Origin of the sequence: Micromonospora sp. BL1 (genome assembly GCF_003667485.1) — a bacterium.
GTDB lineage: Bacteria > Actinomycetota > Actinomycetes > Mycobacteriales > Micromonosporaceae > Micromonospora > Micromonospora tulbaghiae.
Genome location: NZ_RCVK01000259.1, coordinates 1 through 53456 on the forward strand (window position 1 = coordinate 1; position 53456 = coordinate 53456).

The window sequence follows — 53456 nt, forward strand, 5'->3', positions numbered from 1 at the left end:
GCGTGAGGATGCTGGCCTCGGGTGGGCAGGCGAAGCGGATCGGGGCGGTGGGGTGGGTGCCGAGGCCGGCGGAGACGTGCAGCCAGGAGTCGGAGCCGGGCCAGCGGTGCAGCCCGCGCGCCATCGAGCGGGGCAGCCCGCAGTTGGTCACCAGCGCGCCGTACCCGGGCACGCAGACCTGGCCGCCGTGGGTGTGCCCGGCCAGCAGCAGGCCGAAGCCGTCGGCCGCCATCCGGTCCAGCAGGACCGGCTCCGGGGAGTGCGACAGCGCGATGGACAGCGCCGCGTCGCGGCTGACCGGGCCGGCCACGGCGTCGTAGTCGTCCCGTTCGATGTGGGGGTCGTCGACGCCTGCCAGCTCGATCTCCCGCCCGCCGGCCTTGAGCGTGGTGCGGGCGTTGTTCAGGTCGGCCCAGCCGGCGCCGGTGAGGATGTCGCGCAGTTCCTCGTACGGCAGCGGCACACCCTCGGTGTACTCCCGGTCGGGCAGGAAGTAGGTGAAGGGGTTCTTCAGGACCGGCCCGGTGTAGTCGTTGGAGCCGAAGACGAACGCGCCGGGCAGGTCGAGCAGCGGTTGCAGGGCGCGCAGCACGCCCGGCACCGACTCGGGGTGCGCCATGTTGTCGCCGGTGACCACGACCAGGTCCGGGTCGAGTGCGGCCAGGGAGGCCACCCAGTCCTGCTTGCGTCGCTGGCCGGGCATCATGTGCAGGTCGGAGAGGTGCAGCACCCGCAGCGGTTCGGCGTCGGTCGGGAGCACCGGCACGTCGTACCGGCGGAGGGTGAACATGTTGCGCTCGACGAGCGACGCGTACGCCAGGGTGGCCGCGCCGGCGGCGACGGTTCCGGCCGCGAGCCGGAATAGTGTGCGCTTTCGCATGGCATTCAGGGTAGTTTCACCGTCCATGAGCACGCTGAAGGACCGTCTCACCGCCGACATGCGCGCCGCTCTCAAGGCGCGCGACGAGCTGACCACCTCCACGCTGCGGATGGCCCTGGCCGCCGTGGGCAACGCCGAGGTCGCCGGCCGGGAAAAGCGCGAGCTCAGCGACGACGAGGTGCTCGCCGTGCTGACCAAGGAGGCGAAGAAGCGCCGCGAGGCGGCGGTGGCGTTCGCCGACGCGGGGCGCGCCGAGCAGGCCGGCAAGGAGACCGCCGAGGGCGAGGTGCTGGAGCGCTACCTGCCCAAGCAGCTCTCCGACGAGGAGCTGTCCGAGCTGGTCTCGGGGGCGCTCGCCGCGGGCGGCTTCACCGGTAAGGCGCAGATGGGCCCGGCCATGAAGGCGGCCCAGGCCGCGGTGGCCGGCCGGGCCGAGGGTGGTCGGGTGGCCGCCGAGGTACGCCGCCAGCTCGGTCTCTGACCCGGCGCTTCCGTAGCGCGGAAACGACGACGGCCACCTCCCGGAGGAGGTGGCCGTCGCTGTCTGCTGTCCGGGATCAGTTCCCGGGTCGTCCCGGTCTGCCGTTACCCGGTCCGCCGGGGCCACCCGGCCGGTCCGGTGTCGCGGTGCCGCCCTGCTCCGGGGTGCCGCCCTGGCCGGAGCTGACCTCGATCATCACCACGCCGCCCTTGATGGTGCGCCCGTCGGGGCTGGTGCCGGCCGCGGTGCCGGCCGGGCACTCCGACGGCACCTTGTTGCTGGAGACCACCGGCTCGAAGCCGGCACCCTTCAGCCGGGACTTCGCGGTCTCGATCGACTCGCACTTCACGCCCGGGATGGAGCGCTGGTCGCCCAGGACGATCTTGCCGCTGGGCGGGGTGAAGTTCTTCCGCTCCTTGCCCTTCATGGCGTCACGCAGCGTCTGGTAGACCGCCGGGTTGATGCCCTGTGGCGTCTCGTCGTGGCCCATCTTCTGGTTGGTCTGCGGCCAGTCCGGGTCGGCCATGATGCCGGCCACCGCGTACTGCTTGGTCATCGCGACCAGGGCCGAGGTGCGGTCGGAGTCGGTGGTGCCGGACTTGCCGGCCACCGGCGCGTTGACGATGTTGCGGACGTTGCCGGCGGTGGCGGGGCCGCACTTGGTGGTGGAGGAGCGGTCACCGACCGGGCAGCGCGCGGCGTCGACGGCGGCGCGGGCCACCTCGGTGCTGACCCGCTGCTCGCAGCGGGGGTTGGCGACGTCCAGCTTCTCGCCGTCCGGACCGCGGATCTCCTGCACCGGGATCGGCTCGCAGTACTTGCCGTCGGCGGCGAGCGTGGCGTACGCGTTCGCCAGCTCCAGCGGCGTGGTCTGGGAGACGCCGAGGCTGAACGCGCCCCACTGGTGCGGGTTGGCGGCGAGCTGCGCGTCGCTCGACGAGCGGAACGTGATGCCGAGCTTCTGCGCGGCCTTCACCACGTTCTCCGCGCCGACCCGCTGCTGCAGGTCGATGAAGAACGTGTTCACCGAGAAGCCGAAGCCGCTCCACATGTTGTGCATGCCGGCCATCGCGGGGTTGGCGTTCTTCGGGCAGTACTTGCTGGTGCCCGGGCAGGCGGCGGGGGAGTTGAACTCGACCGGGTAGTCCGACTTGAACACCGGCTGCGCGTTGATGGGGTAGCTGAGCGGGTAGCCCTTCTCCAGCGCGGCCACCAGCGTGAAGATCTTGAAGGTCGAGCCGGCCTGGTAGCCGGCGATGCCGGGACCACCGGTGACCAGCGGGTTCACCGTGTTGGGGTAGTTGCCCCGGATCTTCTTCTTGGCCTTCTTCGGGTCGCTGGAAATCTTGTTCTGCGGGTCGGCCGGGTCGTCGAGCTTGAAGTTCCGGTTCACCGCCACGGCACGGACCCGGCCGGTGCCCGGTTCGACGGCGGCCACCATCCGGGCCGCCTTGCTGCTCTCGCCGAGCTTGTTGCGGACGGCCTTGTCGGCGCCCTTCTGCGCCTGGACGTCCAGCGTGGAGATGATCGTGTAGCCGCCGCTCTTGAGCCGCCGCTCCCGGTCGTACGAGGTGGCGCCGAACGTCTCCTGCTGGAGCCACCAGCGGTAGAGGTAGTCGCAGAAGAAGCCCCAGGAGCGGGTGGTGGTCTGGGTGCAGCCGTTCGGGGTGCGCTTGCCCCTGACCTCGAGCTTGATCTTCTTGGCGGCGTCCGCCTCCTGCTGGTTGATCGCGCCGATCTGCACCATGTTCTGGATGACGTAGTCGCGCCGGCCGACCGCCTCGGGGTAGCCCGACTTGGTGGTCGGGTCGAACGAGGTGGGGGCCTTCACCATGCCGGCGAGCATCGCCGACTCCTGGATGTCGAGCTTGCTCGGCGGCTTGTTGAAGTAGACCTGGCTGGCCGCCCAGATGCCGTACGCGCCGTTGCCGAACGCGGCGATGTTCAGGTAGCGCCGGAGGATCTCGTCCTTGGAGAGTTCCTTGTCGACCTGGAGCGCCAGGCTCATCTCGCGCAGCTTGCGACCGCTGGTGTCCTCGGTCGCGGCGACGACGTCGGCCGGGTGGGTGGCCGAGTAGGAGATGGCCAGCCGGACGTACTGCATGGTGAGCGTCGACGCGCCCTGCCGGGAGGAGCCGGCGGCCTGGTTGTTGACGAAGGCCCGCGCCACACCGTTGATGTCCACGCCGTTGTGCTTGTAGAAGTCGTGGTCCTCGGCCGCGATGATGGCCTTCTGCATGTACGGCGAGATGTCCTTGAGCTGGACGTCCTTGCGGTTCTCGTCGTACATCGTGGCCAGCACGGTCTTGCCGTCGGCCGCGAGCAGCTTGGTGATCTGGGGTGCCCGGGCGACTGTCAGCTCCTTGGGCAGCGCCTCGAACGTCTCCGCTCCGGCCTTGGCGGCCAGTCCGGACATCGCTGCCACGGGGAAGGCCGCCGCGGCGACCACCACTCCGGCCAAGAGGCCGCAGATCAGCAGCGATGCGGCGTTGGTCAGCACGTTGTGGTCACGTTTCCGCATCCAGGTCACCTCGACAGGGTACGCGAGTAGGAATCGGCGGGCGCGTGGGGAAGTTTCCCCATTTCCTGCATGCGCCGGCCTCGTTGTGCTAAACGCACGAGCCCTGGTCCGGGGTTGCGTGAGATCCGGCGGAAGTCTCTGCCGAAGTCCGGCAGTGGCGCAGCGTTTTCACGTACTCGGGCGGGGTAGTCGCGGGGCGAAAGCCCGGGAAGCCGGGAGTGTCCGGAATGATGGATTTCGCCGACAACGTTGCGTAATCGGGCGACTACACAGCATGATGGTGGCGGCGACCGCAGCCATGAGTCGTTTGTGCCGCCCTGGGGAGGCCGGCGCGAACGACCGGGGGGAAGTACGAGGGCTGCTCGCGCGAAGTCGGTAGGTACTGCAAGGGGGGACGTGTACAGATGGGCATGATCACTGACTGGCCGTCACTGGCGGCGTGTCAGAACGGAGACCCGGACGCGTTGTTCGTACAGGGCGCCGAACAGAACGTGGCGAAGAGGATCTGCCGGAGCTGCCCAGTTCGGTACGAGTGCCTGGCCGACGCGCTCGACAACCGGATCGAGTTCGGGGTGTGGGGTGGCATGACCGAGCGCGAACGCCGGGCGTTGCTGCGCCGCCACCCGCAGGTCACCAGCTGGCGCAAGATGTTCGAGGCGGCCATGAAGAAGAACGCCAAGGAGAAGGCCGGCAAGGACAAGATCCTGGTCACCACGGCCAACTGACCGGACCGGTCAGCTCCGGCTGATCGCCTCGCCGATCGTCCGCAGCCCGTCGACGTCGTGCACGTCGGCGGGCTGCGCCGTCACCGACACCGCCGGCACCGCCGGGAACGCCTCGGTGAACCGGGCCGCCACCTGCTCCTCGCGTACCGCCTGCTGGGCCAGCGCGGCGTGCGCGCGCAACACCTCGACGGTGCCCTCGTGCCCACCCACGCCGGCCAGCCGCTCCGCGGCGGCCAGGCTCTCCGCGGCGGACAGGTCCGCCGCCGGCCGGTGCACCCGGTTGAGCACCAGCCCGGCCAACGGCATCCGCTCCTCCCGCAGGCGACCGGCGAAGTAGGCGGCCTCCCGGACCGCGTCCGGCTCCGGCGCCGCGACCAGCAGGAACGCCGTCTCCCGGGCCTGGAGGATCCGGTACGTCTGTTCGGCGCGCTGCCGGAACCCGCCGAACATCGAGTCGAGGGCGGCCACGAAGCCGGACAGGTCGGTGAGCAGCTGGGCGCCGATCACCTTCTGCACCACCTTCGAGAACATCCCGAAGCTCGCCGTGACCAGGCTGAACATGCTCCGCCCGCCGCTGCGCGCCGGGGCCAGCAGCAGCCGCAGCATCCGGCCGTCGAGGAACCGGGACAGCCGGGCCGGCGCGTCCAGGAAGTCGAGCGCGGAGCGCGACGGCGGCGTGTCCACCACGATCAGGTCCCACTCGCCCCGGGCGTGCAACTGGCCCAGCTTCTCCATCGCCATGTATTCCTGCGTGCCGGCGAAGGTGGAACTCATGGCCTGGTAGAAGGGGTTGGCGAAGATCTCCGCCGCCTTCGCCGGGTCGGTGTGCTGGAGCACCACGTCGTCGAACGTGCGCTTCATGTCGAGCATCATGGCGTGCAGTTCACCGCCGCCGGCCTCGACGTCGATGCCCTTGACCTGCCGGGGTGTGTTGTCCAGCTCGGTCAGGCCGAGCGACTGGGCCAGCCGGCGCGCCGGGTCGATGGTGAGCACCACCGTCCGCCGGCCGTGCCGCTCGGCCGCGCGCAGCGCCAGCGCCGCCGCCGTGGTCGTCTTGCCCACGCCGCCCGCCCCGCAGCAGACCACGATCCGTACGCCGTCGTCGGCGAGGATCTGGTCGACGTCAAGCGGAGGCGCCGCGTCTTCGGAAGGCACCAATCGAGCGTATCGGTCCCGAGGGGCACTCTGCTCCGTGCCGGCCGCAGGTGTGAGTCAATCCGCCCGGACGAGGGCCTCGGCGAGCGTCTCCAGCCCGGCCCGGTCGACCCCCTCGGGCAGCAGCGGCAACTCGACCAGGGGCAGGCCGAGATCCACCAGGTCACCCCGGAGGGAGTCCTCCAGCTCACGGCGTACCTGCTGGTCACGGGCCTCCTCGACGAGCCCGGCCACGGTCGGGCCGTCGGTCGGCAGGCCGGCGGCGGCCAGCCCGCGCTTCAGCTCGGCCGCGGTGACCGCCCGACCGGCCGGCACCGGCGGGCGGACGCCGTTGACGATCACGCGGCCGACCGGGAAACCGAGCTGGGTCAGCTCCGCGACCGCGTCGAGCGTCTCCTGGACCGGCATCTCCTCCAGCAGCGTGACCACGTGCACAGCGGTCATCGGCGACCGGAGCAGCGCGGAGACGCCCTCGCTCTGGGTCTTGATCGGGCCGACCTTCGCCAGCCGGGCCGTCTCCGCCGTGACGTTGAGGAAGCGGCCGATCCGCCCGGTCGGCGGCGCGTCCAGCACCACCGCGTCGTACGTCCGGCGTGACCCGTTCGTCCGGGTGGTCGCCTCCTTGACCTTGCCGGTGAGCAGCACGTCGCGCAGGCCCGGCGCGATGGTGGTGGCGAAGTCGATCGCGCCGAGCTTGCGCAGCGCCCGGCCGGCGGCGCCGAGCTTGTAGAACATGTCCAGGTATTCGAGGAGCGCCTCCTCGGCGTCGACCGCCAGCGCCCGCACCTCACCGCCGCCGGGCGCGTCGGCGAGGTGCCGCTCCTCGTACGGCAGCGGATCGGTGCCGAAGAGCTGGGCGATGCCCTGCCGGCCCTCCACCTCGACCAGCAGGGTGCGCCGGCCCTCGGCGGCCAGGCCGAGGGCCAGCGCGGCGGCCACGCTCGTCTTTCCCGTGCCGCCCTTGCCGGTCACCACGTGCAGGCGGGCCGGCCATCTGCCGGCGGGCTCGGCCGGCTGCTCACTCGCTGCCATCCGTCGAGCCTAACCAGCCGTTGGGACCAGCTCTGTCCGGCCGGTGGGATCAGCCGACCTCGCAGACCCACCAACCCGTCTTCCGCACCACAGTGAAACGCAGCGCCTGCTCGGCGACCTTCTCGTCGGCGGTGGTCATGGTCACCCGGGCGGAGACGGTGGCCCGGTCCCCGGTCTGGTTGTCGACGGTCGGGGTGGGCCAGCGGAACCGGGGGTTCTGGTACTGCGCGACGTACTTCTGCACCTCGGCGACCTTCGTGGCGATCTTCTCGTCGTCGCGGGCCGCGGAGCAGACGAACGTGGCCGCCTTCTCGGCGTCACGTTCCTGGTAGACGGCCTTGAGGAAGCCGTCCACCGCGACCTGCGGCTCCTTCGCGCCCTGGCCGTCCTCGCTGTCGCGCAGCGCGAGGAACGCGGCAGTGCCCCCGCCGCCGCAGAGCAGGACCGCGGCGGCCAGCACCAGCGAGACGATCAGCACCGCCGGTCGCTTGCGCGGCTGCGGATACGGCGGTGTGCCGGACGGGTAGGCCGGCGGGCCGGCTGTGGGTGCGGATCCCGGCGGTGCGCCGCCGGTGGGCGGCGGTTGCGGATTCGGGTCGCCGGGCGTGCCGGTGTCGCCACCGGCGGGCGGTTGGGTCATCTGTCTCCCCCGGGTTGCGGCTCCCGTCGCCGCCCCAGGCGACGGGCACGGGTCGAGGTGTGCGGGCGCGCGTCGGCGCGCGTCCAGTCCGGAAGGGTATCGGTCGGCGGGGCGCTTGCCAGCCCCGCGTACGCGCCCCGCCGGACGGAGTCGGCTACCGCGTTCCCGACCAGCCTTGTGTCGCAAATGTGACTGGAGGTGACGAGACGTGCGCGTCCCGTTGCCGGGACTTGTCGCAGGATCTACGTTCGTCCCCGACGCGGAGAGCCGGGCCGGGGACGGCTCCGAGCCGGATGGCGGTGTTGGTTGAACAGGTACGACGCCCGGAGGCGAAGGATGCGCGACGCGGAGAACAGTCCCCGAGGTCAGTTCCCGGGTGACCGGGCCGGACGGCCGGGCGATGCCGAGGGGCCGGCCGCGCCGTTCAACGAGCGCTCCTACGGCTCGGCGGCCGACGGGATCCGGACGCTTCCCCGTTCCGGCGGGAAGGGGCGGGACGAGGACGAGCCCGGCTACGTCATCCACCTCCAGGTCCGGGTGCCCGACCTGGCGGCGGCCACCGCGCTCGCCGGCACGGTGGCCACCTCGCTGGGCTTCCTGGTGGAGCTGGACGCGGGCGAGACCACCGTCTCCACCGCCGACGACCAGAACAACAGGCACCGGGTCTTCTGCGACCTGCTGCTGCCCGACCGCAGCCGGTGCCCGCAGCGCTTCGAGCACGAGGGCCCGTGCGGCGAGCCGCCGCCGGCGCCGGAGCCGCGTCCCGCGTCCTGGTGACCGCGGCGGACCGTAGGCTGTGCCTGACCGAAGTCCAAGTCAGGCAAGGGAGCCCTCCTCCGATGCAGAAGTGGGAATACGCCACGGTGCCGCTGCTGGTCCACGCGACCAAGCAGATCCTCGACAACTGGGGCGAGGACGGCTGGGAACTGGTCTCCGTGGTCCCCGGCCCGAACCCGGAGCAGCTCGTCGCGTACCTGAAGCGTCCGAAGGGCTGACCTCCATGAGCAACGGACCCCACGCGAAGCTCGCCGAGCTCGGCCTCGCGCTGCCCGAGGTGGTGCCGCCGGTGGCCAGCTACGTGCCGGCCGTCCAGTCCGGGCAGCACGTCTACGTGTCCGGCCAGCTGCCGATGGCCGAGGGCAAGCTGCTCGCCACCGGGAAGGTCGGCAACGGCGTCTCGGCCGAGCAGGCGAAGGACCTGGCGGAGCGGTGCGCGCTGAACGCGCTCGCCGCGATCGACGCGCTGGTCGGGCTGGAGAACGTGGTCAAGGTCGTGAAGCTGACCGGCTTCGTGGCCAGCGCACCCGGCTTCACCGGCCAGCCCGGCGTGATCAACGGCGCCTCCGACCTGTTCGGCGCCGTGTTCGGCGAGGCCGGCCGCCACGCCCGCAGCGCCGTAGGCGTGGCGGAGCTTCCCCTGGACGCCCCCGTAGAGGTAGAGGTCATCGTCGAGGTCGCGTGACCCGCGCCCGCCGCTGAAGCCCGCGATCTTGCGGTTGTGGCCCCGGCAGAAGCCCCAGACGGGGACAAAGCTCGGGCCGGAACTGCAAGATCGCGGGGAGTGGCGGGCGGAGTCGTACGATCGCACCCATGGGTGGGCGTATGGCCGGTGCGGCGGGGGCGCTTGCGGACGGGCTGCCGGGGTGGGTGACGTTGCTGCGTGCGCCGAACCCGGGGCCGATGACGCTCGACGGGACGAACACGTGGGTGCTGCGGGCCGGGCCGGACGCGCCCGCCGTCGTGGTCGACCCGGGGCCCGCCGACGAGGGGCACCTGGCCGCCATCGCGGCGCACGGGCCGGTCGGGCTCGTGCTGATCACGCACGGACACGCGGACCACACCGAGGGCGCGCCCCGGCTCAGCGAGCTGCTCGGCGGCGTGCACGTGCTCGCCGCCGACCCGGCGCACACCATCGGTGGTGAGCCGCTGACCGAGCCGGGCGAGGACTTCGGCGGGTTCGGCCTGGAGATCCGGCTGCTGCCCACCCCCGGGCACACCGCCGACTCGGTCTGCCTCGTCGCCGCGCACGACGGCGAGCGCGTCGTGCTGACCGGTGACACCATCCTCGGCCGGGGCACCACAGTGGTCGCCCACCCGGACGGGCACCTCGGCGACTACCTGTCGAGCCTGGAACTGCTCTCCGCGTACCGGGGGATCCCGGCGCTGCCGGGCCACGGCCCGGCGCTGGCCGACTGCGGTGTGGCGGCCGACTTCTACCTGGCCCACCGGCGGGCCCGGCTGGACCAGGTGCGCGCCGCCGTCGCCGCGGGCGCCACCACCGCCGCCGAGGTGGTCGCCGTGGTCTACGCCGACGTCGACAGGTCGCTGTGGTGGGCCGCCGAGTGGTCGGTCCGGGCCCAGCTCGAACACCTCGGGGTGGAGCAGCCGTGACCTGCCCGGTGTGCGGAACCGTAGCCGTGCCCGGGGCGCGGTTCTGCCACAACTGCGGGGCGGCGCTGCCGGCTGCCGCCACGCTGCCCGCCGCCGAGCGCCGCGTGGTGACCGTGCTCTTCGGCGACCTGTCGGACTTCACCTCCTGGTCGGAGGACCTGGACCCGGAACGGGTCGGCGCGGTCACCGACCGGGTGCTCGCCGCCCTCGCGGGCGCGGTCAAGACGTTCGGCGGGCACGTCGACAAGCTCACCGGCGACGGGATCATGGCGGTCTTCGGCGCGCCGGTCGCGCACGAGGACGACGCCGAGCGGGCCGTCCGCGCGGCGCTGTCCATGCAGCGCGCGGTGCGGCGGGTGCTCGACGACGAGCGCGGCGGTGGCGCGCCGCTGGGCCTGCGCGTCGGCCTCAACACCGGCGACGTGATCGCCGGCATCCAGGCGGCGATCGAGTACACGGTCATCGGCGACACGGTGAACACCGCCGCCCGGCTGGCCGACGCCGCAGCGGTCGGCGCGGTCTACGCCGGGGCGCGCACCTCCGCCGCGACCCGGCACGTCGCCTCCTGGCGTGCCCTGCGCCCGCTGCGGCTCAAGGGCAAGCGGGAGCCGGTCGAGGCGTACGAGCTGCTGGGCCTGCTCGACGCGCCCGGCACCCGGTCCGGCCTGGGCGACGAGGCGCCGTTCGTGGGCCGGGAGACCGAGATCGGCCGGGTGGCCGGCCGGCTCGCCGAGGTGATCGACCGGGGTGAGCCCCGGGTGCTGCTGATGACCGCCGAGGCGGGGATCGGCAAGTCCCGGTTCGCGGCCGAGGTGGAACGCCTCGCGGCCGGCTACGACGTCGGCGCCGGGCGGTACGCGGCGCACACCGGCGCCCGGGTGCTCTCGGTGCGGTGCGCGGCGTTCGGCGAGCGTCGCCGGCTGGCGCCGCTGGCCGACCTGGTCCGGGCCGCCGTCGGCCTGCCCGGCGACGCGGCCACCGCCGTCACCCGGCCCGCCGTCGAGGAGCGGCTGCGCCGCCTCGGCCAGCGCCTGTCCCGGCTGCCCGGGGACCCGCCGCCGATCGCCGTGGACCAGCTCCTGGCCCTGCTCGGGTACGCCGAACTCCCGCCCGCCACGGAGAACGGCGAGTGGAACGCGGCCGGGCCGCCGCCGGACGACGAGGCGGTGCCGACGGCTGTCGCGGACCTGCTCAGCGCGCTCGCCGTGGAGGCGCCGCTGGTGATCGTGGTGGACGACCTGCACGACGCGACCGCCGAGACGCTCAAGGCGCTGGCGCTGACCCTCAACCGGCTCAGCGGGCCGGTGCTGGTGATGCTGCTCGGCCGTCCCGAGCTGGTACGCACCGCCGGTGCGCTGACCCGCGTCGCGGACGCCGAGGTGCACGCGCTGCCGCCGCTGCGCGGCGCTGATGCGTCCCGGCTGCTCACCAGCTACCTGTCCGGCGGCCGCATGCCACAGGCCGACGCGGACCGCCTGCTCGCCACCGCGCAGGGCAACCCGTTCTACCTGGCCGAGCTGGTCACGCTGCTGATGGAGCGCGGAGCGCTCACCGCCGGCCCGGGCCGGGGCGCCGACGTCGGCTGGCGGCTCGCCCCCGGCTCGCTGGGCAGCCGGCTGCTCTCCCGGGACCTGGCCGCGGTGCTCGCGGCGCGTATCGACGCACTGCCGCCCAACGCCCGCTCGGCGCTGCGCGACGCCGCTGTGGTGGGCGACACCGTACCGGCGGGCGCGCTGGAGGCGCTTCGGGAGCAGCGGGTCGGACGGGACGGGCGGCCCGCCGCGGTGGCCGCCGTCGAGCTGGACCGGGCCGTTGAGGAACTGCTGCAACGGCGCATGCTGCACCGCACCCGCAGCGGGTTCGCCTTCGCCACCCCGCTGATGCGGGAGGCCGCGTACGCCGGGGTGAGCAAGGCCGAGCTGGCCGAGCGGCACGCGGCGCTGGCCCGCTGGGCCGCGCCGGAGAGCGTCGACGAGACCGGCGCCGCACCGGGCGGCGCGTTCACCGAGTCCGCCCGGGACGACTTCGTCGCCGAGCACGTCGAGCGGGCCACAGCGCTCGCCGACGCGGTCAAGCTGCGCCCGGACGCGCCGGCCCGGGCGGTCACCCCGCTGGGCGTGGCCGCGCTGGGCCGGGCCGCCCGCCGGTCGCTGCGTTCGGGGGAGCCGGCGCTCGCCGTCGAGTACGCCGAGCGCGCGGCCGAACTGGCCCGCGACGGGGTGCCACCGGCCGACCGGGTGGTGCACGCCCGGGCGCTGCTCCAGGTCGGCCGCCCGGCCGACGCGCTCGCGTTCGCCGAGAAGATCGCCGCGAACACCGGCGACCCGGCCACCCGTACCGCCGCGCTGCTGCTCGCCGGTCAGGCCCAGCAGACCCTCGGCGACGCCGGGCGGGCCGAGTGCAACTGGCAGGAGGCGTTGCAGGTGGCCACCGACAACGACCTGCCCACCCTGCGGGCCTCGGCGATGCGGCGGCTCGGCATGGCCGACTTCATCGCCGGCCGGCTCGGACAGGCGAGCAGCCGGCTGGCCGCGTCCTACCAGGTCAGCCTCGCCGCACGGGATCCCCGCGGGCAGGCCTGGTCGTTGCAGAACCTGGCCTGGGTGACCACCACCCGGGGCGACTTCGCCGGCACCGACGCGGTGCTCGGCCGGGCCGCCCGGCTCTTCGCCGAGCTGAAGGACCCGTACGGGCGGGCCTGGCTGCGCGGCACCACCGCATTCGCCCGGCTGCTCGCGGGCCGGCTGCGGGAGGCGTGCCGGATGGCGCGGGTGTTCCTGCCGTTCGGGGAGCGGGTCGGCGAGGCGTGGGCGGTGGGGACGCTGCGCGCGGTCGAGGCGTACGCCACCGCCGAACTGGGCGACCTGGCCGAGGCGGACCGGGCGGCGCGGCGCGCGTACCGGGACTTCGCCGAGGTGGGCGACGACTGGGGGCAGGGCTTCGCGCTGGTGGTGCGTGGGGTGGTGGCGCGTGGGCTGGGCGAGCCGGAACACGCGGCCGACCTGTTCACCGAGGCGCTCGAGTACGCCGACCGGACCACCCACCCGCTGCTCACCGGCATGGCCGGCACGCTGCGCGGCTTCGTGGCGCTGGACATGGGCGACCACGAGACCGCCGAGCGGGAGGCGCGGTCGGTGCTGACCCGGGTGGAGCCGCACAACCCGCAGGCGCCGGCCCAGGTCGCGCCGCGGGTGCTGCTCGCCATGGCCCGCCTCGCGGCGGGTGATCCGGGCACCGCGGTGGGGCTGCTCGCCCCGGTGGCCACCGGCGCGGCGAACGCGCCCTCGCTGCTGTTCTCGCGGCGGCAGACGATGGCCCGGTACGCCGCCGCGCTGCTCGCCCACGGCCAGCGCGAGCAGGCGCTCGACTGGGCGCAGCGGTCGATCACCGCTCCGGCCGAGGACGTGCGCAGCCAGGTGGTGGCGCTGCTGGTGCTGGCCGAGGCGCTCGACGCCTGCGGTCGCCGGGCCGAGGCGCTGACAAACGCGGAGGAGGCGGTACGCCTCGCGTACGCCACCGAGCAGCGCAGTGAGCGGATGGTCGCGGACGCGTTGCGGGTCCGCCTCTCCGGCGGCTGATCGTCCTTGTTCTGACGGTTCCGGGGATGTGTTCGTCGGTGGGGCCGGTTAGCGTGGGGCGGCGACAGCCGTGGATCGGCTGTCGCCTCCTCCCGGTGCGCGCGCCTGCGTCACCGGCAGACCATGCTGGGGAGGAACGATGAGGCTGCCGCGCTCGGTCGCCGGCTGGACGATCGCGGTCTTCGGGCTCCTCGCGCTGCTGCTCGGTGCGCTCGGTCTGATCTGGCCGGAGACGCAGCTACGCCTGCTCGGCTTCGAGGTGCCGGCCGAGCGCGCTCCGGGCGACTACACCGGCACGTTCCTCACCGCGTCCTCGATGGCCTCGTTCAACATGGGGGTCTACTACCTGCTCGCCGTCGCCACCGAGTGGCGGCCGTTCTACCGGTTCACCGTGTGGTTCCGCCTGGTCACCTTCACCGTGTTCACCATCGCGGTGCTCTCCGACGTGGCGCCGGACCGCTTCTTCGCGGTCGCCGCGTGGGAGGGGCTGGGTGCTGTCGCGACAGCTGCCGGCCTGTGGTGGGACGCCCGCCGGGCGGGCGCTGCGGCTGACGACTCCGTCCCGGGTCCGGTGCCGGCCACCGACGCGGCGCGCTGACGGGTCCGGATCGTTGGGTATTTTCGAGCCGTGACCGAGACCCCGCCCGGCGCCCTGCGGCTGCCCATCGTGCCCGGTCTGACCGATCTGCAGGTGTTCGCCCGGGGCGGCTACGCCACCATCTACCGGGCCACGCAGATCTCCGTGGGCCGCGAGGTCGCGGTCAAGATTGAGAACCGCACACTGGACAGCGAGCGAGACCAGGCCCGCTTCCTGCGCGAGGCCCGTGCCGCCGGGCGGATGTCGTCGCACCCGCACGTGGTGGACCTGTTCGACGTGGGTGTCACAGTCGACCAGCACCCCTACCTCATCATGGAGCTGTGCGACGGCTCGTACGCCGAACGGATGCGCACCTCGCCGCTGGGCCCGGCGGAGACCCGCGACCTCGGCGTGAAGATCGCCGACGCGCTGGCCCACTCGCACGCGGCGGGCGTCCTGCACCGCGACGTCAAGCCGGCGAACATCCTGCACTCCGAGTTCAACTCGGCCGTCCTGGCCGACTTCGGCTTGGCGGTGCTCGCCGAGTTCCGCGACTCCTCGGTGATGCTGGAGGCGCTCACCCCGGCGTACGCGCCACCGGAGACGTTCAACCACAGCCCGCCCACGCCCGCCGTCGACGTCTACTCGCTGTGCGCCACGCTCTACGCGGTGATGCACGGCCGTCCGCCGCGCTGGCACTCCGAACGCAACCCGAGCCTGGTCACCGTGCTGGAGATGTTCCAGCAGCCGATCCCGGGCCTGCCCGGCGTGCCCGGCGAGCTGATCGACGTACTCCGGTTGGGCATGTCGAACGACCCGGGCGCGCGGCCCTCCGCGGTCGAGCTGCGTGGCCTGCTCGCCTCGCTGCCGCTGGACGGCGCGCCGGCGACCGGCGGTCTGTACGACGGCGCCACCGGCGACCGGTTCCACCGCACCGGCGGGCCGAATCCGCGACCGCCGGCCGACGACGACCACCCGACGGTGGCCTCGCGTGCCCGGCGCTGGCCCAAGCGCTGGTTCCTCGGCGGCGCCGGGGTGCTGGCGCTGGCCGCCTCGGCCGGCGGCGGCTGGGTCGCGGGCGGCCACGCGCCGCCCGTCGCGCCGACGCCGGCGCCCAGCGGCGTGGCCGGTGCCGCGCCGGTGCCCGGCTGCGCGTCCGCCGACGTGCGGCTGCCCGCGGGGGCGCGCTGCGCGACGGAGCTGGAGTGCTTCGGTCCGGTACGGCTGCGCCGTGATCGGGCCGAGGCGAGCCGGGTGCCGTGCGACGGCCAGCACACCTGGGAGACCTACGCCGCCGGTGACCTGCCGGCTGGTCTCGCCGGGGCCCGGCACGAGACGGTCGCGGCCGACCCGGTTGTCGGCAAGGTGTGCAACGCCGCCACGTTCCGGCTGGTCAGCGGCGGCAAGTCGGCGAGCGGGTGGAACCTGGAGGTGCTGCCGCCGGAGGCCGAGGCGGACCGCACCTACCGCTGTCTGGCCGGCCGGGGCGTCAACGCGCTCGCCGGCCCCACGCTCACCGGTCGCTGAGGCCGTTCACGGTCCGGCTCTGCCGCACCGACCGCGGGTCGAGCGTCTCCAGCGTGTCGGCGTCCACCGCCGTCGGCGCCCGCATGCCGCGTACCACCCGCGGGTCCAGCGTCTCCAGCGTGTCCGCGTCGATCGGCTGGCCCGCCGGGGTGCGCAGGTTACGCACCGCGCGCGGATCGATGGCCTCCAGCGTGTCGGCGTCCACTCCGTACCCCTGGTGGGGGACCGGCCAGTTCTCGGCCTGCGGGGCGGGCCCGCCGGTGCCGCCGGGCTGGCGCGCGGCGGTGACCGTCACTCCCGTGATCATGGCGAGCAGGACGCAGACCAGGGCCAGCACGACCGACAGGATGCCGGGCGGACGCCACACGGCGAGGGTCACCACCGCCGCCACCGTCGCCATGGACGCGACGACGGCCTTCGCCCGCGCATCGGGCTTCGGGAACGATCTCACCCGACAAGCATGGCCCAGCGCGTCCACCTGTCAACCGGCGGGATGAGACGGCTTCCCGTCACCCAGGCTCCACTTCGGAGTCGCAGGTAGCGACGATCGAGAAAAAATCGTTACATCATCTGGTTGTTTGCCGTATCGATCCAGGTTTGGGGGCCACCAACGTGGGCGTCGATCCCTAAAGTGACGGGGGTCGAGGTCTCCTCGACGGATTCGTTCCCCGACGGAAGGCAGCTCCATGCCCCGTTCAATCCGATCCCTGGCCGCAACCGGGATCGCCGGCGTCCTCCTCGCCGGACCGGCCGTCGCGCCCGCCGCGGCGGCGACTCCGCAACCACCCGCGCACGACCGCACCAGCGCCGCGGAGGCGCGCCGGGTGGACCGCGTGCCGACGCCGAAGCTCGACTGGTACGCCTGCTACGACTACGCCGAGTGCGCCACGGTCCGGCTGCCGCTGGACTACGACAACCCGAAGGGCGCCACCACCGAGGTCGCGTTGCTGCGGGTCAAGGCCCGCGACCAGCAGCGCAAGGTCGGCAGCCTGTTCCTCAACCCGGGTGGCCCGGGTGGCTCCGGCACGAGCATCGCGCTCGCCGCGCCCTACTTCCTCGGCGACGACCTGCTCGACCGCTTCGACATCGTCGGCGTCGACCCGCGCGGCGTCGAGGCCAGCGAGAACATCAAGTGCTTCCGCTCGGTGAAGGACCAGACCCGGGCGTACGCCGGGCTGAACGTCGCGTTCCCGTGGACCAGGGCGGAGGAGAAGGCGTACGTCGCCGCGTCGAAGGCGGTCGGGAAGGCGTGCTCCACCACCGGCAAACCGCTGACCGGCGCGGCGTCCACCGCCGAGGTGGCCCGCGACATGGACGTGCTGCGCCGGGCTGTCGGCGACAAGTTGCTCAGCTACCTCGGGTTCAGCTACGGCACCGCGCTGGGCCAGTACTACGCCAACATGTTCCCGGACCGCTTCCGCGCGCTCGTCGTCGACGGTGTGCTCGACCCGAACGCCTGGGTCGGCCAGGGGAGTGCCCGCAACCAGCTCCAGGAGACGCGGCTGCGCAGCGCCGACGGGGCGTACCGGGCACTGCGGGAGATCCTGGCCCGGTGCGGCAGGGCCGGCGCCGAGCAGTGCGCGCTGGCCGCCACCGGCGATCCGCTCGCCGCGTACGACACGGTGGCCAAGCGGCTGCGCAAGAAGCCGGTGGTGATCGAGGACCCGGACTTCGGCTCCTTCACGGTCAGCTACGCCGACTTCGTCGGCGCCACGCTCGGCGCGCTCTACGACCCGTACGGCTGGCAGTCGGTCGTCGACATCACCGTGCAGCTCCTGGCTGCTACCGACCCGGCCGTCGGCAAGGCCGCCACCGCCTCGGCCCGCAAGGCGCTCGCCGCCCGCGCCGCGCAGGCGCGCCAGCAGCGCGGGTACGACTTCCCGTACGACAACGGGCTGGAGACGTTCCTGACCGTCGACTGCACCGACGCGTACCACCCGAAGAGCGCCGACGCCTGGCCGGCGCTGTCGGCGAAGGAGGACAAGCGGGCGCCCTACTTCGGGCGGGCGTGGGCCTGGGGCACCGCGCCCTGTGCCCGCAACACCTGGACCGTGCGGGACGAGGACGCCTGGACCGGGCCGTTCAACCGGGTCACCGCCGCCCCGGTGCTCGTGGTCGGCAACTACTGGGATCCGGCGACCAACTACCAGGGCGCGGTCAGCTCGGCGAAGCTGCTGCCGAACAGCCGCCTGCTGAGCAGCGACAGCTGGGGCCACACCGCGTACGGCACCTCGGCGTGCGCGACCGGCCGGATCGACGCGTACCTGCTGACCGGCAAGCTGCCGGCCAGGGGCACGCTCTGCGTCGGTGACGCGCAGCCGTTCCAGGAGGACGCGGCGGCAAGCCGGGCGGACGCGTCGAAGAGCGCGCTGGCCCGGGCGGGCGAGCCGGGCCGGGGTGAGCCGAAGCGGCTGCCGCCGGTGGCGACGCCGCGCCCGGCGGTCGGCACGCTGACCGTCCGCTGACGGACCCCCGGGGTACGGCGGGTGATCGGGCATCCGCCGTACCCCGGGCCCACCCCGCGCTCGGGCGAGGCGGGCGTCAGCCGCCCGGGTGGAAACCGCGGGTCAGTAGGACTTGTCCTGGCCGAGGACGTGCTGGGCGACGAAGTTGAGGATCATCTCCCGGCTGACCGGGGCGATCCGGCCCGCGCGTACCGCGCCGAGCAGCGTGGCCACGCCGTACTCGGTGGTCATGCCGGCCCCGCCGAGCGCCTGGACGGCGGTGTCGACGGCGAGCGCGGCGGCCTCGCCCGCCGCGTACTTGGCCATGTTGCCGGAGATGCCGGCTTCCAGGTCGCGGCCCGCGTCGTAGAGCGTCGCCGCCTTGTGGATCATCAACCGGGCCAGCTCGACCTGCACTGCCGCGTGCGCCAGCGGGTGCGCCACACCCTGGTGCGAGCCGATCGAGCGCCCGCCCCACACCTTGCGGGTGGACGTGTAGTCGCTTGCCTTCTCGATCGCGTACCGGCCGGTGCCGGCGCCCATCGCGGCAACGGTGATGCGCTCCGGGTTGAGCCCGGCGAACAGCGCGGGCAGCCCGGCGTCGAGCGACTCGCCGACGAGCGCGTCGGCGGGGAGCCGGACGTCGTCGAGGAACAGCAGGAACTGGTTCTCCGGCGACAGGATCTCCATGTCCAGCTTGGATTTCTCCAGGCCGGGCGCGTCGGTCGGCACGATGAACAACGCCGGCTTCAGCTTCCCGGTGGACGCGTCCTCGGTGCGGGCCACCACGAGCACGTGGCCGGCCTCGTCCACCCCGGAGATGTAGATCTTCCGGCCGCTGAGCAGCCAGTCGTCGCCGTCGCGCCGGGCCACAGTGGCGAGGCGGTGGAAGTTCGAGCCCGCGTCCGGCTCGGTGATCGCGAAGACGATCTTCTGGGAGCCGTCGGCAAGGCCGGGGAGGTGCTTCTTGCGCTGCTCCTCGGTGCCGTGCTTGTTGATGATCGTGGCGGCGATGGCGGGGGAGACCACGAGCAGCAGCAGCGGGCAGCCCGTCGCGGCCAGTTCCTCGCACACCAGCGCCAGCTCGGTGATGCCGCCGCCCCCGCCGCCGTACTCGGTGGGGATGTTCACGCCCAGGTAGCCCAGCCGGCCGGCCTCGTGCCACAGCTCGGTGGTGTGCTCACCGGACTTGGCCTTCTCGACGAAGTAGGAGTGGCCGTATTTGCGGCCCAACGCCCGTACGGCGTCGCGGAGCTGGTCCTGCTCGGGGGTCAGGTCGAAGTTCACTGCGGGTCCTCCTCGGGGTCCACCACGGCAAGTACGGCACCCGTCTCGACCTGGCCGCCGGCCGGCACCGGCAGCTCGGTCACCACGCCGTCGGCGGGGGCGAGCACGGGATGTTCGAGCTTCATCGCTTCCAGCGTCAGCAGCAGGTCACCGGCGGCGACCCGCTGGCCGACCTCCACGTGCACCCGGGTCACCGCGCCGGGCAGCGGCGCGAGCAGCGACCCGGCCGCCAGCTCCGCGGTGGGCAGTGGGAGGCGGGGCAGCTCGGTGAGGCTCGCCGCCCCGTCCGGGCCGTCCACGAAGACCGACGACCCCACCCGGTGTACGCGGAAAGCCCGCCGCACCCCGTCCACGTCGAGCAGCACCCGGTCCGGGGCGGTGTCCACGACCGTCACGGCCGGCGTGGCGTCGGACGGGGACACCGACCATTCGGCGAGCCCGCCGGTGCGGTCGAGCCGGTACCGGACCTCGATCTCCTCGTCGCCCGGCCCGGTGAACCGGGTGACCTGCGGGAAGGCGGGCACGTTGCGCCAGCCCGACGGCAACCCGGCCAGTACCGGTGCGGCGGCCCGGCGCGTGGCGGCCCCGGACAGCGCCGCCGCCAGTGCCGCCACCGGAAGCTGCTCGGCCGGCAGCAGCGGCTCGAACACCTCGGGGTGCCGGTCCAGGAAGCCGGTGTCCACGTCCACGGCCGCGAACTCCGCGCCGCGCAGCACGCGGACCAGCAGATCCCGGTTGGTCGCCACGCCGTGCAGTTCGGCGCGGGCGAGCGCACCTGCGAGCGCGCGGGCCGCCTCGGTGCGGGTGGGCGCCCAGGCGACCAGCTTCGCCAGCATCGAGTCGTAGTGCACGCTCACCGCCGAGCCGTCCACCACACCGGAGTCCAGGCGCAGCCCACGGGCCGGACCGAACTCGGCGGCCACCCCGGGAATCGCGAACCGGTGCAGCGTGCCGGTGGCCGGGCGGAAACCCTGAGCCGGGTCCTCGGCGCACAGCCGTACCTCGATGGCGTGACCGTCGGCGGGCGGCGTGGCGGTGACCGGCAGCGGCTCGCCCTCGGCGACGAGCAGTTGCAGCCGGACCAGGTCCAGCCCGGTGGTCAGCTCGGTGACCGGATGTTCCACCTGGAGGCGGGTGTTCATCTCCAGGAAGTGCACCTGCCCGTCCGGCGCGAGCAGGAACTCCACGGTTCCCGCGCCGACGTAGTCGACGGCCCGCCCGGCCGCCACCGCCGCCTCGTGCAGCGCCGCGCGCACGTCGTCGGGCAGCACACCGGGCGCCTCCTCGACGATCTTCTGGTGGCGGCGCTGGATCGAGCAGTCGCGTACCCCGAGGGCCACGACGGTGCCGTGGGTGTCGCCGAAGATCTGCACCTCGACGTGGCGGCCGCGTTCCACGTACCGCTCGATGAAGACGGTGCCGTCGCCGAACGCCGCAGCCGCCTCGCGGCGCGCGCCCGCGACGGCCTCGGCCAGCCCGGCGGCGTCGCGGACGATCCGCATGCCCCGGCCGCCGCCGCCCGCCGATGCCTTGACCAGCACCGGGAAGGCGGTGACCTCGGCCGGGTCGGTCCAGGTGGGCAGCATCGGCACGCCCGCGTCCGCGAGCAGCGCCTTGGCGGCCATCTTGTCGCCCATCGCGGCGATCGCCTTGGCCGACGGCCCGACCCAGGTCAGGCCCGCGTCGGTCACCGCCGCCGCGAACTCGGCGTTCTCCGCCAGGAACCCGTAGCCGGGGTGGACGGCGTCCGCGCCGGAGCGCCGGGCCGCGTCCAGGACGGCGTCGATGCGCAGGTACGTCTCGGCCGGCGTGTTACCGGGTAGCCGCACGGCCTGGTCGGCGTCGGCGACGAACGGCGCGTCGGCGTCCGCGTCGGAGTGCACGGCGACGGTGGCCACACCGAGGGCGCGGCAGGTGGCGAAGACCCGGCGGGCGATCTCGCCCCGGTTCGCAACCAGAAGTTTGTTGATCATCCGCGCTGAGCCTGCCTTTCGTTCGCGACTGCGGGACTCCGCTTCGCTGCGTTCCTCGCGCTCACAGGTCACATCCGGAAGACGCCGAAACCGTCGGCGCCCTTCACCGGTCCGTTGTGGATCGCCGACAGGCACAGCCCGAGGACGGTACGGGTGTCTCGGGGGTCGATCACCCCGTCGTCGTAGAGCCGCCCGGACAGGAACAGCGCGCCGGACTGCGACTCGATCTGCTGCTCGACCATCATCCGCATGGCGGCGTCGGTGTCCTCGTCGTACTCGCGTCCCCGGGCGGCGGCGGCCTGCCGGGCCACGATGGACAGCACCCCGGCGAGCTGCGCCGGACCCATCACCGCCGACTTCGCATTCGGCCAGGTGAACAGGAACCGCGGCTCGTACGCCCGGCCGCACATGCCGTAGTTGCCGGCGCCGTAGGAGGCGCCCAGATTGACGGTCAGGTGCGGCACCTTCGAGTTCGACACCGCGTTGATCATGAAGGCGCCGTGCTTGATGATGCCGCGCTGCTCGTACTCGGTGCCGACCATGTAGCCGGTGGTGTTCTGGAGGAAGACCAGCGGCGTGTCCGCCGCGTTGGCGAGCTGGATGAACTGGGCCGCCTTCTGCGCCTCCTCGCTGAACAGCACGCCCCGGGCGTTCGCCAGCACGCCGACCGGGTAGCCGTGCAGCTCACCCCAGCCGGTGACCAGCGCGGTGCCGTAGCCGGGCTTGAACTCGTCGAACGCGCTGTCGTCGAGCACCCGGGCCAGCACCTCGCGCGGGTCGAACGGCACCTTCAGGTCGGCGCTGGCGATGCCGAGCAACTCCTCCGGGTCGTACCGGGGTGGCAGCGGGTGCGGGTTGCGCGGCGGGGGACCGTGCTTGCGCCAGTTGAGCCGGCGGACGCACTGCCGGGCCAGCCGGATGCCGTCGCGCTCGTCCTCGGCGAGGAAGTCGGCCAGGCCGGACGTGGTGGCGTGCATCGACGCGCCGCCCAGTGACTCGTCGTCGGTGACCTCGCCGGTGGCCATCTTCACCAGCGGGGGCCCGGCCAGGTAGACCTGCGAACGGTCGCGGATCATGACGGTGAAGTCCGACATGCCGGGCACGTACGCGCCACCGGCTGTGGCGTTGCCGAAGACCACGCTCACGGTCGGGATCCGCTGCGCGGACAGGCGCGTCAGGTCACGGAACACCCGGCCGCCGGGAATGAAGATCTCCGCCTGGGTGGGCAGGTCCGCGCCGGCCGACTCGACCAGGTTCACCATCGGCAGCCGGTTGGCCGCCGCGATCTCACCCGCCCGCCGGGTCTTCGCCAGCGACCACGGGTTGATCGCGCCGCCGCGTACCGTCGGGTCGTTCGCCACGATCAGGCACTCGACGCCCTCGACCACGCCGATGCCGGTCACGGTGCTGGCACCGACCGGGAAGTCCGTGCCGTACGCGGCCACCGACGACAGCTCCAGGAACGGGCTGTCCGGGTCGAGCAGCAGCTCGATGCGTTCCCGGGGGAGCAGCTTGCCGCGACCGTGGTGGCGGGTCACGTACTTCTCGCCACCACCGCCCCGGGCCTGGTCGAGTGCCTCCTCCAGCTCGGCCAGGCGCTCCAGCAGCGCCTCCCGGTTGGCGGTGAAGGCGGGTGCGGACGGGTCGATCGTGCTCTGCAGGACTGTCGTACTCACAGGCCCATGCCCTTCGCGATGATCTCGTTCATGATCTCGGTGGTGCCGCCGCCGATGCCGAGCAGACGGGCGTCGCGGTAGTGCCGCTCCACCTCGGCGTCACGCATGTAGCCGAAGCCACCGTGCAGTTGCAGCGCGGCGTCGACGACGAAGTCGCACGCGGACACCGCCACGTTCTTCGCGATCGCCACCTCGGTCACCACCGGCTGCCCGGCGGCCACCCGCTCGGCGACGTCGTGGACGTACGCCCGCGCCGCGTCGGTGCGGCTGTGCATCTCGGCCAGCTTGTGCCGGACGACCTGGCGCCCGACGAGCGGACGGCCGAACGTCCGGCGGTCCCGGCACCACTGCACCGCCAGGTCCACGCAGCGCTGCGCGGTCGCGTACGCCTGGGTGGCGAGTGACAGCCGCTCGTTGGCGAACTGCTGCATGATGGCGAGGAAACCGGTGTCCTCCGGGCCGACCCGGTTCGTCACCGGCACCCGGACGTCGACGAAGGACAGTTCGGCGGTGTCCGAGCAGTGCCAGCCCAGCTTCTCCAGCCGCCGCCCCACCGTGAACCCGGGCGAGCCCTTGTCGATCACGAGCAGGCTGACCGAGCCCGAACCGGGGAAGTCGGTGCAGACCGCGGTGGTGACGAAGTCGGCGCGGGCCCCGCTGGTGATGTACGTCTTGGAGCCGTTGACGACGTAGTGGTCGCCGTCGCGGACCGCGCAGGTGCGGATGCCCGCCACGTCCGAGCCGCCGTCCGGCTCGGTGATCGCCAGCGCGCCGATCATCGTCCCGGCCAGCGCCGGCCGGACGTACCTCTCGATCAGCTCTTCGTCCTGGGTCTCGACCATGTGCGGCAGCGCGATCCCGTGCGTGAACAACGCGGCGACCAGGCCGGACGACCCGCCCGAGCGGATGATCTCCTCGGTGACCACCATCGAGTCGAGCAGGTCACCGCCGCTGCCGCCGACCGACTCCGGGAAGCCGATGCCGAGCAGGCCGATCTTCGCGGCTGTCTCGTGCAGCGAGCGGGGCACCTCGCCCGCCCGTTCCCAGTCGGACAGGTGCGGCAGCACCTCCCGGGTCACGAACGAGCGGGTCAGCTCGCGCAGTTGCCGGCGTTCCGGCGTGTCCACGATGGTCATGCCGGAACCTCCGTCGGTAGGTCGACCACTCGCGAACGCAGCAGCTCGCCGAGCGCCTTGGCCTGGGGGTCGAACCGGGTGGAGGCGGCCACGCCCTGCCCGAGCAGCCCTCGGATCACGAAGTTGACCGCGCGCAGGTTCGGCAGCTCGTACCGCTCGACTGTGAGCGCCGCGGTCTCCGGCAGCAGCTCGGCCAGCCGCTCCACCGTCAGCCAGTCGCGCAGCCAGGGCCAGGTCGCGTCGGTGCGGGCCCAGACGCCCAGGTTGGCGTCGCCGCCCTTGTCGCCGGACCGCGCGCCGACCAGCTCACCGAGCGGCCCGCGCCGGGTGGCGGCCGGAGCCGGTACGGCGGTGACCTCCCGTGCCGGTGCTTCGGCCGGTGTCGCCGTGACGACCGGCGGGGAGATCGGTACCCGCTCGCCGGACGGCAGCACCGCGACGTGCTCGACCTCGTCCTGCGCGATCGTGTCGGCGGTGAACACCCCGTACGGCGTGGCGTCACCGGGCAGCGTGGTGAGCGTGCAGCCCGGGTACGAGGCCAGCGCCAGCTCCACCGCCGCCGCCGAGAACGCCCGCCCGGCCCGCGACTTGTCGCCGTCGCGCAGGTGTACGTGCAGCAGCGCGCTGGCCGCCTCGGTGTCGCCGGTGTCCGGGTGGTCGGTACGGGCCAGCGTGAACTCCAGCCCTTCCGTGCCGACCGACTCCTCGATCTGGCCCCGGACCAGTGCCGCCTTGGCCGGGATGTCCAGCCCGCACAGCACGAACGTCATCGCGTTGCGGAAGCCGCCCAGGTTGTTGACGCCCACCTTGAGCGTGTCCGGCGGTGGCGTGCCCCGCACCCCGGACACGCGTACCCGGTCCGGGCCCTCCTGCTCCAGCCGCACGGTGTCCAGCCGGGTCACCACGTCCGGCCCGAGGTAGTCCGGCCCGCCCACCTCGTACAGCAGCTGGGCGGTGACCGTCTCGACCGTCACCGCGCCGCCGGTGCCGGAATGCTTGGTGAGCACCGACGAGCCGTCCGGGTGCAGCTCGGCGATCGGGAAGCCGGGCCGGTGCCCGCCGTCCGGCAGCTCGGTGAAGAAGCTGAAGTTGCCGCCGGTGACCTGCGCGCCGCACTCGATCAGGTGCCCGGCCACAGTCGCCCCGGCCAGCGCGTCGAGGTCGTCGCGGGTCCACCCGAAGCGGGCGACGGCCGGGCCGACCGCCAGCGAGGCGTCGGTGACCCGCCCGGTGACCACCACGTCCGCGCCCGCGTCGAGGCAGGCCGCGATCCCGAACGCGCCCAGGTAGGCGTTCGCGGTCAGCGCGTCCGGCCGCTGGAGCGCGTCGCCCTCGACGTACCCGACCCGCACCTGGAGGCCGAGCCGGTCGCCGAGCGACCGGATCGCGTCGGCCAGCCCGGCCGGGTTGAGGCCGCCCGCGTTGGTGACCAGCGTGACGCCGCGCTCCAGCGCGGTGCCGAGCACGCCCTCCGCCTGGCGCAGGAACGTCTTGGCGTAGCCGAGCGACGGGTCGCGCATCCGGTCGCGGCCGAGGATGAGCATGGTCAGCTCGGCCAGGTAGTCGCCGGTCAGCACGTCCAGCTCGCCGCCGTCGAGCATCTCCCGCCAGGCGGTGAAGCGGTCGCCGTAGAAGCCGGACGCGTTCCCGACCCGCAGCACACTCACGAGGAGGCTCCGTCCGGCTCACGCTTGCCGCCGGGCGGGCCGGCGAACGCCTGGGCCACGTCCAGCCACTCGTCGGCGACCGGTCCGGTGGCCGTCAGGGCCAGGTCCGCGCGGTGCCGGCGCTGCGTGACGAGCAGGCAGAAGTCGAGCGCCGGGCCGGTCACCCGGTCGGCCGCGTCGGCCGGCCCGAACTCCCACACGTCGCCGCCCGCGGGCGCGGTCAGCTCGACCCGCACCGGCACCGTGGGCACCTCGCGGCCGTGGGCTGCGAAGCCGTGCCCGAGGGTACGGAAGCCGAGGTGCGCGATGTGCCGCAGGCGCTCGGTCGGGGTGCGGCTGACGCCCAGTGCGTCGGCCACGTCCTCGCCGTGCGCCCACGTCTCCATCAGCCGGGCGGTCACCATCGACGTGGGCGACATGCTGGTGCCGTACCAGGGGATCTTCTGCCCGGCCGGGACGGCGGTGAGCGCCCCGGCGAGCGCCGACCGGCCGGCGCGCCAGCGGGCCAGCAGCGCGGGCGGTGGCGCGAGGAACGACTCGGCGCCGTCCTCGACCAGGCGCGACGGGTCCGGCGCGGCCATGACCGAGGCGAAGAACGCCGACTCGTCGGTGGCCGCCAGGTAGGCGACGTGGTCGGTCCAGGCCAGGTGCGCGACCTGGTGCGCGACGGTCCAGCCCGGGGCCGGTGTCGGCCGCTCCCATCCCTCCGGCGGCAGTTCCGCGACGAGCGCGTCGAGCTGTTCGGACTCGGCGGCCAGATCCGCGAGCAGGGCTGTCAGGTCGACCATTGTGCCTCCGGCGGGGATGGGCGTCAGGGGATCAGTGCCGCTCGCTCTCGGGGGTGAGCAGCGCGGCGAGCTGGCGTTTCCAGGTGTGCAGCAGGGCGGCGCGGCGGGGCGAGTCGTCGCTGAGCAGGTTGGCCACGCCGAGACCGCGGAGGAGGTCGAGGGTGGCCTGCACCGACTCGCGTACGCCCGGCCTGCGCTCGTCCACGCCGAGCAGCTCGACGGTGAGCCGGTGCATCTCGCGGCCGATCCGCGCCTCCAGCGGCACCAGCGCGGCCCGCAGCTCGGCGTCGGTCCGGGCGGCCACCCACAGCTCCAGCGCGGCCACGAACAGGGGGCCGGTGAAGGAGGCGGCGAGCAGGTCGACCACCCCGTCGAGCCGCTGCGGCCCGGACGGCAGGGCCGCGGCCTCGGCGCGCAGCTCGGCCGCCCGGCGCTCGGTCAGGTGCGTGACGGCGGCGGTCACCAGCGCGGTCCTGGTGGGGTAGTGGTGCAGCTGGGCGCCCCGGGAGACACCCGCGTGGGCGGCCACCACGGTCGTCGTGGTGCCGGACCAGCCGTGCTCCACCAGGCACTCGACTGTCGCTTCCAGCAGCCGGGCCTGGGTGGCGCGGCTGCGCTCCTGCTGCGGGACTCGGCTCGACACGCAGACAGCGTGCCCCGCCCAAAACAAACAGTCAAGCCTGACTTTTTTCGGGGTGTCGCCGACGCGGCCCCGACCGCTATCCGACACCTCCACACGGCCGTTTCCGCGATATCGTGCGGGCTCACGGGGAGGCACAACATGAATGACTTTGTGCTCGTCGGAGGGGCAGGCTTTCTGGGCACGGCGACCGCCGGGGCGCTGCTGGCCGCCGGCGCGCGGGTCACCGCAGTGGACCGTCATCCGCCCGCCGAGGCGAACACCGCCGCCGGCCTCGACTGGATCAGGGCGGACCTGCTCACCGCCGACCCGCCCGAGCTGCCGCCCGGCATCGTCGTGGTGCTGCTCGGCGCGAGCCACCCCCGGCCCCGCCACCCGTGGACGCTGCCGCTGGACAACGCCGTCAGCACTGCCCGGCTCCTGCCCCGCCTGGCCGGACGCCAGGTGGTGCTCACCTCCTCCGTCGAGGTCTACGGTGCCGCGCCCGGCCCGCTCACCGAGGACACCACGCCCGACCTGCCGTGGTCCGCCGGAGAACTCGACCGCTGGTGCGCACTCGTGCGCGACCTGGCCCGGGAACCCTGCCCGCCGTGGCGGGCCGCCCCACTCGCCCGGGCGATGGCCGACGCCGACCCCACCCACCGGTGGACGTACGCGATGGCGAAGCTCGCACAGGAACGACTCGTCGCGGACGCGATCCCGCCCGACCGGCTGACCGTGCTCCGGCTCGCGAACGTCTTCGGTGCGGGCCAGCACCGCGTGGCCACCCGGCTGGTCCGCCGGGCCCGCCAGGGACTGCCACTGCCGGTCACCGCGGACACCGTACGCAGCTTCCTGCCCGCGGACACACTCGCACGGATCCTCCTGCGCGGAATCGGCCTCGGCGTGTGGAACGTGGGCGGGGAACCGGTGCCGCTGACCGACCTCGCGACCTGGATCCGCGACCTGTGCGGCTCGTCGGCGCCGCTGCTCACCATGCCGCGCCCGGCATCGGACAGCTCCGGCCTGGTGGTCACCGACAAGCTGACCGCCGCCGGTCACCGGGTCGAGCCGCTCCGCCCGGCCCTGGCGAAGCTGGTGGCCGAGGTCGGCGACGACAGGGCTCCCCTGTTCCGACCGCCGCTGCCGGTCGTGGTGCCGCCCCCGCCGGCCCGCCCCGAGACGGTCGTCGCCCGCCAGCAGGAGGCGCTCGTCAGCGGGGAGGTCAAGCACGGCAACCGGTGGACGCGCGAGCTGACCGAACGCCTCGGCAAGGAGTTGCAACTCGACGACGACCACCGGGTGCTGGTCACCGCCTCGGGGACCGCCGCCCTGCGGATCATGGTGGCCGCCACCGTCGGGCCGGCCCACCCCGGCGACGTGGCGGTGCTGCCGTCCTACACGTTCCCCGCGACCGCCGAGATCCTGGTCCAACTCGGGTACACGCTGCGTTTCGTCGACGTGGACGCCGCGACCTGGACGATCGACCCCGTTGCTGTCGCCGCCGCGATCGAGCGGGGCGGCGTACGACTGGTGCTCTGCGTCGACACCTTCGGCAACCCGTGCGACTATCCGGCCCTGCGGGCGGTCTGCGACCCCGCCGGGGTGGCCCTGCTGGCCGACTCCGCCGCCGCCCTCGGCAGCCTGCACCAGGGGCGTCCGGTGGCACAGCAGGCGTTGTCGCACTCGTACTCGATGAGCTTCGCCAAGGTCGTGTCGGCCGGTGGCGCCGGCGGCGCGCTGGTGCTGCCCGCCGACGCCGCCGAGGCGGTCCTCGCCGCACCCGCCGGCTGGACCCGCTCCGAGCTGATGAACGAACTGCACGCCGTCGTCGCGGTCGACCAGCTCGCGGAGCTGGACACGCTGGTCCGGTGCCGGGCAGAGGTGGCCGAGGTCTACGCCGCCGCCGCGTCCGCTCTGCCGGTGGAGGTCCAGCAGGTCCGTCCCGGGGACCGGCACTGCTGGGTGCACTGGGTGGCGCGCTTCGCCCGGCGCGACCGCGTGGCGACGCGGCTGGCCGCCCTCGGCGTACAGACCAAGCCCTACTTCGCGGCGATCCACACCGGCCCGCTCGGCGGCGGTGAACGCCTACCGGTGACCGAACGGCTGGACGCCGAGGCGCTGGCCCTGCCGATGTCCTCGGAGATCACCGTGGAACAGGCGGAACGGGTAGTCGCGGCGCTCCGCCGCTGCCTGGACTGAACCGGGCGGGCGGTCAACCCGGAGGGCGGCGGCCGGTCACCAGCAGTTGCTTGCCGGCGTCGGCGAGGACCGGGTCGTCGCCCAGCCGTCGCTCCAGCGCCAGCAGCGCGTCCCGGTCGGCGGACAGCCGCCCGGCCAGCCCGGCCCGCCCCACCGCGGCGGCGCTGACCAGCAGCCCGGCGCTGCGGATCTCGACCAGGCCGGCGGCGCGGAACGCGGCCTCCAACCGGGCCCGGTCCAGCAGGTGCAAATCGGCGGCGTGCCCCTCGGCACGCCAGACACCCCGCCGGCGGGTCAGCCGGTCCACCGCCTCGTCGTCCCGGCCCGCACCGACCAGTTCGAGGACCAGGCCCACCAGTGAGTCGACCAGCACGGCCAGCACGCCACCCGGGCGCAACCACCCGGCCAGGTGCCGGACCGCCTGCTCGGGATCGGCTGTGTACTGCAGGGAACCCATCGCCAGCACCGCGCCGGCCGTAGCCGGCAGTGTCACCTCCGTCATCGAGCCCTCGACCAGCGTGAAGCCGGGACCGGGCGGATGACGGCGCAGTTCGGCGACCATGCCCGGCGCCTGCTCGACGCCGGTCACCGGATGGCCGAGGTCGAGCAGCCGCCGGGCCCACCGGCCCACGCCGCAACCGGCGTCCACCACCGGGGCGCCCGGCGGCAACAACGCCTCGACCCGCTCCCACGCCAGGTCGTCGTAGGCACGCCGGTGCGGCACCGCGAAATGCTCCTCGTAGCCGGACGCCAGCGCGTCGTACAGCGGCTGGCTCGGGCGCATCGGCTCAGACAAGACGGCGCCGCCCCCGCAGCCACTGCCGGTCGGCCAGGTAGGTGCCCGGCCGCCAGCGCAGGTTGAGGCTGTAGTTGCTGCCGCAGCCGACACACTCCTTGCGGAACAGCCGCGCGTGCTCGTCCCGGTATTCCGGCGCGTCGACGATCTCGGCGATCGGGCGCTGCCGGACCGAGGCGGTCGGGTCGTGCGCCCAGCAGCCGCCGATCTCCCCCCGGGAGTGCACCATCAACTTGAGCTGTGACTCGGCGCACGGCAGGTCGCGCTGGACGAGATCGTCGAAGTGCCCACGCAGGTAACGCAGCTCGGAGTAACGCGGCAACCACCGCCGGTCGGCCCGGGCCATCGTCTCCAGCTCGGCCAGCGCCGCGTCGAGCCGGTCGCCGGCCACGTCGGTCTGGTCGGTGACCGCGTCGGTGCGGAACAGGAACGTCCGGTCGGTGACCAGGTTGAGATAGAGCGCCACGCCCAGCTCCTGGGCCAGCGCCGCGATGCCGGGCAGGCTGTCCACGTTGTCCCGCATGACGGTGAAGTTCATCCGTACCTTCAGACCGAGCCGGTCCCGGGCGGCGATCAGGTTCCGCAGGTGCCGGGTCGTCGTCTCGAAGGCCCCGAGTCGCCCGCGGATCCGGTCGTGCACCAGCGCCGTCGGGCCGTCGACGGAGACGTTGAAGCTGCGTACGCCTGCGGCGAGCACCTCGTCCAGAACGGGCGGGGTGAGGCGGATGCCGTTGGTGTTCAGGTGCAGGTGGCGTACCCCCACCTCGCGGGCGTACGACATCAGGGCCAGCGCGTCCGGCCGGATCAGCGGCTCGCCGCCGGTGAAGTTCACCTTGTGGATGCGCAGCGCGACGAGCTGACGCAGGACGTCGCGCCACTCGTCGGTGGAGAGTTCACCCTTGGTGTTCGTGGTCCAGCAGCCGCAGCTCGTGCAGCGCAGGTTGCAGTTGTCGGTGAGGAACAGCTCGGCGACCAGCGGCCGTACGTGCAGCCGGGGCGCGATGCGTTCCTTGACGGCGAGCCGGCCGAAGAACCAGGCGAGGCGGGCGGTGTCGGCGACGGTCACGGCAGTCTCCGGGCGGTGACGAAGAGGTTGGCCGAGCGGAACAGCCGGCCGTCGAGATGGATGCCGCGCTCCAGCAGGCGGCGCACCGGGCCGCCGGTGAGCAGCGCCGGGATCTGCAACCACCGCCAGAAGAGGTTGGCGCCGGTCACCGTGGCCGGGGTGAAGCCCGCCGTGCGCAGCAGCCGGAGCAGGTCTTCGGTGCGGTAGTTGGTGTGCCGGTCCCGGCCGACCGACATGTCGCCCCGCAGGTTGTCGGAGAGGTCGGCGAACCGGCTGTGCCACACCTGCGACCCGAACCGCCACGAGTAGATCCGGCGGTGCAGCCGGGGGAAGTCGAACTTGGCATTGTCCGGATCGAGGAAGGTGAAGACGTGCCGCCGGGGCACGGTGAGCACCAGCAGCCCACCGGGGGCGAGCACCCGGTGCGTCTCGGTCAGCAGCGCGATCTCGTCGGGTACGTGTTCCAGCACGTCGAGCAGGCTCACCGAGTCGAAGTGGCGGTCGGCGAACGGCAGCGGCTCGCCGACCCCGAGCCGGTGCAGCGGCAGATCCGGGTGGCGGGCCGCCAGCTCGGCGAGGTAGCCCGGGTGCGGGTCGGCGCCCTCGCAGGCCACGGTGCCGTGTTCGTGCAGCACGGCGAGGAAGTCTCCGGTGCCGCAGCCCAGGTCGAGGTGCCGGCCGGTGCGGCCGGAGAGTGCGGCCCAGGCGAACGCGTACCGGCGTAGCGGGTGGGTGGCGAAGGGCTGCACACCCGCCCGGGGTGCCGCCTCGTCGGCCCGGCTCATCGGACCAGCCGGGCGCAGAGCGCGTCCATTGTGGCGGCCAGGCGTTCGCCGTCGACCGGGCCGGGCAACGGGCGTTCCGCGAGCAACCGGTGTTGCCGCTGCGGGTGCGCGGCCACCACGGCCGGCAGCTCGGCCACGTCCCACACCGCGACCACCCGGCCCGAGCGTTCCTCCTCGCGCAGGTATTCGACCTGGTGGTCGTTGCCCATCTCGCCCCGTGCCGCCTCCCGGGCCACCGCGACCGGCACCCGGCCGAGCCGCTGGACCAGCCGCACCGTGTTACCGGCGTGGGTGATCACCACGTCGGCGGCGGCCAGCCGCCTTCGCAGGTCGTCCAGGGGCAGGAACGGGGCGTGCGGGCACGGCGGGGTCACCGCCGACGTGCCGGTCTGCACGAACACCTCGTGCGCGGCACACAGCGGCGCGACACCCTCGATCAGGCGGTCGAACGGCCACGGGCCCATACCGACGGTGACCAGGAGGCGGGCCATGGCTAGTAGAGCTCTCCGATGAGGACCGCGCGGGGCCGGGACGCCAGCAGGGCGGGTCGCTGCACCAGCACGGCGGCGGCGAGGCGGGAGCAGAGCCGGGCGGCGGCTCCGGCGGGCCCGGTCATGTTGAACGTCTCCAGCCACAGCGACGGCACCCGGAGCAAGCGGGCGGCGAGGAAGACGCCCACGGCCACGCCGGTGCCGGCCGAGACCACCACGTCGGGTCGCTCCCGGCGCAGCAGCCGCAGGGCCCGCCAGGCCGCCGGCAGCACCCGCCACCGGGTGCGCGTCGACAGCTCGGGCTGCCAGTGCACGCGCTGCCCGGTCAGCGCCACCTCGGTGTCGGGGGCGCGGACCGCCACCCACACCGGGTCGTGCCGCTCCCACCACGGTCGGAGCGCGAGCAGGTCGAGCAGGACGCCGCCGCTGCTGGAGACGAGGAGGATCCGATACCGCCGGTCCGTCACTACTTCACGCTAGCCCAGCGTCGCGGATCGCGATGCCCCGCTCCAGGCTGGACGGACGCCTCCCGGAGGGCTCGGGTCAGCGGCCGTCCCGCGGGGCGAAGACCGTGAGGGCGTCGGCGTCGGAGTGGCGGGAGCGGACGTACTCGTCGGCCCAGGCCGCCGCGTCCGGAAACGCCGACGCGGCGGCGACCCGGGCGCAGGCGGCGTCCACGTCGAAGCGGGTCCGGCGCAACTGCACACCCGGGCCGAGCAGCGCCCACCAGGCGCCCGCGCCCCCGTACGGCATGCCGACGCTGCCCGGGTTCACCACCAGGCGGCGGTCGACCAGCCGGGTGAACGGCATGTGCGTGTGCCCGCAGACCACGGTGCCGACCCCGGCCGGCAGGCCGGCGAAGACCTCGGCCCAGCGGTCGAGCCGCGAGTCGACGAGCACGACCTCCTCGTCGTCGCGTGGGGTCGCGTGGCAGAACAGCACCTCGCCCAGGCCGGTGACCGGCAGCGTGACGGACGGCGGCAGCGCGGCCAGCCGGGCCACCTGGTCGTCGCGGAGCTGCCCGGCGGCCCAGTTCGAGACCTCGATCGGGGAAGCCACCCCGGCCCGCGCCTGCACCAGCTCCCGGTCGGCGTTCCCGCCGACCCAGCAGGCCCGGTCACCGAGTTCGGCCAACCGGTCCAGCACCTCGACCGGCTGCGGACCGGCCGCCAGGTCACCGGTGAGGACGATCAGGTCGGCGGCGGCCACGTCCGGCTCGGCCAGGACGGCTTCCAGCGCGGGCAGCACACCGTGGATGTCGGAGAGGACGGCGACACGATCAGGCATCGTCCCAGCCTGGCGACACCGGCCCGGGAGGACCAAGCGATTCTGCGGCGGGCAGAGACGGCGCCGGCCCGGCTCGCACGGAGGCGGGCCGGGCCGGGAAGCCGGTACGGAGGTCAGACCCGCGCGCGGCGGGCCAGGCGCTCCGGGTCGAGGATGATGATGCTCTTGCCGTCCAGCCGCAGCCAGCCGCGCGAGGCGAAGTCGGCCAGCGCCTTGTTGACGGTCTCCCGGGAGGCGCCGACGAGCTGGGCGATCTCCTCCTGGGTGAGGTCGTGCGTCACGCGCAGCACGCCGCCGTCGCGGGTGCCGAAGCGGCCGGCCATCTGGAGCAGGTTCTTGGCGACCCGGCCCGGCACGTCCGTGAAGATCAGGTCGGCGAGCGAGTCGTTGGTCCGGCGCAGCCGGCGGGCCAGCACCCGCAGCAGCTGCTCGGCGATCTCGGGCCGGTTGTTCAGCCACGGCCGCAGCGCCTGCTTGCGCAGCCGGACCAGCCGGGTGTCGGTGACCGCCGTCGCGGTCGCCGTACGCGGACCCGGGTCGAAGAGCGACAGCTCACCGACCATGTCCGACGGGCCCATCACGGCGATCAGGTTCTGCCGGCCGTCCGCCGCGCGGCGACCCACCTTGATCTTGCCGGACAGGAGGATGTAGAGACTGTCACCGGGTTCGCCCTCGTTGAACACGATCTCGCCCTTGCGGACCTCGATCGTCTCCATCTCCTTGGCGAGCGCCTCGGCAGCCTCCGGGTCGACACCCTGGAAGATCCCGCTGCGGGCCAGTACCTCGTCCATCGCGCACCTCCGCCTGCGCGTGCCGTCCGTCGGCCGGGTCCGCCGTCCGCTGATCCCTCGCGCGCCGCCAGTCTAGGCGCACATGAGTAGGAATCAGAGGTGCACCCCTGGAATCTTGATCGTTGGGCGTAACCCGCCCGACCCGGTGAGCAGCTAAGATCCCGCCTCCGGTCCGGGCCGGCGCCACCCGTTCCCTCCTGTGATCGTAGGGTGACCGGCGTGCTGTGTGAGCCGTTCCTGACCAGCCGGTCCGAATCCGGGTCGGACATCCCCGTGCTGGCCTGGCGGGCCGAGGCGCCGCTGCTGGCGGTCGGCTCCGCGCCGCTCGGCGGGGGAATCGGCGTCCGCGGGTGGGTGCTGAACGCGACGGTGCCGATGTCGTACGACCGGGACGACCCCGCCGCGCACCTGGCCGAGCTGGCCCACGGCCTCGACCTCGACGGCCCCGGGGTCGGGCTGCTGACCGGCGTGGACGTGACCGAGGTGGTCCGCCGCACCGACGGCGGCGTCCGGGTCTGGGCGACTGTGGGCCTGGGCACGCCGGTCTGGGCCGCCGCGCCCGATCCGGCGCCGCCCGCCGCGAGCGAGCCGGCCCGGCCCGCGCAGCGCGTCGGCACGGTCAACATCGTCGCGTACGTGCCGGTGCGGCTCGGCGACGCCGCCCTGGTCAACGCCGTGGCCACCGCCACCGAGGCGAAGGCGCAGGCGATCTGGGAACTGGGACTGCCCGCCACCGGCACCCCCACCGACGCGGTGACGGTCCTCTGCCCGGCCGAGGGCGATCCGGCCCCGTACGGCGGTCCCCGGTCGGCCTGGGGCGCGCCGCTGGCCCGGGCCGTGCACGCCGCCGTCCGCTCCGGCGGCGCCGGGACCGTCGTGCCCTGGTCCGACCGACGGGCGGGCTGACGTGCGCCCGTCACATGCGACACGCCGGGTTTTCCGACCGATCGGCCCTCGTCGCGGCGTTCCGGGGACGGTAGCGTCGCCGACGATGTACGCTTCCGCCCGCTCTGTGCCCCGTACCCTCCGCGCCGCGGCCGCCGGGTCGCCTGCCGCCGTTCCCGCACCGCGTCGCGCGGTGCCCGGCCGGCGCCTGGCCGCGTTCGCCGCGCTCGTCGCCGTCCTCTTCGTCGCCGGCTGCGGCGGCGACGCCGGCGGGTCCGGCGGCGACCCCAGGTGGCAGGCGGGGCAGGGCGGCGGATCGACCGGCTCGGCCGGGCCCCAGACGGGTGACCAGCCGGCGGCGCCCGACGCGTCCAAGGAGCCGTCGATCTCGCTCACCGCCACCGGTGACGTGATCATGGGCAACGCGCCGGACCGGCTGCCGCCCAACGGCGGCAAGGGCTTCTTCGACGACGTGAAGTCGGCGCTCAAGGGCGACCTCGTGATGGGCAACCTGGAGGAACCGCTCACCGACGACACCGGCGCCGGCAAGTGCGGCCCGGAGCCGAAGAACTGCTACCAGTTCCGCGCGCCGCCCGGCTACGCCGCGCACCTGCGGTCGGCCGGGTTCCAACTGCTCAACCAGGCCAACAACCACGGCTACGACTACGGCCGCCAGGGCTACGAGAACACCCAGTCGGCGCTGGAGGCGCACGGCCTCAAGCACACCGGCGCGCCGGGCGAGATCACCGTGGTGGACGTCAAGGGCATCAAGGTCGCCGTGGTGGGCTTCTCGTCGTACCCCTGGTCCAACAGCCTGGTCGACCTGAACGCCGCCAAGCAGGTGATCGAGATGGCCAAGGAGCAGGCCCAGATTGTCGTGGTGCAGGTGCACATGGGCGCCGAGGGAGCGGACAAGACCCGGGTGAAGCCCGGTACCGAGATGTTCTTCGGCGAGAACCGCGGCGACCCGATCCGCTTCTCCCGTACCGTCATCGACGCCGGCGCCGACCTGGTCATCGGGCACGGCCCGCACGTGCTGCGCGGGATGGAGTTCTACAAGGGCCGGCTGATCGCGTACAGCCTCGGCAACTTCGCCGGTGGCGGCAAGTCGCTGAACAGCTCGGGCCGGCTCGGCTGGGGCGGCGTGCTCAAGGTGTCGCTCACCGCCGAGGGGAAGTTCGCCGGCGGCACGTTCACCTCGACCGTGATGAACGGCGTGGGCCGTCCGTCGGTGGACCGGCAGGACCGCGGCCTCGGACTGGTCCGCGAGCTGAACCGGGCCGACTTCCCGGACACCGGCGCGAAGCTCGACGGGACCGGCAAGATCACCGCACCGGCGGGTGGCTGAGCGCACCCCGGCCGCGCCGAGCCGCCGGAGCGTCGGCCCCGCGACGTAGGCTGGCCGACGTGACCACGCGCTCCCCCGAGACCGACCTCGGCCGTACGCGCCGCGCCCGGCGCATCGGCCGCGTGCTGACCGAGACACACCCCGACGCGCACTGTGAACTCGACCACTCCAACGCGCTGGAGCTGGCAGTGGCGACGATCCTGTCCGCCCAGTGCACCGACAAGAAGGTCAACGAGGTCACGCCGAAGCTGTTCGCCCGCTACCGCACCGCCGCCGACTACGCCGGGGCGGACCGGGCCGAGCTGGAGGAGATGATCCGGCCCACCGGGTTCTACCGCAACAAGACCAGCTCCCTGATCAACCTCGGGCGGGCGCTCTGCGAGCGGTACGACGGCGAGGTGCCCGGCCGGCTGGCCGACCTGGTGACCCTGCCGGGCATCGGCCGCAAGACCGCCAACGTCATCCTCGGCAACGCGTTCGGCGTCCCCGGCATCACCGTCGACACGCATTTCCAGCGGCTGGTGCAGCGGTGGCAGCTCACCACCGAGACCGACCCGGTCAAGATCGAGCACGCGATCGGCGCGCTCTACCCCAAGCGCGACTGGACGATGCTGTCGCACCGGGTGATCTTCCACGGCCGCCGGGTCTGCCACGCCCGGAAGCCCGCCTGCGGCGCGTGCACGCTGGCGAAGCTGTGCCCCGCGTACGGCACCGGGCCGACCGAGCCGGCCGCCGCGGCGAAGCTGCTCAAGGGCCCCCGCGCCCGTGACCTGGCGGTGGCCGTCGGCCTCGACCCCGACCTGGTGCCGCAGCAGGCCGCCGCGGCGGACGTGCCGTGATGCGCCGGTTCGCCTACCTTCTCGCCCCGCTGCTGCTCGCGGCCGCGGGCTGCACCGCCACGACCGAGCAGCCGGAACGTCCCGCACCGGCGACCCGGGCCGAGCGTCCCTCGCCGTTCGCCGACTGCACCCCGCTGACCGTCGCGCCCGCCGCCGCGTCCCCGACGTCCCCCGGAAAGGCCGTGTCCCCGACGCTTGCAGGGAAGGCCGGGGACCAGCTCCCCGACCTGACGCTCAACTGCTTCACCGGCGGCACGCCGGTGAGTCTGCGTGACGTCAAGGGTCCGGCGGTGATCAACGTGTGGGCGTCCTGGTGCCCGCCGTGCCGCAAGGAGCTGCCCGCGTTCCAGCGGCTCAGCGAGCGGGCCGACGGCCGGTTCCAGGTCATCGGCGTAAACAGCCGGGACAGCCGCGGCGGCGCGCAGTCCATCGGCGAGGACTACGGCGTCGACTTCCCGATGCTGCTCGACCAGGGCGACGCGTTCCAGCGCGCGCTCGGACGCAACGCGTTCCCGCTGACGGTGCTCGTCGACGCCGACGGGCGGATCCGGCACACCGACGCGACCGGCGCGCTCGACGACGCCCGCCTCGCCGCGCTGCTCCAGCGTCATCTCGGGGTGCGGGTATGACCCGACGGCCGCCCCCAGGGTGGTTCGACCCGCTGCTGGGCCGACTCGGCACCGCACGGGCGGAGGACTTCACCCGCATCGTCACGCCGTCCAGCGGCGGCCGGGAGAGCGCCGTGCTGGTGCTGCTCGGCGAGGAGCCCGGCGCCGGGCCGGACGTGCTGGTCCTCCAGCGCGCCGCGACGCTGCGCAACCACGCCGGGCAGCCGGCCTTCCCGGGTGGTGCGGCCGACCCGGAGGACGCCGACGCCCGCGCCACCGCGCTGCGCGAGGCGAACGAGGAGGTCGGCCTCGACCCGGGCAGCGTCACGGTGCTGGCCGAGCTGCCCCGGCTCTGGATCCCGGTCAGCGACTTCGTGGTCACCCCGGTGCTCGCCTGGTGGCACGACCCGCACCCGGTGCACCCGCGCGAGCCGGCCGAGGTCGCGCACGTCGCCCGGCTGCCGGTCACCGAGCTGGTCGACCCGGACAACCGCATGCGGGTACGCCACCCGAGCGGCTGGATCGGTCCCGCCTTCTCGGTGCGCGGCATGCTCGTCTGGGGCTTCACCGCGGGCGTGATCGACCGGCTGCTGGAGATGGGCGGCTGGTCCCGGCCCTGGCCGCACTCGCGCGTGGTGGAGCTGCCGCCCGTCGACGCCACGCCCGCTCCGTCGGCGGGCACCGAGCCGGCCGACGAGAGCCCGGTGCGGTGATCACCCGTACGCATCCCCGGGTCACGTTCCGCGAGCGCTGAGCCGAGCGCGGGCCAGGTGCCCGTACCCTTGGGGCGTGTCCGCCGTGGATCTCGTCCTCCTTCTGCTCATGCTCGTGTTCGCGATCAGCGGATACCGTCAGGGCTTCGTCATCGGGGCCCTGTCGTTCTCCGGCTTCTTCCTGGGCGCGCTGCTCGGCCTCCAGGTGGGGCCGCTGATCGCGCAGCAGTTCGCGACGAGCGGCACACGCGTGCTGATCTCCCTGGTGGCGATCTTCGGGCTCGCGGTGCTGGGGCAGGCGCTGGCCGGCTGGCTCGGCTCCAACCTGCGGGCCGCCATCACCGGGCCGGCCGGGCGGAAGATCGACGACGTCGGCGGCGCGTTCATCTCGGTCGTCGCGGTCATGCTCGTGGCGTGGCTGGTCGCCGTGCCGCTCGGCTCCTCCTCGGTGCCGTGGCTGGCCTCCTCGGTGCGCAACAGCGCGCTGCTCACCGTCGTCGACCAGGTGCTGCCGGACAAGGCGCAGGACCTGTCCACCGCGCTGCGCGACACGGTCGACACCAACGGATTCCCGGACGTCTTCGGCGACCTCGCGCCGACCCGGGCCCGGCAGGTCGCGCCGCCCGACCCGGCGCTGGCCAACTCCCAGGTGGTGCAGAACAGCAGGCGGTCGGTGGTGAAGGTGCTCGGCTCCGCGCCGAGCTGCTCGCGCCGCATCGAGGGCTCCGGCTTCGTGTACGCCGACGACCGGGTGATGACCAACGCGCACGTGGTCGCCGGCACCCGCTCGGTGGCTGTGGAACTGCGCGGCGAGCGGTACGACGGCGAGGTCGTCGTCTACGACCCGGACCGGGACCTGGCGGTGCTCTACGTACCGGGGCTGCCCGGGCCGTCGCTGCGCTTCGCCGCCGGCCCGGCCGCCACCGGCGCCGACGCGATCGTGCTCGGCTTCCCGCTCGACGGCCCGTACGACGCCCGCCCGGCCCGGATCCGGGACGTCGACCGGATCACCGGCCCGGACATCTACTCGGCCGGTGACGTCAACCGGGAGATCTACACGATCCGGGCGCTGGTGCGCAGCGGCAACTCCGGCGGCCCGCTGGTCTCCTCGAACGGCCTGGTGCTCGGCGTGATCTTCGCGGCGGCAGCCGACGACCCGAACACCGGCTTCGCGGTGACCGCCGCCGAGGCGCGACCGGTGGCGCTGGCGGGCGCGGAGCGTACCCGGGGAGTGGCCACCGGCGACTGCACCTGAGCCGGCCGGCGGCGCTCAGCCACCCGCCGGTGCTCCCGCCGGTGTCGACTCGTCGCCGGAGCGGGACAGCGGCAGCCGGGCGCGGCCCCAGGTGAGCGTGCGGTCGAGTACCGCCCGCGCCATGATCGCCACGCAGGCGCCGCCGTTGAGGAACGAGGCGACCACGTCGCTGGGGTGGTGCATGCCCCGGTACATCCGGGTGAGCGCCACACCGATCGGCACCAGCACCAGCAGCGTCCACCAGCCGACCTTGGCCGGGGTGCTGCGTGCCCGCAGCGCCAGTAGCACCGCGAGACCGACGTAGAGCGCTGTGGCCGCCGAGGTGTGCCCGGACGGGAAGCTGGACGTGGGCGGGGAGGCGTCCATGTGCGCGACGGCCGGGCGGTTCCGGTCGATGGCCATCGTGGTGAACAGGAAGATCAGCGCCTGCGCGGTCACCGCCGCGCACAGGAACAGCGGCTCCCGCCAGCGGTGCAGCGCCAGCCGCAGCACCAGCGCCGCCAGCACCGTCACCACGACGATCATCTGGGTGCTGGCGAGCGTGCTGAACACCAGCGAGACGTCGTTCCACCCCGGCGTCCGGTCGCCGGCCAGCTCACGGTTGACGGTGTCCTCCACGGTGAACGGCCAGGTGCGGGCCAGCACCCGGGTCACCAGCAGGCCCAGGCCCACCATCAGCGCGAACAGCAGGGCCAGCGGCAGCAGGACACGCCGGGTGACTCGGATCACGACGTCGGACATGGGCTCGCCTGTACCCCGGCGCGGGTCCGGCTACGCCCGGCCGCCCTCCGGCCGCCGGTCGGCCAGCTCCGGCTCGACCCCCTCGCGCAGCGGACGGGCGGACGGCCGCCCGGATCCGCCGCGCCAGGTGGCGAACGCGGCCGAGGTCGCGGCCACCACCGCCACCCCGAGCACCCAGCCGCCCACCACGTCACTGGTCCAGTGCACGCCGAGCGTGATCCGGCTGAGCCCGGTCACCACCGTGACCAGCAGGGCGGCGGTCCACAACGCGACCCGGCCCCGGCGGCTGTCCCGCACGAACGGCAGGAACACCAGCAGCAGCACACCCGCCGCCAGCGTGGCGTTGAGCGCGTGCCCGGACGGGAAGGAGTAGCCGGCGGCCCGGGCCACCGGGTCCAGCAGATCCGGCCGGTCCCGGCCGACGAGCAGCTTGAGCAGCGCGCCGAGCAGCCCGCCCGCGACCATGGTGACCACCACCCAGACCGCGAGGCGGGGCGCACCGCGCCGGACCAGCCACACCACGACCACGACCGCTGCCACCCGCAGCGGGCCGGGGCCGAACACGTGCGTCCAGACCGTCATCACACCGGCCCAGGCGGGATGGGCCTGCGCGTACCCGTGGAGCGCGTCGGTGATCGAGGCGTCCAGCCGCAGCAGGGGCGGCCAGGCGCCGAGCACCAGCAGCGCGAGCAGGGCGAACGGCACCAGCACCAGGAACGCCGCGGCCACGGTCAGGGTGAGCCGCAGGCCCAGCGAGTGCTCGGGGTCGAGGCGGCGGCTCCGCCACGACCGGTGCGTGACCGTCGCCCCGGTGGTCTCCATGGGGCTTCCCCTACCCACCCGGGGACGGGATCAGACCGGTTCAGCGACGGGTCTGCCGGAACCGGCGAACCATCAACGCGGTGCCGGTGACGAGCGCGACGAACAGGGCCAGGCCGGTCCAGAGCCGCTCCGGCGCGGAGACGTCCGTCTGGCCCGCCGGCCGCGCGTTCCAGCTCTCCGCCGTACGCCCGAGCGGGTCGCCGCGCCGGCCCGCCGCGGCGGCCCGGGTGTCCCGCTCGTCGCCGGGCGCCGGCCCGAAGCCCACCACGCCGGGGGAGTCGTTGTCGTCGAGCGGGTTGTGACCCACCGGCGGCACGTCGGCGGTGAGCGCGGCCACCGGGTCGACCAGGCCGTAGCCGAACCGGTCGTCCCGGCCGGTCGGACCGAGATCCCGGGCGGTGGCGATCAGCCGGTTGACCACGTCCCCGGCCGACATCTTCGGATAGCGTGCGCGGACCAGGGCAGCCGTCGCGGCGACGAGCGGCGCGGCGAAGCTCGTCCCCTGCACCCGCCAGTAGCCCTCCGGCCGGGCGCCGTAGAGCCCGGTGGCCGGGGCACTGAGCACCGTCTCGTGACCAGTGATCGAGCCGGACCAGAGGTTCTCGCTGGTCCGCTCCAGCCCGGCGACCGCGAGCACACCCGGCTCCCGGGCCGGGTACCAGACCTCGGTGGTCGTCGAGGTGGCCAGGTTGCCGGTGCAGGCGACCACCACCACGTTCCGGGCGAACGCGTAGTCGAGCGCCGCGGCCAGGGCCGGGTTGTCGCTGCTGCCGCCGAGCGACAGGTTGACCACCTGGGCGCCGTTGTCGACCGCCCAGCGCACCGCCTTGGCGATGATCAGCGCGTCGTCGTAGCGGTTCTCGGCGTCGAGGACCCGGACCGGAAGGATCTTGGCGTCCGGCGCCAGCCCCAGCACGCCCCGGTCGTCGTCGGCCCGCCCGGCGATCAGCCCGGCGACAGTGGTGCCGTGCCCCACCGGGTCCGGGCCGTCCGAGCCGTCCGGCGTCACCAGGTCCAGGCCGGGCAGCACCTGACCGGCCAGGTCGGGATGGGTGCCGTCCACACCGGAGTCGATCACCGCGACCACCACGCCGCGCCCGGTCGAGGTGCGCCACGCGGTCTTCGCCCGCAACTCCTCCAGCTGCCACTGCTCGTCGCGTACCTGGTCGGTGCGCAGCAGGAGGTCGGGGCTCACCCAGGGGCGCACCACAGTGGCCGGGGCGGCGGGTGCGGCATGGGCCGGCGGCGCCAGCGGACCGGCCACGGTGACCAGCGCCGACACGGCGGCGAGCAGCGCGCGTCCGGCGCGACGCCGGGGCAGCCCACCGGGCGGTCCCTGCCGATCCCCTGTCACATTCCCCAGCCGTTCGGTCGCCTCAGACACATGCTGCACGGAGATTACCGGTTGTCCCGACCGTCACGGGGCAACTCGGCCAGCCCGATCACCCGGGCGGGAGATGCGCCAGCTGCACCAGGCGCACCCCTTCCCGGCGGGTGACCAGACGCGCCCGGCCCGGGGGCAGCGGCCCGGCCTTCACCTGACCGACGAGCGCACCCTCCTCCGGGCCGCCCGACATCACCAGCCCGGCCGTGGACAGCTCGCGCAGCCGCTGCACGATCGGCTCGTACGCGGTCCGCCCGGCACCGCCGGTACGCCGCGCCAGCACCAGGTGCAGCCCGACGTCCCGGGCGTGCGGCAGGTGGTCCTCCAGCGCCCGCAGCGGGTTCGTCGGCCCGCCGGCCACCAGGTCGTAGTCGTCCACGAGCACGAACAGCTCCGGCCCCTTCCACCACGACCGGCTGCGCAGCTGCGCCGGGGTCACCTCCGGCCCCGGCTGCCGCCCCTGGAGATAGCCGGCGGCCGACTCGATCAGCTCGGCGGTGTGCGGCGCGGCAGTGCCGTACCCGATCAGGTGCGGGGTCTCGATCACGCCCATCAGGCTGCGCCGGTAGTCCACAAGCATCACCCGGGCCTGCTCCGGGGTGAACCGGTTGACGATCGAGGTGGCGAGCGCGCGCAGGAACGACGACTTGCCGCACTCGGCGTCGCCGAAGACCACGAAGTTCGGCTCGGTGGCGAAGTCCAGCACCACCTGGGACAGGTCCGCCTCGGCCACGCCGATCGGGAACGCCAGCCCGCTCGTCGCGCTCTGGTCCAGCTCGGCGTACGGCAGCACCGGTGGAAGCAACCGCACCCGGGGCGCGGACGGACCGGTCCACGCGCCGGCCACCGCCTTGACCAGGTCGGCGGTCTCCGCGCCGAGCGCCTCGACACGGGGCTCGGCGGTGAGGAAGTGCAGCCCGCCCGCCGTGATGCCGCGACCCGGACGCTCCTCCGGCACGGTGGCCGCCAGCGCCCGCTTGACCACCACCGAGTCGGCCGGGTCGCCGAGCCGCAACTCCAGCCGGGAGCCGAACAGGTCGCGGATCGCCGGGCGGAAGTCCGACCAGCGCAGGGCGGTCGCCACCACGTGCACCCCGTACGCCAGGCCCCGCGTGGCGAGTTCGGTGACCAGCGGTTCCAGGTCCTCGTACTCGCCGCGCAACGTGTTCCAGCCGTCCACCACCAGGAACACGTCCCCGAACGGGTCCGGCGCGCCCGCCGCCCGCCGCCGTCGCCACGCGGCCATCGACTCCACGTCGGCCTCGGCGAAACGCCGTTCCCGCTCGGCCAGCAGGCCGGCGACCTCGCCCACGGTACGGCGCACGGCGGTGCCGTCGGTCCGCCCGCTGACGCCGCCCACATGGGGCAGGTCGCGCAGCGTGCCGAGCGTCCCGCTGCCGAAGTCGAGGCAGTAGACCTGCACCTCGGCCGGGGTGTGGGTGAGCGCGAGCGCGCAGACCAGCGTGCGCAGCAGGCCGGACCGGCCGCTGCGGGTGGTGCCGACCACCGCGACGTGCCCGGCCGCGCCGTCCAGCGCCAGCCAGAGCAGGTCACGCCGCTGCTCGAACGGTTTGTCCACCACCGCCACCGGCACCTGCAGCGACCCGTGCAGCTCCGGATTCGCCACTGTGAGCCCGCGTGCCGGGTCGGCGCCGACCGGGCCGAGCAGCTCGTCCAGCGCGGGCGAGGCGTCCAGCGGCGGCAGCCACACCTGGTGCGCCGGCGGGCCCTGCCCGGCCAGCCGGTCCACGAGCAGGTCGAGGAGCGTCTCGCCGCCGTCGTCCTCGGCGGGCAGGGCGACGGGCGCGGGCGGCTCGGGCACCGGGACCAGGTGGGTGGAGAACGCGAGCACCCGCGCCTCACCGGTGTCGGACGCGCCCGCCGCACCGCCGCGGCGGCGGACCGCGCCGGAGACGTACGCGGCCCGGAACCGGACCAGCGGGTCGGTGCCCGAGCGCAGGTAACCGTGCCCCGGGCTGCGCGGCAGCTCGTGCGCGTCCGGCACGCCCAGCACCGTCCGGGACTCCAGCGCCGAGAACGTGCGCAACCCGATCCGGTACGACAGGTGCGTGTCCAGCCCGCGCAGCCGCCCCTCCTCCAGCCGCTGGCTCGCCAGCAGCAGGTGCACCCCGAGCGACCGGCCCAGCCGCCCGATCTGCACGAACAGGTCGATGAAGTCGGGCTTGGCCGACAGCAGCTCGGAGAACTCGTCGCAGATCAGCAGCAGCGACGGCAGCGGGGCCAGCGGCGAGCCGGCCGCCCGGGCCCGCTCGTAGTCGCGCACGCTCGCGAAGTTGCCGGCCCGGCGCAGCAGTTCCTGCCGGCGCATCAGCTCACCGTTTATCGCGTCCACCATCCGGTCCACCAGCGGCAGCGCGTCGGCCAGGTTGGTGATCACGGCGGCGGTGTGCGGCAGCCGCTCGAACGGCGCGAACGTGGCGCCGCCCTTGAAGTCGACGAGCACGAAGTTGAGCTGCTCCGAGCTGTGCGTGGCGGCCAGCCCGAGCACCAGCGTGCGCAGCAGCTCCGACTTGCCCGAGCCGGTCGCGCCGATCAGCAGGCCGTGCGGGCCCATGCCGTCCTGCGCCGACTCCTTCAGGTCGAGGTCGATCGCCCCGCCGTCGGCGCCCACCCCGATCGGCACCCGCAGCCGGTCCCGCGCGGCCCGGGGCGCCCAGCCCTGCTCGGCGGTGAAGCCCTCCGGGTCGCCGAGACCGAGCAGCTCGGGCAGGCCCAGCTCGGCGCCGGGCGGTGCGTCCGGTCCGCGTACCGTGCCGGCCAGCCGCAGCGGCGCGAGCCGCCGGGCCACCGCCTCGGCGTCGGCGGGCGCCAGCGCGTCGGCGGCGCCCACCTCGGCGTGCCCCTCCGCGGAGTGCGAGTGCAGCCGGCCGTCGACCAGGTCGAGCAGGAGCGCGTACCGGTCGAGCAGCCGGGGCGCCGGGGTGTCCAGGTCGAGCACGGTGACCGCGTCGATCCCGCCGTCACCGGCCAGATCGGTCGCGCCGGTCAGGTCGCCGCCGTCGAGCACCACCACGACGTGCGGCCCGTCGGTCGCGGTGCCGTGCGGGCTGAACCGGGACCGGGCGCCGAGCACGTCGTCGAGCAGCCGCTCCAGGTCGGCGGCGGAGCTGGTGACCAGCCGCACCGGGCCCAGCGCGTCGGTACGCCCCGGATGGTGGGCGTGCGGCAGCCACTTCACCCACTCCCATGCGGCCCGGCGCTCCGGCCCGGCGCAGACCGCGATCAGCAGCTCGTCCGGCGCGTGGAAGACGGCGAGCTGGGTGAGCACCGCCCGGGCCAGCGCCTGCGCGGCGGGCGATCCGGCGCCGCGTACCGGGCCGGCCGGCCCGCGTACGAAGACCCGGGCGAAGCTGCGCAGCGACAGCGCCACCGGCAGGTCCGGCACCACCGAGTACGCGTCCAGGAAGCGCCGCAGCGCCCCGGCCGTCATCGGTTCCAGCTCCTCCAGCGGGCGGGTGACCGGCGGGACCAGCGGGGTGGCCAGCGTCTGCGGCCCGACACCGACCCGGACCACGGCGAAGTCCGGGTCGCCCGGACGGCGTTCCCAGACCCGGTGACTGTCGACAGTCGACCAGAGCCGCCCCGGCTCGGGATGGCGGTAGGACAGCCCGGCCCGCTGGGCCCCGGCGGTCTCCCGCACCCGGCGCCGGAGCGTGGCCAGGTGGCGCAGGTACTCCCGGCGGGCGGCCATCAGCTCGGACTTCTTCGGCCCGGCGCTGCCCCAGGTGGTCACCAGCATCGCCAGCGAGGAGAGGCCGAACATGCCGCCCACCACGTACGAGTAGGCCCCGCCGCCGCGGCCGAACATCATCGCCATGGCCACCGTCCCGCCGAGCATCGGCAGCACCATCAGCGCCTGCTGCCAGCGCCCGCCCGCAGCGGCGGGGATCTCCGGCGGGGCCTCGACGGGCAGCTCACCGACCGGGATCTCCGGGGCCGGGCGGCGTGGTGGCCGCTTGATGACGACAGTGGACACTCACCCTCCCCGAAAGTGGCTCTGGGTAACCCGAGCCTGGCTCATCGTAGGTAAAGTCCTCTCGTCCGTCAGCCCACTCCCTCCGCTCGATATGGAGATGCCTCGATGACAAGCGGGCTCGCCCGGGTCACGATCAGCGCGCCCAGGCGGCGGGTCGACGTGGCCCTACCGGAGCAGGTGCCCCTGGCCGAGCTGCTGCCCGAGGTGCTCCGGCACGCCGGTGAGGGACTGGCCGACGACGGGGAACGGCACGGCGGATGGGTGCTGCGCCGCACCGACGGCGCGGTGCTGGCAACCGCCCAGGCGCTGCTGCCGCAGGGCGTCCGCGACGGTGAGGTGCTGCACCTGGTGCCGGCCCGCGCCCAGTGGCCCGAGCTGGAGTACGACGACGTGGTCGAGGCGATCGTGGACGGCGCCCGGCGCCGGGGCGCCGCCTGGTCGGGCCGGGCCACCCGGGCCGCCGCGCTCGCCGGTGCCGCCGTACCCCTCGCGGTCGGGCTGGTCGCCGTGGTCGCCGCCGGTCCGGGCGCGCGCGGCTGGCCGGTCGCCGCGGCGGTCGCCCTGATCCTGGTGCTCACCGCCACCGCCGCGTCCCGGGCGTACGGGGACGGCCCGGTCGGCGCCACGCTCGGCGGGTACGCGCTGCCCTGGGCCGCGGTGGCCGGAGCGCTGGCCGTCGCCTCGGGCGACCCGGTCGGCCCGATCCCCGGCCTGCGCTGGGTGGGCGCCCCCGAACTGCTGGTGGGCTCGGTGGCGCTGCTGCTGGTGGCGGTGCTCGGCCTGCTCGGCGTGGCCAGCCGGTCCCGCGTCTTCGTGGCCGGGGTGACTGTCGGCGTGGCCGGCGTGGCGGCAGCGCTCGGCGGGCTGCTGCTCGACCCGGACGGCACCGCCGCGGTCCTGCTCGCCGTGCTGGTGTTCGCGCTCGGCGGGCTGCCGCTGCTGGCCATCCGGGTCGGCAAGCTGCCGCTGCCGCCGCTCACCCTGCCCAGCCCGGCCGGCACCCGCGACCTGCCGGACCGGGGCCGGGTGCACGCGGCGGTGGCCCGCGCCGAGGAGGTGCTCACCGGGATGCTGCTCGGCCATGCGGTGCTGGCCGTCGGCGCGCTCGCGGTGCTCGTCTCCGTCGGCCGGACCGCCGGGCTGCTGCTCGCCGCCGTCGCCTGCGGGGTGCTGCTGCTGCGCTCCCGCCTGTTCGTGGCGGTCCGGCACCGGGTGCCCGCGATCGTCGCCGGGCTGGCCGGGTTCGCCCTGCTCGGCGTGGTGCTGGCCGACCGGGCCGGTCCGGGTGGCCGGCTCGCGCTGACTGTGGGCGGGCTGGCCCTGGCCCTGACGGCGGTCACCGCCGGGGCCACGTACGCCCGGCGCCCGGTCTCCCCGTACCTCGGCCGGCTGGCCGACCTGACCGACACCGCGCTCGTGGTCGCTGTCGTGCCGGTGGCCTGTGCGGTGCTCGGCCTCTACGACCGGGCCCGCGACCTGCTCGCCTGAACACGCGGAGGCCCGGGTCGCGAAGCGCGACCCGGGCCCCCGGCAGGCGTGATCGTCAGTGCAGCGTCTCGCCGCGCTCCTCGGCCTCCTTGGCGCGCCGGTACGAGGCGGCGATCTCCGCCTCGGCCTCGACCCGGCCCACCCAGGTCGCGCCCTCGACCGACTTGCCCGGCTCCAGGTCCTTGTAGACCTCGAAGAAGTGCTGGATCTCCAGCCGGTCGAACTCGCCCAGGTGGTGGATGTCGCGCAGGTGCTCCTGACGCGGGTCCTCGTAGGGCACGCAGAGAACCTTGTCGTCGCCGCCCTTCTCGTCCGTCATCCGGAACATGCCGATGGTGCGGCAGCGGATCAGGCAGCCCGGGAACGTGGGCTCGGGCACCAGCACCAGCGCGTCCAGCGGGTCGCCGTCCTCGCCCAGGGTGCCCTCGATGAACCCGTAGTCGGCCGGGTACTGCGTGGAGGTGAAGAGGGTGCGGTCCAGCCGGATGCGGCCGGTCGCGTGGTCTACCTCGTACTTGTTGCGGTGACCCTTGGGGATCTCAACCGTGACGTCGAAATCCATCTTCCACGCTCCCTCGTTTGCCCACGCTGGCTAACGGAAACCAGCGGCTCACCCCCGGCGCGGGGTGAACGCCCCCCGTCGGCTCCGGCCGCCGCATAGTGTTCGGACCGAAGTAGTGTCGCCCAAGGCGATTTCGAGCGGGGAGGAGGGGGCCGTGGGGAGGGAAGATTCACACTACCGCCCCGAGAGGGTTGACGGGCGCGGGTCCGCCGGTTCCGGTTCCGGCGGGGCCACCGGACGGGTGTCCGTCCCGGGGGCGAACGTCCCTCATCGTCCCTCTCCGGCCACCGGGTCCGCCCGCGTCGGCCCGCCGCACCCCGGTTCCGGTGTGCCGCACCACGGTTCCGGCCCGGCGAGCGGCTCGGCCCGCGTCGGGCCGCCGCACGACCCGGCGGCGCCGCTGAACTGGCCCGGCGCGCCGGCACCGATCCCGGTCAGCCCGCCGGTTCCGCCGGTCGGCGCCGCGCCGCCCGTACCCTCCGGGCCGCCCCCGGCTCGACCGCGACGCCGCCTGCGGCTCGTCGCGGCGCTCGCCTGCGTGCTCGTGCTGGCCCTGGCGGTGGCCGGGCTCGCCGTGCTGCGCCCCGGCCCGGTCGCCGGGTGGCTGGGCGACGACGACAGCACGGGTACGGCGGTCGCCGCGCCGCCCGAGCCCTCCCCGCAGGTCGTGCTGGCCGGGCCGGACGGCAACGCCCCGCTGCCCACCGAGGCCGGTATCCGGTCCGCGCTGGACCCGCTGGTCCGCGCCGCCGCGCTCGGTGACCGGGTGCACGTGTCGGTGGCCGACGTGAGCACCGGCCAGACGCTCTACGGCAGCGGCCAGGACACGCCCACCGTGCCCGCCTCGGTGACCAAGCTGGCGACCGGCGTGGCGGTGCTCGCCGCGCGTGGCCCGGCCTACCGGATCCCGACCCGCGCGGTGGCCGGGGCCAACCCGGGCGAGGTGGTCCTGGTCGGCGGCGGTGACCCCACGCTCGCCGTGGACAAGAACGGCTTCTACCCGGGCGCGGCCCGGCTGGACGACCTCGCCGCCCAGGTGCGCGACGCGCTCGGCGGCACCGCCCCGACCAAGGTGATCGTCGACTCGTCGCTGTTCAGCGGCCCGGTCTTCGAGCCCGGCTGGGACGCCGACATCCCCACCGGCGGCTTCGGCGCGGCGATCACCGCGTTGATGACCGACGGCGCGCGGAAGAACCCGGCGGAGGCGCGGCGCACCGCCGAGCAGACCAACCACGCCGCCGAGCGGGTGCCGCAGCCCGACCTGACCGCCGGCCGGCAGTTCGCCAAGCTGCTCGGCCTGACCGGCGGCGCCGCCCAGGTCGCCCGGGGCACCGCGCCGGCCGCGTCCGGCGCCACGGGCACCGCCGCCGGCGCCGAACTCGGCACTGTCGAGTCCCTGCCGATGATCCGGCTGGTCGACATCATGATCAGCGACAGCGACAACGTGATCGCCGAGGCGATGGCCCGCCAGGTGGCGCTCGCCAAGGGCAAGCCCGGCTCGTTCGTCGGCGGCGCGGCCGCCACCGACCAGGTGCTCGGTGAGCTGGGCCTGCCCGCCGGCGAGATCAGCCTGGCCGACGGCAGCGGGCTGTCCCGCACCAACCGGATCAGCCCCTCGCTGCTCACCGACCTGATCACGCTCGCCGGCAACGGCAGTCACCCCGAACTGGCGGCGATCTTCGGCGGCCTGCCCGTCGGCGGCTGGTCCGGCACGCTCGACGAGCGCTACCGGGCGGCGGCGACCCGCGCCGGAGCGGGCGTCGTCCGGGCCAAGACCGGCACGCTGAGCGGCGTCAACGCGATCGCCGGCACGGTGACCACAGCCGACGGCCGGCTGCTCACGTTCGCCGTGCTCACCGACCGCACACAGGGCTCGCTGGACGAAACCCGGGCGGCGCTGGACCGGATCAGCTCCGCGCTGGCCGGGTGCGGCTGCCGCTGACCGACGGGCGTCGATCGGCCGGCGCGAGCCCGGGTGGGGGTGTTCCGGCGCGGGTACGGTGGGTTCATGGCGCAGTTCGTGGACTGGGATCTGGCCGCCGCTACCGCGGGGGCGCTGAGCAAGTCGGGCCCTCGGGTGTCGTACGCCGAGGCCACCGACGTGGTCGGCGACCTGCGCCGGCTGACCGACGAGGCGGCCGGTCACGTCGCCGACTACACCGGCCTGCGGGCGCAGGTCGCCCACCCGCCGGTACGCGTGGTCGACCGCCGGGACTGGGCGGCTGCCAACATCGCCGGGCTGCGTGAGGTGGTCTCCCCGCTGGTCGAACGCCTCTCCGGCGACAAGCGGCCCGGCGCGCTCACCGAGGCGATCGGCTCCCGGGTCACAGGTGTGCAGGCCGGCACCGTGCTGGCGTACCTCTCCGGCCGCGTGCTCGGCCAGTACGAGGTCTTCGCCGGCGACCCCGGCCAGCTGCTGCTGGTGGCGCCGAACATCCTCGAGGTCGAACGGAAGCTCGGCGCCGACTCGCGCGACTTCCGGCTCTGGGTGTGCCTGCACGAGGTCACCCACCGCACCCAGTTCACCGCCGTGCCGTGGATGCGCGCGTACTTCCTCGGCGAGGTGCAGGCGTTCGTGGACGCCTCCCAGGGCGGCGAGCACCTGCTCGAGCGGCTGCGCCGCGGCGTCGCCACGCTCTCCGACGCGGTGAAGGACCCGGAGAGCCGGGCCAGCGTGCTGGACATCGTGCAGACCCCGGCCCAGCGCGCCGTGCTGGACCGGCTGACCGCGCTGATGACGCTGCTGGAGGGCCACGCCGAGTTCGTGATGGACGGCGTGGGTCCGCAGGTCATCCCCAGCGTCGAGTCGATCCGGGCGGCGTTCAACCGGCGCCGCGAGTCCGGCAACCCGCTGGAGAAGGCGATCCGGCGGCTGCTCGGCATCGAGGTCAAGATGCGCCAGTACGCCGAGGGCCGCAAGTTCGTGCACGGCGTGGTCGACCGGGTGGGGATGCAGGGCTTCAACAAGATCTTCTCGTCCCCGCTGACGCTGCCCCGCCTGGACGAGCTGGGCGACCCGGACGCCTGGGTGTCCCGCGTGCACGGGCCCGCCGGTGCCACCCCGCCCGTCGGCTGATCCGCCCGGCCCGGCGGGTTCCGGCGGCTCGGCTGATTCGGGCGCTCGGTCGCGTCGCCCGCCGTCGCCCGCTCCCGCCGTCGCCGCCGTGCGGCTCGCCGTCCGCCGGATGCTGACCGGCCTGCCCGGCGGCGGCCCGGTGCTGGTGGCCTGCTCCGGTGGGGCCGACTCGCTCGCGCTCGCCGCCGCCACCGCGTTCGTGGCCCCCCGGCTCGGGCGCCCGGCCGGGCTGGTGACGGTCGACCACGGCCTGCAGGCCGGATCCGCCGAACGGGCCGAGGCGGTCGCCGGCTGGGCCCGCGCCGAAGGGCTCGACCCGGTCGAGGTGCTTCCGGTACGCGTGGACGGCCGGCCCGGCGGCCCGGAGGCGGCTGCCCGCGAGGCCCGGTACGAGGCGCTGATCGCCGCCGCCCACCGGTACGACGCATCCGGGGTGCTGCTCGGGCACACGCGCGACGACCAGGCCGAGACCGTCCTGCTGGCGCTGGCCCGGGGCGCCGGACCGCGCGGGCTGTCCGGGATGCCGGGGCGGCGCGACGTCGACGGGGTGCCCCTGTTACGGCCGCTGCTCGACATTCCGCGCGCCGACACCCGGGCCGCCTGCGCCGCGCTCGGACTCGATCCGTGGGCGGACCCGCACAACGCCGACCCCGCGTACGCCCGGGCGCGGGTCCGGGCCGACGCGCTGCCCGCACTCGTCGAGGCGCTCGGGCCGAGGGTGGTGGCGAACCTCGCCCGTACCGCCGGGCTGCTCGCCGCCGACAACGCCGCGCTTGACGCGCTCGCCGACGCCGCGCTCGCCGACGTCCGCACCGCTGACGGCGGGCTCTGTGTCGCCGGGCTCGCCGAGTTGCCGGCCGCCGTCCGTACCCGGGTGCTGCACACCTGGGCCCGCGAGCTGGGCGCGACGCCGGGCGCGCTGTCCCACAGTCACGTGGCGGCACTGGACGCCCTGGTCACAGGCTGGCACGGACAGGGCCCGGTGCACCTACCCGGCAGCCACCAGGTACGCCGCCAAGCCGGCCACCTCCTGCCCTGACCGCCGCCCTCTCCTCCCGTCCCCGTTGACCAAGGACTTCGGGTCACGTTCCGGCCCTCCCCAGCCCTCAAACTCCTTGATCACCGCCGTGAGGGCGGGGTGGTGCCTGGCCGGAGGCGGGCTCTCGGCAGCGTCGATCATGAAGTTGACGGGGAGAAAACGGGCGGAACGCGCGGTCAACTTC

At 74.1% G+C, this 53456-nt stretch carries 46 protein-coding genes; 21 read left to right on the forward strand and 25 right to left on the reverse strand.

The window, feature by feature from the left end:
- Positions 1–880 (reverse strand): metallophosphoesterase (locus EAD96_RS17845; RefSeq protein WP_147457897.1); only part of this gene is annotated, 880 nt, incomplete at its 3' end.
- A gap of 25 nt (positions 881–905) precedes the next feature.
- Between EAD96_RS17845 and EAD96_RS17850 the strand changes: the two genes are divergently transcribed.
- Positions 906–1361 (forward strand): GatB/YqeY domain-containing protein, encoded by a 456-nt coding sequence (locus tag EAD96_RS17850; RefSeq protein ID WP_121685109.1) that lies wholly within the window; start codon positions 906–908, stop codon positions 1359–1361.
- Positions 1362–1437: 76 nt separating this feature from the next.
- Here EAD96_RS17850 and EAD96_RS17855 read toward each other — a convergent pair whose 3' ends face one another.
- On the reverse strand, positions 1438–3882 hold the full coding sequence (locus EAD96_RS17855; RefSeq protein WP_013474969.1) for a transglycosylase domain-containing protein: 2445 nt from the start codon (positions 3880–3882) through the stop codon (positions 1438–1440).
- A gap of 404 nt (positions 3883–4286) precedes the next feature.
- Here EAD96_RS17855 and EAD96_RS17860 point away from each other — a divergent pair, with 404 nt between their 5' ends.
- Positions 4287–4607, forward strand: a complete 321-nt coding sequence (locus EAD96_RS17860) for a WhiB family transcriptional regulator (RefSeq protein WP_013289026.1) — start codon at positions 4287–4289, stop codon at positions 4605–4607.
- Positions 4608–4616: 9 nt separating this feature from the next.
- Here EAD96_RS17860 and EAD96_RS17865 read toward each other — a convergent pair whose 3' ends face one another.
- The 3 genes from EAD96_RS17865 to EAD96_RS17875 are packed head-to-tail and all read right to left on the reverse strand — an operon-like array spanning position 4617 to position 7434.
- Positions 4617–5765, reverse strand: a complete 1149-nt coding sequence (locus EAD96_RS17865; protein ID WP_176739757.1) for an ArsA-related P-loop ATPase — start codon at positions 5763–5765, stop codon at positions 4617–4619.
- A gap of 54 nt (positions 5766–5819) precedes the next feature.
- Positions 5820–6794: an ArsA-related P-loop ATPase gene (locus tag EAD96_RS17870; protein ID WP_121685110.1), complete on the reverse strand. Its 975-nt coding sequence runs from the start codon at positions 6792–6794 to the stop codon at positions 5820–5822.
- A 49-nt stretch (positions 6795–6843) separates the two neighbouring features.
- Complete coding sequence (locus EAD96_RS17875; RefSeq protein WP_120572749.1) at positions 6844–7434, reverse strand: hypothetical protein; 591 nt, start codon at positions 7432–7434, stop codon at positions 6844–6846.
- A gap of 336 nt (positions 7435–7770) precedes the next feature.
- On the opposite strand from EAD96_RS17875, the gene EAD96_RS17880 reads away from it, so the two are divergent.
- The 7 genes from EAD96_RS17880 (at position 7771) to EAD96_RS17910 (ending at position 15507) form a co-directional block, all read left to right on the forward strand.
- Positions 7771–8211 carry a hypothetical protein gene (locus EAD96_RS17880; RefSeq protein ID WP_120572750.1) on the forward strand — a complete coding sequence of 147 codons (441 nt, stop codon included), beginning with the start codon at positions 7771–7773 and terminating at the stop codon, positions 8209–8211.
- 62 nt (positions 8212–8273) lie between these two features.
- The gene (locus tag EAD96_RS17885; RefSeq protein WP_013289021.1) at positions 8274–8429 is read left to right on the forward strand and encodes a DUF4177 domain-containing protein; all 156 of its coding nucleotides are present in this window, start codon (positions 8274–8276) and stop codon (positions 8427–8429) included.
- Between the two features lie 5 nt (positions 8430–8434).
- Positions 8435–8896 carry a RidA family protein gene (locus tag EAD96_RS17890; RefSeq protein ID WP_120572751.1) on the forward strand — a complete coding sequence of 154 codons (462 nt, stop codon included), beginning with the start codon at positions 8435–8437 and terminating at the stop codon, positions 8894–8896.
- 140 nt (positions 8897–9036) lie between these two features.
- Positions 9037–9825 carry an MBL fold metallo-hydrolase gene (locus EAD96_RS17895; protein ID WP_121685111.1) on the forward strand — a complete coding sequence of 263 codons (789 nt, stop codon included), beginning with the start codon at positions 9037–9039 and terminating at the stop codon, positions 9823–9825.
- Entirely contained in the window at positions 9822–13403 is a 3582-nt protein-coding gene (locus EAD96_RS17900) for an adenylate/guanylate cyclase domain-containing protein (RefSeq protein ID WP_121685112.1), read from the forward strand. Before EAD96_RS17895 ends, EAD96_RS17900 begins: the two co-directional genes overlap by 4 nt.
- 139 nt (positions 13404–13542) lie before the next feature.
- On the forward strand, positions 13543–14001 hold the full coding sequence (locus EAD96_RS17905; RefSeq protein ID WP_120572754.1) for a hypothetical protein: 459 nt from the start codon (positions 13543–13545) through the stop codon (positions 13999–14001).
- Between the two features lie 30 nt (positions 14002–14031).
- Complete coding sequence (locus tag EAD96_RS17910; protein WP_121685113.1) at positions 14032–15507, forward strand: serine/threonine-protein kinase; 1476 nt, start codon at positions 14032–14034, stop codon at positions 15505–15507.
- Here EAD96_RS17910 and EAD96_RS17915 read toward each other — a convergent pair.
- Complete coding sequence (locus EAD96_RS17915; RefSeq protein ID WP_121685114.1) at positions 15494–15958, reverse strand: hypothetical protein; 465 nt, start codon at positions 15956–15958, stop codon at positions 15494–15496. The genes EAD96_RS17910 and EAD96_RS17915 overlap by 14 nt on opposite strands.
- Before the next feature lie 235 nt (positions 15959–16193).
- Between EAD96_RS17915 and EAD96_RS17920 the strand changes: the two genes are divergently transcribed.
- Positions 16194–17972 (forward strand): alpha/beta hydrolase, encoded by a 1779-nt coding sequence (locus EAD96_RS17920; RefSeq protein WP_121685115.1) that lies wholly within the window; start codon positions 16194–16196, stop codon positions 17970–17972.
- Between the two features lie 102 nt (positions 17973–18074).
- On the opposite strand, the gene EAD96_RS17925 is transcribed toward EAD96_RS17920, so the two are convergent.
- The 7 genes from EAD96_RS17925 to EAD96_RS17955 all read right to left on the reverse strand — a co-directional run bounded on the left by EAD96_RS17925 (position 18075) and on the right by EAD96_RS17955 (position 27121).
- Positions 18075–19238, reverse strand: a complete 1164-nt coding sequence (locus EAD96_RS17925) for an acyl-CoA dehydrogenase family protein (RefSeq protein ID WP_121685116.1) — start codon at positions 19236–19238, stop codon at positions 18075–18077.
- The gene (locus EAD96_RS17930) at positions 19235–21211 is read right to left on the reverse strand and encodes a biotin carboxylase N-terminal domain-containing protein (RefSeq protein WP_121685117.1); all 1977 of its coding nucleotides are present in this window, start codon (positions 21209–21211) and stop codon (positions 19235–19237) included. The genes EAD96_RS17925 and EAD96_RS17930 overlap by 4 nt, the downstream gene beginning before the upstream one ends.
- A gap of 68 nt (positions 21212–21279) precedes the next feature.
- Positions 21280–22887 (reverse strand): acyl-CoA carboxylase subunit beta, encoded by a 1608-nt coding sequence (locus EAD96_RS17935; protein WP_120572760.1) that lies wholly within the window; start codon positions 22885–22887, stop codon positions 21280–21282.
- Positions 22884–24023, reverse strand: coding sequence for an acyl-CoA dehydrogenase family protein (locus EAD96_RS17940; RefSeq protein WP_121685118.1), 1140 nt, complete (start codon positions 24021–24023; stop codon positions 22884–22886). The genes EAD96_RS17935 and EAD96_RS17940 overlap by 4 nt, the downstream gene beginning before the upstream one ends.
- Positions 24020–25690: an acyclic terpene utilization AtuA family protein gene (locus EAD96_RS17945; protein ID WP_121685119.1), complete on the reverse strand. Its 1671-nt coding sequence runs from the start codon at positions 25688–25690 to the stop codon at positions 24020–24022. Before EAD96_RS17945 ends, EAD96_RS17940 begins: the two co-directional genes overlap by 4 nt.
- Entirely contained in the window at positions 25687–26478 is a 792-nt protein-coding gene (locus tag EAD96_RS17950; protein ID WP_121685120.1) for a TIGR03084 family metal-binding protein, read from the reverse strand. The genes EAD96_RS17945 and EAD96_RS17950 overlap by 4 nt, the downstream gene beginning before the upstream one ends.
- 31 nt (positions 26479–26509) lie before the next feature.
- Positions 26510–27121 (reverse strand): TetR/AcrR family transcriptional regulator, encoded by a 612-nt coding sequence (locus tag EAD96_RS17955; RefSeq protein ID WP_121685121.1) that lies wholly within the window; start codon positions 27119–27121, stop codon positions 26510–26512.
- Between the two features lie 138 nt (positions 27122–27259).
- Here EAD96_RS17955 and EAD96_RS17960 point away from each other — a divergent pair, with 138 nt between their 5' ends.
- Positions 27260–29299 carry an aminotransferase class I/II-fold pyridoxal phosphate-dependent enzyme gene (locus EAD96_RS17960; RefSeq protein ID WP_121685122.1) on the forward strand — a complete coding sequence of 680 codons (2040 nt, stop codon included), beginning with the start codon at positions 27260–27262 and terminating at the stop codon, positions 29297–29299.
- Between the two features lie 13 nt (positions 29300–29312).
- Here EAD96_RS17960 and EAD96_RS17965 read toward each other — a convergent pair whose 3' ends face one another.
- The 7 genes from EAD96_RS17965 to EAD96_RS17995 all read right to left on the reverse strand — a co-directional run bounded on the left by EAD96_RS17965 (position 29313) and on the right by EAD96_RS17995 (position 34515).
- Positions 29313–30083, reverse strand: coding sequence for a bifunctional 2-polyprenyl-6-hydroxyphenol methylase/3-demethylubiquinol 3-O-methyltransferase UbiG (locus tag EAD96_RS17965; RefSeq protein ID WP_120572766.1), 771 nt, complete (start codon positions 30081–30083; stop codon positions 29313–29315).
- Positions 30084–30087: 4 nt separating this feature from the next.
- On the reverse strand, positions 30088–31161 hold the full coding sequence (locus EAD96_RS17970; RefSeq protein ID WP_158614802.1) for a radical SAM protein: 1074 nt from the start codon (positions 31159–31161) through the stop codon (positions 30088–30090).
- Positions 31158–31946 carry a bifunctional 2-polyprenyl-6-hydroxyphenol methylase/3-demethylubiquinol 3-O-methyltransferase UbiG gene (locus EAD96_RS17975; protein WP_121685124.1) on the reverse strand — a complete coding sequence of 263 codons (789 nt, stop codon included), beginning with the start codon at positions 31944–31946 and terminating at the stop codon, positions 31158–31160. Before EAD96_RS17975 ends, EAD96_RS17970 begins: the two co-directional genes overlap by 4 nt.
- A complete protein-coding gene (locus tag EAD96_RS17980; protein ID WP_121685125.1) occupies positions 31943–32437 on the reverse strand; it encodes a hypothetical protein in 495 nt (164 codons plus the stop codon). The genes EAD96_RS17975 and EAD96_RS17980 overlap by 4 nt, the downstream gene beginning before the upstream one ends.
- Positions 32438–32439: 2 nt before the next feature.
- Complete coding sequence (locus EAD96_RS17985; RefSeq protein ID WP_120572770.1) at positions 32440–32904, reverse strand: glycosyltransferase; 465 nt, start codon at positions 32902–32904, stop codon at positions 32440–32442.
- Positions 32905–32980: 76 nt separating this feature from the next.
- Entirely contained in the window at positions 32981–33724 is a 744-nt protein-coding gene (locus EAD96_RS17990; RefSeq protein WP_121685126.1) for a metallophosphoesterase, read from the reverse strand.
- 113 nt (positions 33725–33837) lie between these two features.
- A complete protein-coding gene (locus EAD96_RS17995; protein WP_007466162.1) occupies positions 33838–34515 on the reverse strand; it encodes a Crp/Fnr family transcriptional regulator in 678 nt (225 codons plus the stop codon).
- A 219-nt stretch (positions 34516–34734) separates the two neighbouring features.
- Here EAD96_RS17995 and EAD96_RS18000 point away from each other — a divergent pair, with 219 nt between their 5' ends.
- The 6 genes from EAD96_RS18000 (at position 34735) to EAD96_RS18025 (ending at position 40163) form a co-directional block, all read left to right on the forward strand.
- Positions 34735–35421, forward strand: a complete 687-nt coding sequence (locus EAD96_RS18000) for an adenosylcobinamide amidohydrolase (RefSeq protein WP_121685136.1) — start codon at positions 34735–34737, stop codon at positions 35419–35421.
- A 172-nt stretch (positions 35422–35593) separates the two neighbouring features.
- Entirely contained in the window at positions 35594–36748 is a 1155-nt protein-coding gene (locus tag EAD96_RS18005) for a CapA family protein (RefSeq protein ID WP_121685127.1), read from the forward strand.
- 59 nt (positions 36749–36807) lie between these two features.
- On the forward strand, positions 36808–37587 hold the full coding sequence (gene nth, locus EAD96_RS18010; protein WP_091425783.1) for an endonuclease III: 780 nt from the start codon (positions 36808–36810) through the stop codon (positions 37585–37587).
- A complete protein-coding gene (locus EAD96_RS18015; RefSeq protein WP_121685128.1) occupies positions 37587–38216 on the forward strand; it encodes a TlpA disulfide reductase family protein in 630 nt (209 codons plus the stop codon). Before nth ends, EAD96_RS18015 begins: the two co-directional genes overlap by 1 nt.
- Entirely contained in the window at positions 38213–38908 is a 696-nt protein-coding gene (locus EAD96_RS18020; protein WP_121685129.1) for a CoA pyrophosphatase, read from the forward strand. Before EAD96_RS18015 ends, EAD96_RS18020 begins: the two co-directional genes overlap by 4 nt.
- A 76-nt stretch (positions 38909–38984) precedes the next feature.
- Positions 38985–40163 carry a MarP family serine protease gene (locus EAD96_RS18025; RefSeq protein ID WP_120572775.1) on the forward strand — a complete coding sequence of 393 codons (1179 nt, stop codon included), beginning with the start codon at positions 38985–38987 and terminating at the stop codon, positions 40161–40163.
- Positions 40164–40178: 15 nt separating this feature from the next.
- Here EAD96_RS18025 and EAD96_RS18030 read toward each other — a convergent pair whose 3' ends face one another.
- The 4 genes from EAD96_RS18030 to eccCa all read right to left on the reverse strand — a co-directional run bounded on the left by EAD96_RS18030 (position 40179) and on the right by eccCa (position 47107).
- The gene (locus tag EAD96_RS18030; RefSeq protein ID WP_121685130.1) at positions 40179–40904 is read right to left on the reverse strand and encodes a phosphatase PAP2 family protein; all 726 of its coding nucleotides are present in this window, start codon (positions 40902–40904) and stop codon (positions 40179–40181) included.
- A gap of 30 nt (positions 40905–40934) precedes the next feature.
- On the reverse strand, positions 40935–41726 hold the full coding sequence (locus EAD96_RS18035; RefSeq protein ID WP_121685131.1) for a phosphatase PAP2 family protein: 792 nt from the start codon (positions 41724–41726) through the stop codon (positions 40935–40937).
- A gap of 40 nt (positions 41727–41766) precedes the next feature.
- Positions 41767–43047, reverse strand: coding sequence for a type VII secretion-associated serine protease mycosin (gene mycP, locus EAD96_RS18040; protein WP_199733212.1), 1281 nt, complete (start codon positions 43045–43047; stop codon positions 41767–41769).
- A gap of 121 nt (positions 43048–43168) precedes the next feature.
- Positions 43169–47107 (reverse strand): type VII secretion protein EccCa, encoded by a 3939-nt coding sequence (eccCa, locus tag EAD96_RS18045; RefSeq protein WP_121685133.1) that lies wholly within the window; start codon positions 47105–47107, stop codon positions 43169–43171.
- A 105-nt stretch (positions 47108–47212) separates the two neighbouring features.
- On the opposite strand from eccCa, the gene eccD reads away from it, so the two are divergent.
- Entirely contained in the window at positions 47213–48595 is a 1383-nt protein-coding gene (gene eccD / locus EAD96_RS18050) for a type VII secretion integral membrane protein EccD (RefSeq protein WP_120572780.1), read from the forward strand.
- 55 nt (positions 48596–48650) lie between these two features.
- Here the strand turns inward: eccD and EAD96_RS18055 are convergent, their stop codons facing one another.
- Positions 48651–49157 carry an inorganic diphosphatase gene (locus tag EAD96_RS18055; RefSeq protein WP_013288994.1) on the reverse strand — a complete coding sequence of 169 codons (507 nt, stop codon included), beginning with the start codon at positions 49155–49157 and terminating at the stop codon, positions 48651–48653.
- 511 nt (positions 49158–49668) lie between these two features.
- Between EAD96_RS18055 and dacB the strand changes: the two genes are divergently transcribed.
- From dacB to tilS, 3 genes are all read left to right on the forward strand, one after another.
- A complete protein-coding gene (dacB, locus tag EAD96_RS18060) occupies positions 49669–51099 on the forward strand; it encodes a D-alanyl-D-alanine carboxypeptidase/D-alanyl-D-alanine-endopeptidase (RefSeq protein ID WP_199733213.1) in 1431 nt (476 codons plus the stop codon).
- Between the two features lie 66 nt (positions 51100–51165).
- A complete protein-coding gene (locus EAD96_RS18065; RefSeq protein WP_120574100.1) occupies positions 51166–52233 on the forward strand; it encodes a zinc-dependent metalloprotease in 1068 nt (355 codons plus the stop codon).
- Between the two features lie 109 nt (positions 52234–52342).
- On the forward strand, positions 52343–53272 hold the full coding sequence (gene tilS, locus EAD96_RS18070) for a tRNA lysidine(34) synthetase TilS (protein WP_199733217.1): 930 nt from the start codon (positions 52343–52345) through the stop codon (positions 53270–53272).
- Positions 53273–53456: the final 184 nt, after the last annotated feature.

What these genes read in the sequence shown, in the direction of transcription:
- EAD96_RS17850 (WP_121685109.1), top strand. Translation starts at nt 906, where the DNA reads ATGAGCACGCTGAAGGACCGTCTCACCGCCGACATGCGCGCCGCTCTC.
- EAD96_RS17855 (WP_013474969.1), bottom strand. Translation starts at nt 3,882, where the DNA reads ATGCGGAAACGTGACCACAACGTGCTGACCAACGCCGCATCGCTGCTG.
- EAD96_RS17860 (WP_013289026.1), top strand. Translation starts at nt 4,287, where the DNA reads ATGGGCATGATCACTGACTGGCCGTCACTGGCGGCGTGTCAGAACGGA.
- EAD96_RS17870 (WP_121685110.1), bottom strand. Translation starts at nt 6,794, where the DNA reads ATGGCAGCGAGTGAGCAGCCGGCCGAGCCCGCCGGCAGATGGCCGGCC.
- EAD96_RS17875 (WP_120572749.1), bottom strand. Translation starts at nt 7,434, where the DNA reads ATGACCCAACCGCCCGCCGGTGGCGACACCGGCACGCCCGGCGACCCG.
- EAD96_RS17880 (WP_120572750.1), top strand. Translation starts at nt 7,771, where the DNA reads ATGCGCGACGCGGAGAACAGTCCCCGAGGTCAGTTCCCGGGTGACCGG.
- EAD96_RS17885 (WP_013289021.1), top strand. Translation starts at nt 8,274, where the DNA reads ATGCAGAAGTGGGAATACGCCACGGTGCCGCTGCTGGTCCACGCGACC.
- EAD96_RS17890 (WP_120572751.1), top strand. Translation starts at nt 8,435, where the DNA reads ATGAGCAACGGACCCCACGCGAAGCTCGCCGAGCTCGGCCTCGCGCTG.
- EAD96_RS17895 (WP_121685111.1), top strand. Translation starts at nt 9,037, where the DNA reads ATGGCCGGTGCGGCGGGGGCGCTTGCGGACGGGCTGCCGGGGTGGGTG.
- EAD96_RS17905 (WP_120572754.1), top strand. Translation starts at nt 13,543, where the DNA reads ATGAGGCTGCCGCGCTCGGTCGCCGGCTGGACGATCGCGGTCTTCGGG.
- EAD96_RS17920 (WP_121685115.1), top strand. Translation starts at nt 16,194, where the DNA reads ATGCCCCGTTCAATCCGATCCCTGGCCGCAACCGGGATCGCCGGCGTC.
- EAD96_RS17930 (WP_121685117.1), bottom strand. Translation starts at nt 21,211, where the DNA reads ATGATCAACAAACTTCTGGTTGCGAACCGGGGCGAGATCGCCCGCCGG.
- EAD96_RS17940 (WP_121685118.1), bottom strand. Translation starts at nt 24,023, where the DNA reads ATGACCATCGTGGACACGCCGGAACGCCGGCAACTGCGCGAGCTGACC.
- EAD96_RS17950 (WP_121685120.1), bottom strand. Translation starts at nt 26,478, where the DNA reads ATGGTCGACCTGACAGCCCTGCTCGCGGATCTGGCCGCCGAGTCCGAA.
- EAD96_RS17960 (WP_121685122.1), top strand. Translation starts at nt 27,260, where the DNA reads ATGAATGACTTTGTGCTCGTCGGAGGGGCAGGCTTTCTGGGCACGGCG.
- EAD96_RS17965 (WP_120572766.1), bottom strand. Translation starts at nt 30,083, where the DNA reads ATGCGCCCGAGCCAGCCGCTGTACGACGCGCTGGCGTCCGGCTACGAG.
- EAD96_RS17975 (WP_121685124.1), bottom strand. Translation starts at nt 31,946, where the DNA reads ATGAGCCGGGCCGACGAGGCGGCACCCCGGGCGGGTGTGCAGCCCTTC.
- EAD96_RS17980 (WP_121685125.1), bottom strand. Translation starts at nt 32,437, where the DNA reads ATGGCCCGCCTCCTGGTCACCGTCGGTATGGGCCCGTGGCCGTTCGAC.
- EAD96_RS17990 (WP_121685126.1), bottom strand. Translation starts at nt 33,724, where the DNA reads ATGCCTGATCGTGTCGCCGTCCTCTCCGACATCCACGGTGTGCTGCCC.
- EAD96_RS17995 (WP_007466162.1), bottom strand. Translation starts at nt 34,515, where the DNA reads ATGGACGAGGTACTGGCCCGCAGCGGGATCTTCCAGGGTGTCGACCCG.
- EAD96_RS18015 (WP_121685128.1), top strand. Translation starts at nt 37,587, where the DNA reads ATGCGCCGGTTCGCCTACCTTCTCGCCCCGCTGCTGCTCGCGGCCGCG.
- EAD96_RS18020 (WP_121685129.1), top strand. Translation starts at nt 38,213, where the DNA reads ATGACCCGACGGCCGCCCCCAGGGTGGTTCGACCCGCTGCTGGGCCGA.
- EAD96_RS18030 (WP_121685130.1), bottom strand. Translation starts at nt 40,904, where the DNA reads ATGTCCGACGTCGTGATCCGAGTCACCCGGCGTGTCCTGCTGCCGCTG.
- EAD96_RS18035 (WP_121685131.1), bottom strand. Translation starts at nt 41,726, where the DNA reads ATGGAGACCACCGGGGCGACGGTCACGCACCGGTCGTGGCGGAGCCGC.
- eccD (WP_120572780.1), top strand. Translation starts at nt 47,213, where the DNA reads ATGACAAGCGGGCTCGCCCGGGTCACGATCAGCGCGCCCAGGCGGCGG.
- EAD96_RS18055 (WP_013288994.1), bottom strand. Translation starts at nt 49,157, where the DNA reads ATGGATTTCGACGTCACGGTTGAGATCCCCAAGGGTCACCGCAACAAG.
- EAD96_RS18065 (WP_120574100.1), top strand. Translation starts at nt 51,166, where the DNA reads ATGGCGCAGTTCGTGGACTGGGATCTGGCCGCCGCTACCGCGGGGGCG.
- tilS (WP_199733217.1), top strand. Translation starts at nt 52,343, where the DNA reads ATGCTGACCGGCCTGCCCGGCGGCGGCCCGGTGCTGGTGGCCTGCTCC.